The sequence below is a fragment of the Fructobacillus pseudoficulneus genome, assembly GCF_900108455.1.
GTDB classification, from domain to species: domain Bacteria; phylum Bacillota; class Bacilli; order Lactobacillales; family Lactobacillaceae; genus Fructobacillus; species Fructobacillus pseudoficulneus.
In genome coordinates, this window is the sequence record NZ_FNWS01000002.1 from 230,686 (window position 1) to 284,129 (window position 53,444).

Annotated in this window: 62 protein-coding genes, 2 rRNA genes and 1 other annotated feature (1 of these 65 running past the window's edge); of the genes, 9 read left to right on the forward strand and 55 right to left on the reverse strand. The window is 44.1% G+C overall.

The window, feature by feature from the left end; all coding sequences use genetic code 11:
* Window positions 1-83 carry the final stretch of a DUF3021 domain-containing protein gene (locus tag BLW39_RS03125; protein ID WP_059377526.1) on the forward strand. It extends 361 nt beyond the left edge of the window, so 83 of the gene's 444 nt are visible here — the last part of the coding sequence; its start codon lies beyond the left edge, outside the window; its stop codon occupies window positions 81-83.
* 24 nt (window positions 84-107) lie between these two features.
* Here the strand turns inward: BLW39_RS03125 and BLW39_RS03130 are convergent, their stop codons facing one another.
* From BLW39_RS03130 to pepV, 14 genes are all read right to left on the reverse strand, one after another.
* The gene (locus BLW39_RS03130) at window positions 108-329 is read right to left on the reverse strand and encodes a hypothetical protein (RefSeq protein WP_059377530.1); all 222 of its coding nucleotides are present in this window, start codon (window positions 327-329) and stop codon (window positions 108-110) included.
* A gap of 128 nt (window positions 330-457) precedes the next feature.
* Window positions 458-1,015: a pyridoxal 5'-phosphate synthase glutaminase subunit PdxT gene (pdxT, locus tag BLW39_RS03135; protein WP_059377538.1), complete on the reverse strand. Its 558-nt coding sequence runs from the start codon at window positions 1,013-1,015 to the stop codon at window positions 458-460.
* Window positions 1,016-1,026: 11 nt separating this feature from the next.
* Entirely contained in the window at window positions 1,027-1,911 is an 885-nt protein-coding gene (gene pdxS, locus BLW39_RS03140) for a pyridoxal 5'-phosphate synthase lyase subunit PdxS (protein ID WP_074717741.1), read from the reverse strand.
* A 594-nt stretch (window positions 1,912-2,505) separates the two neighbouring features.
* Window positions 2,506-2,802: a hypothetical protein gene (locus BLW39_RS03145; protein WP_148666468.1), complete on the reverse strand. Its 297-nt coding sequence runs from the start codon at window positions 2,800-2,802 to the stop codon at window positions 2,506-2,508.
* A gap of 436 nt (window positions 2,803-3,238) precedes the next feature.
* The gene (locus BLW39_RS03155) at window positions 3,239-4,030 is read right to left on the reverse strand and encodes a PhzF family phenazine biosynthesis protein (protein WP_059377563.1); all 792 of its coding nucleotides are present in this window, start codon (window positions 4,028-4,030) and stop codon (window positions 3,239-3,241) included.
* A gap of 318 nt (window positions 4,031-4,348) precedes the next feature.
* Window positions 4,349-4,486, reverse strand: a complete 138-nt coding sequence (locus BLW39_RS07015; RefSeq protein ID WP_158705824.1) for a hypothetical protein — start codon at window positions 4,484-4,486, stop codon at window positions 4,349-4,351.
* A gap of 2 nt (window positions 4,487-4,488) precedes the next feature.
* Entirely contained in the window at window positions 4,489-4,683 is a 195-nt protein-coding gene (locus tag BLW39_RS03160) for a hypothetical protein (RefSeq protein ID WP_059377566.1), read from the reverse strand.
* Between the two features lie 227 nt (window positions 4,684-4,910).
* Window positions 4,911-5,348: a peptide-methionine (R)-S-oxide reductase MsrB gene (gene msrB, locus BLW39_RS03165; protein WP_059377578.1), complete on the reverse strand. Its 438-nt coding sequence runs from the start codon at window positions 5,346-5,348 to the stop codon at window positions 4,911-4,913.
* 2 nt (window positions 5,349-5,350) lie between these two features.
* The gene (msrA, locus tag BLW39_RS03170; RefSeq protein ID WP_059377585.1) at window positions 5,351-5,872 is read right to left on the reverse strand and encodes a peptide-methionine (S)-S-oxide reductase MsrA; all 522 of its coding nucleotides are present in this window, start codon (window positions 5,870-5,872) and stop codon (window positions 5,351-5,353) included.
* Between the two features lie 73 nt (window positions 5,873-5,945).
* Window positions 5,946-6,530, reverse strand: a complete 585-nt coding sequence (yihA, locus tag BLW39_RS03175; RefSeq protein ID WP_059377590.1) for a ribosome biogenesis GTP-binding protein YihA/YsxC — start codon at window positions 6,528-6,530, stop codon at window positions 5,946-5,948.
* Between the two features lie 2 nt (window positions 6,531-6,532).
* Entirely contained in the window at window positions 6,533-7,786 is a 1,254-nt protein-coding gene (clpX, locus tag BLW39_RS03180; RefSeq protein WP_059377597.1) for an ATP-dependent Clp protease ATP-binding subunit ClpX, read from the reverse strand.
* 120 nt (window positions 7,787-7,906) lie between these two features.
* A complete protein-coding gene (tig, locus tag BLW39_RS03185) occupies window positions 7,907-9,199 on the reverse strand; it encodes a trigger factor (protein WP_059377604.1) in 1,293 nt (430 codons plus the stop codon).
* 229 nt (window positions 9,200-9,428) lie between these two features.
* Window positions 9,429-10,073 carry a hypothetical protein gene (locus tag BLW39_RS03190; RefSeq protein WP_059377607.1) on the reverse strand — a complete coding sequence of 215 codons (645 nt, stop codon included), beginning with the start codon at window positions 10,071-10,073 and terminating at the stop codon, window positions 9,429-9,431.
* Between the two features lie 134 nt (window positions 10,074-10,207).
* A complete protein-coding gene (pepV, locus tag BLW39_RS03195) occupies window positions 10,208-11,623 on the reverse strand; it encodes a dipeptidase PepV (protein ID WP_059377611.1) in 1,416 nt (471 codons plus the stop codon).
* A 119-nt stretch (window positions 11,624-11,742) separates the two neighbouring features.
* Between pepV and BLW39_RS03200 the strand changes: the two genes are divergently transcribed.
* Both BLW39_RS03200 and BLW39_RS03205 read left to right on the forward strand, forming a co-directional pair.
* Complete coding sequence (locus tag BLW39_RS03200; protein ID WP_059377618.1) at window positions 11,743-12,576, forward strand: NAD(P)H-hydrate dehydratase; 834 nt, start codon at window positions 11,743-11,745, stop codon at window positions 12,574-12,576.
* A 29-nt stretch (window positions 12,577-12,605) separates the two neighbouring features.
* Window positions 12,606-13,424 (forward strand): exodeoxyribonuclease III, encoded by an 819-nt coding sequence (locus tag BLW39_RS03205; RefSeq protein WP_059377623.1) that lies wholly within the window; start codon window positions 12,606-12,608, stop codon window positions 13,422-13,424.
* Window positions 13,425-13,455: 31 nt separating this feature from the next.
* Here BLW39_RS03205 and BLW39_RS03210 read toward each other — a convergent pair whose 3' ends face one another.
* Genes BLW39_RS03210 through tsaE form a run of 3 tightly spaced genes read right to left on the reverse strand, consistent with a single transcriptional unit; the run spans window position 13,456 to window position 14,962 of the window.
* The gene (locus BLW39_RS03210; protein ID WP_059377630.1) at window positions 13,456-13,989 is read right to left on the reverse strand and encodes a 3'-5' exonuclease; all 534 of its coding nucleotides are present in this window, start codon (window positions 13,987-13,989) and stop codon (window positions 13,456-13,458) included.
* Window positions 13,986-14,507 carry a GNAT family N-acetyltransferase gene (locus BLW39_RS03215; protein ID WP_059377638.1) on the reverse strand — a complete coding sequence of 174 codons (522 nt, stop codon included), beginning with the start codon at window positions 14,505-14,507 and terminating at the stop codon, window positions 13,986-13,988. The genes BLW39_RS03210 and BLW39_RS03215 overlap by 4 nt, the downstream gene beginning before the upstream one ends.
* Window positions 14,507-14,962, reverse strand: a complete 456-nt coding sequence (tsaE, locus tag BLW39_RS03220) for a tRNA (adenosine(37)-N6)-threonylcarbamoyltransferase complex ATPase subunit type 1 TsaE (protein WP_059377643.1) — start codon at window positions 14,960-14,962, stop codon at window positions 14,507-14,509. The genes BLW39_RS03215 and tsaE overlap by 1 nt, the downstream gene beginning before the upstream one ends.
* A gap of 113 nt (window positions 14,963-15,075) precedes the next feature.
* On the opposite strand from tsaE, the gene budA reads away from it, so the two are divergent.
* On the forward strand, window positions 15,076-15,786 hold the full coding sequence (gene budA, locus BLW39_RS03225) for an acetolactate decarboxylase (RefSeq protein WP_059377646.1): 711 nt from the start codon (window positions 15,076-15,078) through the stop codon (window positions 15,784-15,786).
* A 45-nt stretch (window positions 15,787-15,831) separates the two neighbouring features.
* Here the strand turns inward: budA and queA are convergent, their stop codons facing one another.
* The 4 genes from queA to murI all read right to left on the reverse strand — a co-directional run bounded on the left by queA (window position 15,832) and on the right by murI (window position 19,577).
* Complete coding sequence (gene queA / locus BLW39_RS03230; RefSeq protein WP_059377649.1) at window positions 15,832-16,893, reverse strand: tRNA preQ1(34) S-adenosylmethionine ribosyltransferase-isomerase QueA; 1,062 nt, start codon at window positions 16,891-16,893, stop codon at window positions 15,832-15,834.
* Window positions 16,894-16,972: 79 nt separating this feature from the next.
* Window positions 16,973-18,028: a Holliday junction branch migration DNA helicase RuvB gene (gene ruvB / locus BLW39_RS03235; protein ID WP_059377651.1), complete on the reverse strand. Its 1,056-nt coding sequence runs from the start codon at window positions 18,026-18,028 to the stop codon at window positions 16,973-16,975.
* A gap of 89 nt (window positions 18,029-18,117) precedes the next feature.
* Entirely contained in the window at window positions 18,118-18,723 is a 606-nt protein-coding gene (locus BLW39_RS03240; RefSeq protein WP_059377653.1) for an XTP/dITP diphosphatase, read from the reverse strand.
* Window positions 18,724-18,764: 41 nt separating this feature from the next.
* Window positions 18,765-19,577 (reverse strand): glutamate racemase, encoded by an 813-nt coding sequence (murI, locus tag BLW39_RS03245; protein ID WP_059377658.1) that lies wholly within the window; start codon window positions 19,575-19,577, stop codon window positions 18,765-18,767.
* Window positions 19,578-19,674: 97 nt separating this feature from the next.
* On the opposite strand from murI, the gene BLW39_RS03250 reads away from it, so the two are divergent.
* Window positions 19,675-20,454, forward strand: coding sequence for a YslB family protein (locus BLW39_RS03250; RefSeq protein WP_074717745.1), 780 nt, complete (start codon window positions 19,675-19,677; stop codon window positions 20,452-20,454).
* A gap of 91 nt (window positions 20,455-20,545) precedes the next feature.
* On the opposite strand, the gene BLW39_RS03255 is transcribed toward BLW39_RS03250, so the two are convergent.
* From BLW39_RS03255 to BLW39_RS03280, 6 genes are all read right to left on the reverse strand, one after another.
* Window positions 20,546-21,907, reverse strand: coding sequence for a DEAD/DEAH box helicase (locus BLW39_RS03255; RefSeq protein WP_059377663.1), 1,362 nt, complete (start codon window positions 21,905-21,907; stop codon window positions 20,546-20,548).
* An 18-nt stretch (window positions 21,908-21,925) separates the two neighbouring features.
* On the reverse strand, window positions 21,926-22,891 hold the full coding sequence (locus BLW39_RS03260) for a DHH family phosphoesterase (protein ID WP_059377666.1): 966 nt from the start codon (window positions 22,889-22,891) through the stop codon (window positions 21,926-21,928).
* A gap of 77 nt (window positions 22,892-22,968) precedes the next feature.
* A complete protein-coding gene (gene dinB, locus BLW39_RS03265) occupies window positions 22,969-24,069 on the reverse strand; it encodes a DNA polymerase IV (protein ID WP_059377669.1) in 1,101 nt (366 codons plus the stop codon).
* Between the two features lie 72 nt (window positions 24,070-24,141).
* On the reverse strand, window positions 24,142-24,501 hold the full coding sequence (gene rplS, locus BLW39_RS03270) for a 50S ribosomal protein L19 (RefSeq protein WP_059377671.1): 360 nt from the start codon (window positions 24,499-24,501) through the stop codon (window positions 24,142-24,144).
* Window positions 24,502-25,129: 628 nt separating this feature from the next.
* Entirely contained in the window at window positions 25,130-26,833 is a 1,704-nt protein-coding gene (locus BLW39_RS03275; RefSeq protein WP_059377678.1) for a phospho-sugar mutase, read from the reverse strand.
* A gap of 3 nt (window positions 26,834-26,836) precedes the next feature.
* Window positions 26,837-27,520 carry a DedA family protein gene (locus BLW39_RS03280; RefSeq protein WP_059377681.1) on the reverse strand — a complete coding sequence of 228 codons (684 nt, stop codon included), beginning with the start codon at window positions 27,518-27,520 and terminating at the stop codon, window positions 26,837-26,839.
* Window positions 27,521-28,059: 539 nt separating this feature from the next.
* Here BLW39_RS03280 and BLW39_RS03285 point away from each other — a divergent pair.
* The 3 genes from BLW39_RS03285 to BLW39_RS03295 are packed head-to-tail and all read left to right on the forward strand — an operon-like array spanning window position 28,060 to window position 30,218.
* Complete coding sequence (locus BLW39_RS03285; protein WP_059377690.1) at window positions 28,060-29,076, forward strand: zinc-dependent alcohol dehydrogenase family protein; 1,017 nt, start codon at window positions 28,060-28,062, stop codon at window positions 29,074-29,076.
* A gap of 5 nt (window positions 29,077-29,081) precedes the next feature.
* Window positions 29,082-29,792, forward strand: coding sequence for a DUF6198 family protein (locus tag BLW39_RS03290; RefSeq protein WP_059377693.1), 711 nt, complete (start codon window positions 29,082-29,084; stop codon window positions 29,790-29,792).
* Between the two features lie 36 nt (window positions 29,793-29,828).
* Window positions 29,829-30,218 carry a VOC family protein gene (locus tag BLW39_RS03295; protein WP_059377696.1) on the forward strand — a complete coding sequence of 130 codons (390 nt, stop codon included), beginning with the start codon at window positions 29,829-29,831 and terminating at the stop codon, window positions 30,216-30,218.
* Window positions 30,219-30,300: 82 nt separating this feature from the next.
* Here BLW39_RS03295 and trxB read toward each other — a convergent pair whose 3' ends face one another.
* From trxB to miaA, 24 genes are all read right to left on the reverse strand, one after another.
* Window positions 30,301-31,242 (reverse strand): thioredoxin-disulfide reductase, encoded by a 942-nt coding sequence (gene trxB, locus BLW39_RS03300; protein WP_059377698.1) that lies wholly within the window; start codon window positions 31,240-31,242, stop codon window positions 30,301-30,303.
* Between the two features lie 104 nt (window positions 31,243-31,346).
* The gene (gene galU / locus BLW39_RS03305; RefSeq protein WP_059377706.1) at window positions 31,347-32,222 is read right to left on the reverse strand and encodes a UTP--glucose-1-phosphate uridylyltransferase GalU; all 876 of its coding nucleotides are present in this window, start codon (window positions 32,220-32,222) and stop codon (window positions 31,347-31,349) included.
* A gap of 70 nt (window positions 32,223-32,292) precedes the next feature.
* Window positions 32,293-33,303, reverse strand: a complete 1,011-nt coding sequence (locus BLW39_RS03310) for an NAD(P)H-dependent glycerol-3-phosphate dehydrogenase (protein ID WP_059377712.1) — start codon at window positions 33,301-33,303, stop codon at window positions 32,293-32,295.
* Entirely contained in the window at window positions 33,296-34,261 is a 966-nt protein-coding gene (gene hprK, locus BLW39_RS03315) for an HPr(Ser) kinase/phosphatase (protein WP_059377714.1), read from the reverse strand. The genes BLW39_RS03310 and hprK overlap by 8 nt, the downstream gene beginning before the upstream one ends.
* Window positions 34,262-34,265: 4 nt before the next feature.
* Entirely contained in the window at window positions 34,266-34,619 is a 354-nt protein-coding gene (locus BLW39_RS03320; protein WP_059377716.1) for a phage holin family protein, read from the reverse strand.
* Window positions 34,620-34,718: 99 nt separating this feature from the next.
* Entirely contained in the window at window positions 34,719-35,393 is a 675-nt protein-coding gene (gene phoU / locus BLW39_RS03325; protein WP_059377719.1) for a phosphate signaling complex protein PhoU, read from the reverse strand.
* Between the two features lie 116 nt (window positions 35,394-35,509).
* The gene (gene pstB / locus BLW39_RS03330; protein WP_059377723.1) at window positions 35,510-36,277 is read right to left on the reverse strand and encodes a phosphate ABC transporter ATP-binding protein PstB; all 768 of its coding nucleotides are present in this window, start codon (window positions 36,275-36,277) and stop codon (window positions 35,510-35,512) included.
* On the reverse strand, window positions 36,274-37,038 hold the full coding sequence (gene pstB / locus BLW39_RS03335) for a phosphate ABC transporter ATP-binding protein PstB (protein WP_409360005.1): 765 nt from the start codon (window positions 37,036-37,038) through the stop codon (window positions 36,274-36,276). The genes pstB (BLW39_RS03330) and pstB (BLW39_RS03335) overlap by 4 nt, the downstream gene beginning before the upstream one ends.
* Window positions 37,039-37,123: 85 nt before the next feature.
* On the reverse strand, window positions 37,124-38,008 hold the full coding sequence (gene pstA / locus BLW39_RS03340) for a phosphate ABC transporter permease PstA (protein ID WP_059377731.1): 885 nt from the start codon (window positions 38,006-38,008) through the stop codon (window positions 37,124-37,126).
* Entirely contained in the window at window positions 38,008-38,931 is a 924-nt protein-coding gene (gene pstC / locus BLW39_RS03345) for a phosphate ABC transporter permease subunit PstC (protein ID WP_059377734.1), read from the reverse strand. The genes pstA and pstC overlap by 1 nt, the downstream gene beginning before the upstream one ends.
* 8 nt (window positions 38,932-38,939) lie before the next feature.
* Window positions 38,940-39,830, reverse strand: coding sequence for a phosphate ABC transporter substrate-binding protein PstS family protein (locus BLW39_RS03350; RefSeq protein ID WP_059377736.1), 891 nt, complete (start codon window positions 39,828-39,830; stop codon window positions 38,940-38,942).
* Window positions 39,831-40,008: 178 nt separating this feature from the next.
* Window positions 40,009-41,127, reverse strand: coding sequence for a recombinase RecA (recA, locus tag BLW39_RS03355; RefSeq protein ID WP_059377738.1), 1,119 nt, complete (start codon window positions 41,125-41,127; stop codon window positions 40,009-40,011).
* A gap of 128 nt (window positions 41,128-41,255) precedes the next feature.
* Window positions 41,256-41,834 carry a CDP-diacylglycerol--glycerol-3-phosphate 3-phosphatidyltransferase gene (gene pgsA / locus BLW39_RS03360; RefSeq protein ID WP_059377742.1) on the reverse strand — a complete coding sequence of 193 codons (579 nt, stop codon included), beginning with the start codon at window positions 41,832-41,834 and terminating at the stop codon, window positions 41,256-41,258.
* An 11-nt stretch (window positions 41,835-41,845) separates the two neighbouring features.
* A complete protein-coding gene (locus BLW39_RS03365; protein WP_059377745.1) occupies window positions 41,846-42,706 on the reverse strand; it encodes a helix-turn-helix domain-containing protein in 861 nt (286 codons plus the stop codon).
* Window positions 42,707-42,714: 8 nt separating this feature from the next.
* Window positions 42,715-43,986, reverse strand: coding sequence for an EF-P 5-aminopentanol modification-associated protein YfmH (gene yfmH / locus BLW39_RS03370; RefSeq protein ID WP_059377747.1), 1,272 nt, complete (start codon window positions 43,984-43,986; stop codon window positions 42,715-42,717).
* Between the two features lie 3 nt (window positions 43,987-43,989).
* Window positions 43,990-45,252 carry an EF-P 5-aminopentanol modification-associated protein YfmF gene (gene yfmF, locus BLW39_RS03375; protein WP_059377750.1) on the reverse strand — a complete coding sequence of 421 codons (1,263 nt, stop codon included), beginning with the start codon at window positions 45,250-45,252 and terminating at the stop codon, window positions 43,990-43,992.
* Window positions 45,253-45,314: 62 nt separating this feature from the next.
* Window positions 45,315-46,157 (reverse strand): amino acid ABC transporter substrate-binding protein, encoded by an 843-nt coding sequence (locus BLW39_RS03380; protein ID WP_059377753.1) that lies wholly within the window; start codon window positions 46,155-46,157, stop codon window positions 45,315-45,317.
* Entirely contained in the window at window positions 46,154-46,795 is a 642-nt protein-coding gene (locus tag BLW39_RS03385) for an amino acid ABC transporter ATP-binding protein (protein WP_059377756.1), read from the reverse strand. Before BLW39_RS03385 ends, BLW39_RS03380 begins: the two co-directional genes overlap by 4 nt.
* 4 nt (window positions 46,796-46,799) lie before the next feature.
* Window positions 46,800-47,441: an amino acid ABC transporter permease gene (locus BLW39_RS03390; RefSeq protein ID WP_059377759.1), complete on the reverse strand. Its 642-nt coding sequence runs from the start codon at window positions 47,439-47,441 to the stop codon at window positions 46,800-46,802.
* A 71-nt stretch (window positions 47,442-47,512) separates the two neighbouring features.
* Window positions 47,513-47,745, reverse strand: a binding site (T-box leader).
* A gap of 39 nt (window positions 47,746-47,784) precedes the next feature.
* Window positions 47,785-48,312, reverse strand: a complete 528-nt coding sequence (mreD, locus tag BLW39_RS03395; protein ID WP_059377761.1) for a rod shape-determining protein MreD — start codon at window positions 48,310-48,312, stop codon at window positions 47,785-47,787.
* A gap of 1 nt (window position 48,313) precedes the next feature.
* Window positions 48,314-49,168 carry a rod shape-determining protein MreC gene (gene mreC, locus BLW39_RS03400; RefSeq protein ID WP_059377763.1) on the reverse strand — a complete coding sequence of 285 codons (855 nt, stop codon included), beginning with the start codon at window positions 49,166-49,168 and terminating at the stop codon, window positions 48,314-48,316.
* Window positions 49,169-49,257: 89 nt separating this feature from the next.
* Window positions 49,258-50,265: a rod shape-determining protein gene (locus BLW39_RS03405; RefSeq protein ID WP_059377766.1), complete on the reverse strand. Its 1,008-nt coding sequence runs from the start codon at window positions 50,263-50,265 to the stop codon at window positions 49,258-49,260.
* A 98-nt stretch (window positions 50,266-50,363) separates the two neighbouring features.
* Window positions 50,364-50,537, reverse strand: coding sequence for a hypothetical protein (locus BLW39_RS07050; RefSeq protein WP_170124522.1), 174 nt, complete (start codon window positions 50,535-50,537; stop codon window positions 50,364-50,366).
* 16 nt (window positions 50,538-50,553) lie between these two features.
* Entirely contained in the window at window positions 50,554-51,447 is an 894-nt protein-coding gene (miaA, locus tag BLW39_RS03410; RefSeq protein WP_059377769.1) for a tRNA (adenosine(37)-N6)-dimethylallyltransferase MiaA, read from the reverse strand.
* A gap of 84 nt (window positions 51,448-51,531) precedes the next feature.
* On the opposite strand from miaA, the gene BLW39_RS03415 reads away from it, so the two are divergent.
* The gene (locus BLW39_RS03415; protein WP_059377777.1) at window positions 51,532-51,717 is read left to right on the forward strand and encodes a DUF3042 family protein; all 186 of its coding nucleotides are present in this window, start codon (window positions 51,532-51,534) and stop codon (window positions 51,715-51,717) included.
* A gap of 35 nt (window positions 51,718-51,752) precedes the next feature.
* Here the strand turns inward: BLW39_RS03415 and BLW39_RS03420 are convergent, their stop codons facing one another.
* The 4 genes from BLW39_RS03420 to BLW39_RS03435 form a co-directional block, all read right to left on the reverse strand.
* Window positions 51,753-52,151 carry a rhodanese-like domain-containing protein gene (locus BLW39_RS03420; protein ID WP_059377785.1) on the reverse strand — a complete coding sequence of 133 codons (399 nt, stop codon included), beginning with the start codon at window positions 52,149-52,151 and terminating at the stop codon, window positions 51,753-51,755.
* Window positions 52,152-52,280: 129 nt separating this feature from the next.
* Window positions 52,281-52,979 (reverse strand): adaptor protein MecA, encoded by a 699-nt coding sequence (locus tag BLW39_RS03425; protein ID WP_059377788.1) that lies wholly within the window; start codon window positions 52,977-52,979, stop codon window positions 52,281-52,283.
* 143 nt (window positions 52,980-53,122) lie between these two features.
* A 5S ribosomal RNA gene (gene rrf / locus BLW39_RS03430) occupies window positions 53,123-53,239 on the reverse strand.
* Between the two features lie 79 nt (window positions 53,240-53,318).
* Window positions 53,319-53,444 (reverse strand): 23S ribosomal RNA (locus BLW39_RS03435); the annotation flags it as partial.

The window sequence follows — 53,444 nt, forward strand, 5'->3', positions numbered from 1 at the left end:
TGACTTACGTCATCACGTGGTGGATTTCGATGAGCATCGCTAAGAAAACAATCAACCGTCTCAACCAAGAACTCCAAAAATAAAAAGAACACCCGCGGGTGTTCTTTTTACTTTTTGCGATTAATAAACCTGGTCCACAGCCAGCTCAATAACATTAAAACGGCAAAGCCGACAATGTTCCAGAGACTACTTTTCAGATTCATCAGCAAATTTTGCCCACCACCAAAAGCTTGCAGTAACAGCAAATAAATCAAGTTAATCAAGACCACAATCACAATCGAAAAAGTCCTTGGATAAAGTGCGGCCCAACGATAAATGTTATTCCTCATTTGAATTCCCCCTCCCGCAAAGTTTTTTCCGAACAGTATATTCGACTGGCTCTTGCCATTATTTTAAAAACTCACTTGGGGACAGCGTAACACAAAAAAAGAAGAATCGTTTGATTCTTCTTTTTTAATCAATTTGCTGCTGTCACCATTTGTATAAATAACTCATGCAACCGAGTATCGACAGACAACTCCGGGTGGAAGGCCGTTGCTAAAATATGATTGTGCTGAACCGCAATAATGCGATCATCATCAATCTTGGCCAAGACCTGGACATCCTTACCAACGCTTTTCAAATACGGTGCCCGAATAAATACGCCCGGAAATGGTTTGTTAAAGCCCGCAACCGTTACATCTTCCTGGAAACTATCCTTTTGCCGGCCAAAGCCATTTCGCTCGACTTCACCGTCAAAGCCAGCTAAGGCATCAGGCCGGGCTAGGAGAACTAAGCCGGCACAAGTCCCAAAAACCGGTAGTCCTGCCGCCACTTTGTCCCTCAGGGCCGGCAACATTTCAAACTTCTGCAAAAGGTTCATAATGGCTGTACTTTCCCCACCAGGAATAATCAAGCCATCAATTCCGTCTAAATCAGCAACCGTCAAAACTTTTTTGCCAATTACCCCACATTGGGCCAACATCTGCAAATGTTCGTCAACCGCACCCTGTAAATCTAATACACCAATTTTCATGCCTAACCCCCTTAAATACCGCGAGGGGCCATCTTGTCTTCATCATGCAAAGTCGCAGTATCAATACCCTTCATTGGTGCACCAAGATTCTTCGAAACTTCAGCAATCAAATGATAATCGGTTGGATTAGCAGTGGCTGCCACAATTTCCTTGGCAAACTTCTCGGGATTTTCCGACTTAAAGATTCCAGAACCAACGAAGACACCATCAGCACCAAGGTTCATCATCAAGGCCGCATCAGCTGGCGTTGAAATTCCACCGGCAGCAAAGTTCACGACGGGCAACTTACCAGTTTCGTGAATTTCCTGTACTAACTCCAACGGCGCCCGCAAATCACGAGCAATCGCCATTAAATGTTCCGGCTTTTCATTTTGGATGTGGCGAATTTGTTCGTTGACCTTTTGCATGTGCCGAACCGCTTCCACCACGTCACCAGTTCCCGGTTCACCCTTTGTCCGCAACATTGAGGCCCCTTCGCCAATCCGGCGCAAAGCTTCACCTAAATCACGACAACCACAGACAAACGGAACAGTAAAATCATGCTTGTTGATATGGTAATTATCATCGGCCGGCGTCAAAACTTCACTTTCATCAATGTAGTCAACCCCGACACTTTCCAATACATGAGCTTCGGCAATATGACCAATTCGCGCCTTAGCCATCACGGGAATGGTTACGGCAGCCATAATTTCTTCAATCATGGCTGGATCTGACATTCGCGCAACACCACCAGCTGCCCGAATATCCGATGGCACTCGTTCCAAAGCCATAACAGCAACAGCCCCAGCCGCTTCGGCAATTTTCGCCTGTTCCACATTGGCAACGTCCATAATCACGCCACCCTTTTGCATCTGTGCCATTCCTCGCTTAACGAGTGTTGAGCCAACTTCCTTCATAAATCTAATCCCCCAAGTGAAATTTAATAACAATATTCGATCAACTGTTCTTTTATCAAATAAATCACGAACAATACCTTGGAAGCAGTATATCACATTTTAATCGTTCTAATATTATTTTAATTTTTCGTATATTTCAACTGTCACCATCAAATTGAGGCGGACCCCATTTATAACTAATTTTAATCTTGCCTATGTTACAATACCGGCAGTTAACAGCCGTCAACTCAAGCCTCATCGCAAGAGAAGACCACTGCAGCAGAAAGGAAATCCTCATGTCGATTCACGTGATGGTTTTGGCCATTTTAATCATTTTAGTGGTTGCCTAACACTGATTGTTCCACACTTTCGCAAAAATAACACCCGCGCTAATCAACGGCTAAAGTTTCTCAGCGCCAGTTTTGTGATGACAATTGGCCTCAGCGCCATTTTTAATAACTTAGGTCAGACTCATGCGATGGGCAACTATATTTTGCCGATCGCCCTCATGCTGGCTGGTATCCTGCTTGCCATTCAAGAAGTCTAAGTTAGTAGGCGGCGAATCAACAACCAATTGATCTAAATAAAAGACGGGCACAGTGGGTGCCCGACTTTTTAACGCCAAAAAAGTAAATTTTCAAATGGAAAAGCGTCGTGCTTGTAAATAAAACGATAATAAATAAATCCCCAAAGAAAGAGAAACAATGCGTAGGTCACAATAATGCCCAAATGACCTGAAAAGTTAGTATATAAAACACCGTCTTGCATCACAGTCAACATTTTGACTGCGGTCAAAGTCGTCTTTTCGCCCGCCTCTTGGATGAGCAACAACTCCACCAAATTATCAATTAAAAACAAAAAAAGATATACCAGAGTGGCCAGGGCGAATTGCTTCGTAATCGTCTTCATCATGTCTCCTAAAAAGTTTTTTTGTTATGTTTACAGCTTAACAGTAATTAATTTTTATCTCAATTCATTAAAATTTTATTAGAAAATATGCTAAACTAGATATGTTGAGAATATTTATCGAAGACGTGGGGACGTGAGAGTATGGCGGGGGAAAAGTCGGCCTTTATCGTGATTTCAATGCTAGTCATTTTGACGCAAGCGATAATTGTCAAGTTTAGTTTTAAAATGTGGGTACATTTCGTTGTACCGGCAACATTTACGATAGTTTTTATTGTTTGTTTCTTTTTTGTCTTCAAAAGTGATAATTGGCTTTCCCTAATTATTTTACTCTTATTTGGCAACACAATTTTGTATGCCACTGGCAAACACACAAAGTCCATTCTTTAGCTATCGCGATTAGAAGAATCCCAATCAAAAAGCACACCATCAGGTGTGTTTTTTATATTGCTAAATTAACCTCATTTTGTGAATACAAAATCGCCTCACCACTAAGTTTAGTGCGGTCACCTTGATAATCACAGTGCAAAACGCCAGAGCGAGGGGAAGCCTGATAAGCAGTCAGCTCGTGCTTGCCTAACCGCTGTGACCAGTACGGCGCGATATGGCAGTGACCACTACCACAGACCGGATCTTCATTAATCCCTAGCTTCGGCGCAAACGAACGTGACACGCAGTCATACTTTGAATCAACCACTGCCGTGGCATGCTGAGCCATCCCATCAAGCTTCTTTAACTTCTCCATGTCCGGGTCCATACCAGCGACATCTGTTCCTTGAGGAAAGACACAGAGTAAATCACGTCCTAGGTAAGCAGCTTCTGGACGCAATCCATAAGCTTCAGTCATTGCCTCTGTTACCGGTACCGCCTTCATTTCATAGGTTGGGAAGTCCATTTCGTATAGGTTATCTTTTTTGGTCACGGTCAGGTCACCACTTTGTGTCTTGAAGACCACCGGCCCACCATCTTTTGGCGCCGCCTGTTGGTACACCAAAAAACCAGTCGCGAGCGTCGCATGGCCGCAAAGATCAATTTCACCGGCTGGTGAAAACCAACGTAAATCATAGTGATTATCATCGCGCTTAATGGCAAATGCGGTTTCGGATAACTTATTTTCCATCGCGATATTTTGCATCAATTGGTCACTAGGAAATTCGTCAACAAACAAAACGGCTGCAGGATTTCCTTTGAAAATCTCATTTGCAAATGCGTCCACTACATAACTTTTTACCATCGCCGTTTCCTTTCCAATTCACTACATATCACTCTAATTTTTACCCATTCTAGCACACTTTTTTTATCAAATTAGCTTAGACCTCAGCTTTCCTGACATTAGACTTTTTCAATCGTAGCTTTACTGACATTCAAGCATTCTGACCAATTTCGTTTGTTTTTCTCCCCCACGCTTAAAAAATCTATTCATCACGACAATCCAAAACAATTTCAGGGCAAACGAAAAGGACTGACGCCGATTAAATATCGGAATCAGTCCTGAGCACAGGTTAATGGTATGAATAAACTTGAGAACTCATATTATCAGTGTTTTATTTGATTATTTTTCGTCCAACTTTTCGCGGCTCTCATGAGAAGATTTTGAGAATTCAGCTTGCTTAGCCAAACGCTCATCCTTGCGCTTAGCGTTTTCCACTTCACGGGCATCTGCTGCTTCAAATTCATGCTTTTCTTCCATAATTATTTCCCCTCAAAATCCTTTTTCTCAGACTCAAAATCCTCATTGTCATATCGGGCATCTTTGTGCTCATGATGTTCAGCACGGTCGTGATTATTATTTTCATGGGCTTCAGCAGCATGTTCTCGCGCCTGCTTGTCCTTAGCCTTTTCAAATGATTCACGGTTTTCTTTTAATCCATCGCGTAAGGTTGCCATAAATGAATCCCCTTTTTCTAAACTTTGATTATATTCTAGCACTAATATGTTATAAATCAATCTATTTTTACAAAATTTTTACTTAAACATTACAAAGAATTCAAAGAAGCTATTTAACGCCTTATTTATAACTAAAAGGGCAATTCCTGTTAGTCTCTAAAAAATGATTATCATACTAAAAAATCCCCCATTCAATTTGAACGGAGGATTTTTAATAAACTATTATCTTAGTTAAACAAGTAAGAATACTTGCCGTAGCCTTCTTTTTCAAGATCGGCCTTTGGTACAAAGCGCAGTGAGGCTGAGTTAATGCAGTAACGCAAGCCACCCTGGTCTGCTGGGCCGTCGTTAAAGACGTGACCCAAATGTGAGTCGGCATCCTTTGACCGAACTTCCGTCCGAGTCATACCAAATGAATTGTCGGTTGATTCATTCAATTCAACGTCATCAATTCCTTTAGTAAATGATGGCCAGCCACAGCCTGAATCATACTTGTCAGTTGATGAAAACAATGGTTCTCCAGAAACGATATCAACAAAGATACCGTCATCCCACCACTGGTCGTACTTACCAGTGAAAGCTCGTTCAGTGGCAGCATTTTGTGTCACTTCGTATTGCTCCGATGTCAACCGTTGCTTCAATTCTTCTTGATCATACTTTGCCATGGTTACTTGTCCCCCCAATACTTTTCCTGATACTGGTGCCGCGGTGCCATCATGGCAGCTTCACGCAGTGGATCTTTCTTGTAGAAGTCCTGGTGGTACTCTTCCGCCTCGTAAAATGGCTTTGCATCTTCGATTGACGTCACGATTGGCTGATCAAAACGGCCAGATTCATTTAAGGCCTTCTTTGAAGCTTCAGCGACCTGACGCTGCTCTGGCGAATTAACGAAGATGACCGGACGATAACTATCACCACGGTCGGCAAATTGACCCATCGCATCGGTTGGGTCGGCTACCTGCCAGTACAATTCAACCAAGTCCTTGTAAGAAAACTTGTCGGGATCAAACCAAATTTTAACTGCTTCGGTATGCCCTGTTGTATGTGAGCAAACTTCTTCATAGGTTGGGTTAGCCACGTGGCCACCGGTATAGCCTGAGCGAACCTTTTCAATGCCTGGTAATGAGTCAAAGGGCTCTACCATGCACCAAAAACATCCCCCAGCAAAAATAGCTGTATCTTGTGCCATTACGATTACCTCCTACCTATTATTGTAAACAGAAGACCAAAATAGTCAATGGTATAGTTGTAATTTTACAAAATCACAACCGTTCTTCAATCCATTGCCAAACTTCATCTTTTCCAGACTTGGTAACGGATGAGAAGAATTGAAAGTCGGAATTTGTTCCATCAAATTCAACGGCTTTTTTAATAATTGATTCTGCTTGGTTTAATTTTCCCCGAGCAATCTTATCGGCCTTGGTTGCCACCAATAAGATTGGGATATTGTAATAGTCCAGCCAGTTGTACATCATAATATCTTCTTCACTGGGCTTATGACGGGCATCGACCAAAGAAATCACCCCGCGGAGTTGCTTACGTGAGGTAATGTAGGTCTCAATCATTTGACCAAAGGCTTCCCGTTTCTTCTTTGACACCTTGGCATAGCCGTAACCAGGCACATCGACGAAGTATAATTCGCCTTCGACATCATAGAAGTTCAATGTCTGGGTCTTTCCAGGTTGACTCGAAGTTCGGGCAAAATTTTTCCGGTTGATCAATGTATTGGTCAAAGATGACTTACCCACATTTGACCGGCCAACCAGAGCAAATTCAGGGCGACCATCCGTTGGATATTGTGTTGGTGAAACGGCTGACATCACCATTTCAACGTTATGAACGTCCATAATTAATCCTTTTTATCTTTCTTCAAAACTAAGTTTGGTGCCTTACCAGAAGTAACAGAAGCCTTGGTAATTACAACCTTTTCGATATCGTCGCGACTTGGGATTTCATACATAATGTCCTTCATCACATTTTCAATGATTGAGCGTAATCCACGGGCACCCGTACCACGATCAATAGCCAAATTAGCCATGGCCGAAAGGGCTGCTGGTTGGAATTCCAACTCAACATTATCCAGACCTAACAAGGCCTTATATTGCTTAACCAAAGCGTTCTTTGGTTGCGTCAAAATATGAGTCAAATCATCAACGTCCAATTCATCCAAAACCGTAATAATTGGCAAACGACCAATAAATTCCGGAATCAAACCAAATTTCGTCAAATCTTCTGGTTCCACATTTTCTAAGACATTTGGATTGTCCAAGGCCTTGGCTTGGTCCGTCGTACTTGAACCAAAACCAATCACTCGGCTACCCAAGCGTTCCTTAATCAACGTGTCCAAGCCGGCAAAGGCCCCACCAACAATAAACAGGATGTTCGTTGTATCAACTTGAATCAATTCTTGCTGTGGGTGCTTACGACCACCCTGAGGTGGCACTGAAGCGATTGTTCCTTCTAGCATCTTCAACAACGCCTGCTGAACACCTTCACCCGAAACATCACGGGTAATTGAAACGTTTTCAGACTTTTTAGCAATCTTGTCAATTTCATCGACATAGATAATGCCTCGCTGTGCTGATTCGACGTCAAAATTAGCCGCCTGCAACAGCTTTAGCAAGATGTTTTCAACATCTTCACCGACATAACCGGCTTCCGTCAAAGTCGTTGCATCAGCGATGGCAAATGGCACCTGCAAAATCTTAGCCAATGACTGTGCCAAATAGGTCTTACCAGAACCAGTAGGACCAAGTAAGGCGATGTTTGACTTTTGCAATTCCACGTCCGTGGTCTTCAAAGCGTTTTCGTTCACTCGCTTATAGTGGTTATAGACCGCCACTGCCAAGGTCTTTTTGGCATCTTCTTGTCCAATGACATAATCGTTCAAATTCGCCACGATTTCCTTTGGCGTTGGCAATGCCAATTGCTGCTCCTGCTGGTCAACTTGCATTTCTTCTTGAATAATTTGATCAGCTAAGGCAATACACTCATTACAAATGTAGAGCCCATCAGGCCCAGCAACAAGCTTCTTCACTTCATCAGCATCCTTACCACAAAAAGAGCAGTGGACTGGAGTGGTTTCATTTGGTGTTTGAACCATGACATCCCCCTCAATTTCAATACTTCACTGGCTTAAAACCAAGTCTAATCCAAAAATTGTTTGCCGCAACTAATTAATCGGCTATGTAAGAAAAAAAGCCCAACCGGGCTTTTTAACGGCTTACTTAGCCTTTGCAGATGAAACAATCTTATCAACGACTGCCTTCATTGCAATGTCGTGCTTCAACAAAGCATCAGTCAATGATTGCTTAACTTGTTCTTCTGAAATGTTGTATTGGTCAGCCAATGACTTCACTTCAGCAGCAACTTCGTCTGCACTTGGGTCAATCTTTTCAGCCTTAACAATTGCTTCCAAGACCAAGTTTGTCTTGACACGGTTGTCAGCACCTTCTTCAAATTGCTTCCGGAATGATTCCTGAGTTTGTCCTGAAATCTGGAAGAACATGTCTGGTGAGATACCTTGTTGTTGCAATTGAGCCAAGTATTGTTGCATTTGACGATCAACATCTTCATTGATCATTTCTTGTGGCAAGTCACCACCAACAACTTCGGCGTTATCAACTGCGGCTTGCACGGCTGCATCTTCGAATGCATCCTTAGCAGCGCTTTCGCGAGCTTCTTGCAAGTTCTTCTTAGTCTTTTCCTTCAATTCGGCCAAAGTGTCAACGTCTTCATCGACGTCCTTAGCGAATTCATCATCCAAATCAGGCAATGACTTGCGCTTGATTTCGTGAAGCTTAACTTCGAACAAAGCTTCCTTACCAGCCAAATCCTTTGCTTGGTATTCTTCTGGGAAAGTAACCTTAACGTCAACATCATCGCCGGCTACGTGACCAACCAATTGGTCTTCAAAGCCAGGAATGAATGAGCCTGAGCCCAATTCCAAAGAATAATCCTTAGCTTGACCACCATCAAAGTGGTCGCCATCAACAGAACCATCAAAGTCGATTACGACAGTGTCGCCGTTTTCAGCCTTAGTTCCGTCTTCTTGCAAAACCAATTCAGCTTGGTTTTCTTGTTGGCGCTTGATTTCAGCATCAACATCTTCGTCTGAGACAGAAGCGTCTTGCTTTTCAACAGTCAAGCCAGTGTAGTCACCCAACTTGATTTCAGGGGCAACGGCTACTTCAGCCTTCAATTGCCAGTCAGCACCCTTGTCCATTGAAACAGGCATGATGTCAGGGCGACCAACAACAGTAATGCCTTGTTCTGCAACAGCTGCTTCATAAGCGGCTGGCAAAACGATGTCCATTACATCTTGGTACAAGGCTTCTTCACCAAACTTTTGCAAGAAAAGTGACATTGGTACCTTTCCCTTACGGAAACCAGGTACGGCAATTTGGTTCTTGTTCTTGTCAAAAGCTGGTTGCAATGCGTTTTGCACATCAGCTTGAGCGATTGAAAATTCTAGTGTACCGCGGTTTGCATCCGCAGCAGCTGTCCATTTAGACATGTTAAATCCTCCAAAAATAAGTTCTATATAATTTTAGACCAAATAGCCGATTTTATCAAGGTCAGGCATCAGATCCATTCGCCTAACTTTTGCCTTTTTGGGCAAATCTGGGCTAAAAAGTGACCAAAATAAAATTAACTAGACCAAATGTGATCCATCCGTTGATTTGATTGGCTTACTGAACTGATTAGCACAATCCTTTTAACTGTGCCATTTTAACAACCAACTTTTACACCCCTAAATCCAAAGATAAAAACTTGGAAAATTCTGCAATATTGCTTGGATAGGCATTACTACCATGATAATTAATGACGTCTTCCCCTTGGTTGAAGTAAACATCAATACTCCATTGTGTTCCATCCATAATTTCAGGTTGGGTATAGTAAAATCGCCACTCTCCTAGGTGCATCTTCCTAATCTTTTCTAAGAATTCATCCTTACCCATCACTCTTTGATCAGTTTCTTCCCTTTGGATGCGACTAGCTAATTCAGCCATCGACCGATATTCTGTTTTAGCCAAAACATCCTCACCTTGAATCTTAAAAGTATCGCGTCTGAGCCCAGCAAAATAGCCAAAGGCCTCTACCTGAATCTTACTAATCAGCGGTACCTTTTGTTGAAAAAGTTCATCCAGTAACTCGACTTGGCTAAGTGGATAAGCGCCACCCCGGTCAACCAAAATTTTCTTTGCTACTGCCAAGATGGCCCGAATTTCCGCGTCGGTAACGGGATACTTCCCTGCAAAAAAATCCGGCCTAGGGAGAAAACCAAACGAATCTTTAGCTCGCTCTTCGCGAAATTTTTGGATATTTTTGATTTCCTCTATTAATTGATCATTATCGGTAAATTCTTCAAAATACTTTTCTGGGGTCATCTGCGGCTCCTTTTTTAAGAAAAATTCTAAGTTATTGCCATTATACAGAATTTACCCAACTAAAATTTGCCATAATCCAAATCCAAGAAAATTAAAAAAGCCCGATACGTTAATCGGACTTTTCTTTAAACTAATTATTCAGGTAAGTTGGCCAAATCAACAATGGCTTGACCATAGATTCCCATTGAACGAACGAGGTCGTCAACGAGGGCAAATTCACCAACTTGGTGCATTGTATCAGGTGAGTCTGGGAACAAGGCCCCAAAGGCCACCCCACGCTTCATCAAACGGCCGTAAGTTCCACCACCGATCACCTGGTCATGGGCTTCCAAACCAGTTTGATCATGGTAAATCTTCAACAAAGTCTTTACAACTGGGTCTTCAGGTGACACGTAGTGCGGTACCTGCGCATGGCCACCAATCTTGGCTTGATAATCCCATTCAGGCAGGGCTTCATCTAATTGCTTTTCGATGAATTCAGGTTCAATTCCCTTTGGATAACGGAAGTTAAAGTTAATAAAGACGCCATCTTTCAAGTCAAACTTTTGAATTCCGACGTTCATTGACAAAGGTCCCATCACGTCATCCTCGTAGGCAACGCCGAGCTTCTTTCCAGTTGGGTCGTCATGTGACAATTCACCCAGATACTTCAAGAAGAAGGCAGCAGTACCACCAAAGTCATATTGCTTCAAGAACTTAGCCAAGTAAGTTCCGGCATTTTCACCAGTTTCTGGCAAAGAACCGTGAACTTGCTTACCGAGCAACTCAAACTTCAATTCATCGCCTTCTGGTGTAACCGTTCCGCGCACCTGCTTGTTTTCGGCCAAAAAGGCGGCGAAATCAGCAATCGTTTGGTCAGTTGGCAAACCAGTAACAGTAGCTCGGGCAACACCCGGCACCATGTTTGTCCGGATTCCTGAGTCAAAGACTTCCAACTTAACGGCATCCCCATTTGTAGCTGGTGAAGTCAGGTTAACCTGCAAGTTTCCCTTTTCCCCATTAATAATTGGGTATTCGGCATCTGGTGAGAAACCAAAGGCCGGCGCTGGTTCAACTTCAAAGTAACGAGTCATCCCCGTCCAGTCATTTTCTTCATCCGTTCCAAAAATCAAACGAACACGGCGCTTTAGTGGCAAGTTCAAGTCACGAATCATCTTGAACCCATAATAAGCGGCCAAACCTGGTCCCTTATCATCAGAGGCACCACGGGCAATCACCTTACCATCTTCAATCACTGGATCAAATGGGTCAGTCTCCCAACCCTCACCGGCAGGCATCACGTCAACGTGTGACAACAAAGCCACGTATTCATCAGCATCTTTTGGCCCGATTTCAATGTAACCGGCTAAATTATCAATATTCTTGGTCACAAAACCATCACGGTCGGCCAAGGCCAAAATATGAACCAAGGCGTCCTTTGGCCCAGGACCAAGCGGTGCGTCTTCAGTTGCCTGACTATCATCTCGTACTGAAGCAATCTTCAAAAAATCTTTCAAATCAGCGAGGTAAGCTTGTTCTTCTTCCTTCGCCTTTGCTTGCCAATCAATCATCCAAATGACCCCCTTACGCTGTGGCAACTCACGTTGCTCTCACCGTTTTCATAATTTTCTCATTATGATTTTCATTATACACACCTGAAGTGTAAAATGCTTATCAGAGAGGTGAAAAAATGATTAATTTAACTGAAACAATTGTGCAAACCGTTGTGAACAAACGTCCCAAGCAGTCACACAAGGGTACTTTCGGCAAAATTTTAATCGTTGCGGGTGACAAAAATCTTGGCGGCGCCGCCATTATGAATGCCCAGGCCGCCGTTTATGCCGGTGCGGGCTTAGTGACCGTCGCCACTGATTCAGTCAATAAAACCGCCATTCACTCACGTTTGCCCGAAGCCATGGTGATTGACTATCACAGTGATTTCACCAAGCTACTTGAAAGTGTTGACGTCGTGTTAATCGGTTCGGGTCTGGGTGAGAGCATCGATGTCCTCAAAAAAGTTTTAAATAAAACCAAGGATGAACAGGTCGTGATTCTCGACGGATCAGCACTCACCCTAATGGCTAGCTATCAATTACCCCTTCCCGCCGGCCAAATTGTTTTAACCCCCCACCAAATGGAGTGGCAACGCTTTGGCGAGGTGCCCATCGCTGACCAGGACAAAGAAGACAATAATTGGGAAGCGCTTGTCAGTATGAATCCCGAACCAATTTTAGTTTTGAAGTCAGACCAGACTCAGGTATACTTGGAAAATGAAGTTTACCAATTGACCGTCGGTGGCCCCTATCAGGCCACCGGTGGCATGGGTGACACCTTAGCTGGTATCATTGCCACCTTTGCTGGTCAGTTCCATCCATTGGGCCAGGCCGTCTTGGCAGCAGTCTATACCCATTCGGCCATTGCAGCAGAACTAGCGAAAACAAACTACGTCACCCTCCCCACGGCAATTGCAAAACAATTACCACAGTACATGAAAAAGATGGCAGAACAAGAACCCCATCTCTAAAATGGCACAGTAAAAGGAAGTTTTAACCAATGAAATTCATCTCTTGGAACATTGACTCAATCAACGCAGCCGTGGAGCATAGCTCTGACCGCGGTAAGATGACCTGGGGCGTGTTGGAAAACTTGGCCGCAGCCAAGCCAGACGTCTTAGCCATCCAGGAAACCAAGTTAAAGGACACTGGCCTGACTAAAAAACATTTGGCGGCGCTCACTGAACTCTTTCCGGACTACCATATCTACACCAACTCTTCGACTGCCCGCAAGTCCTACGCTGGGACAATGATGATTTCAAAAGAAGAACCCCTAGCAGTTGATTATCCAACCATCGGTGCACCGGGCGAAATGGATCAAGAAGGCCGCATTGTCACCCTAGAATTTCCAAACTTCTACGTTTCAACGGTCTACACACCAAATGCCGGGTCTGGTCTGGACCGCTTAGCCGACCGACAAATGTGGGACGATGCCTACCGCGCCTATATCGACGGCCTCAATGCCAAGAAACCAGTCATCTTCTCTGGTGACTTCAACGTTGCCCATGAAGAAATTGATTTGAAGCATCCTAGCACCAACCATCACTCGGCTGGCTTTACCGATGAAGAACGGGAAAAATTCACCCTACTATTAGACGCCGGGTACACCGATACCATGCGAGCTAAAAACCCTGGTACCCCAAACATCTATAGCTGGTGGGCCCAACGAGTTAAAACTTCTAAGGTCAACAATTCGGGTTGGCGGATTGATTACTACCTCGTGTCGAACCGCATTGCCGACAAGGTCACGGACAGCTTTGTCGTTGATACCGGCGCACGCCAGGACCACGCCCCCATCCAATTAGAAATTAATTTGTAAACAAAAAATGCTGGATTTAATCCAGCATTTTTTATTTGTTTCTGACGTATTCTTTTAAAACATCATTGCCAAACATCTCGCTTTGGTAAATCAAGATTTCAGCACAGGCTAAGGCATCAGCCAAGGCATTGTGATGATTTTCCAGCTCAATTTTCAAAGCGGCCGAAACCGTATTTAATTTGTGGTTGGCCAAATCCGGCAATAAACGCCGCGACGTCTTCACTGTGTCTAACAGCTGGTAATGGGCTTCCGGCAAGCGGTAATAATCCAAACAAGCACGCAAAACCGAAGCATCAAAGGTCGCATTATGCGCCACCATCAGCTTTTCTTCCGTAAACAAGGGCGCGATTGTCGGCCAAATCTCAGCAAATGTCGGCGCATTGATAACGTCCTTGGGATAAATGCCATGAATTTGAGAATTCCGGGCCGAAAAGGCCGTTGGTGGCTTAATCAACGAATAAAATTGATCGACAACTTTATTATCGCGAACAACGACCAGGGCCAATGAAACGGCCGAGTGGCGTTCATTGCTGGCCGTTTCAAAATCAAAGGCGGCAAAATTCATGCTAAAATCAGCTCCATCTTTACTAAGTTTGCTTGGCGACCGGATTGCAATAAAATCGGCATAGTATCCTCACCAACCTCGACAAAGCCCAACGTGTGGTATAAGTGTCGAGCAACCTCATTCGTTTCATCAACATCCAGCCATAACCGGTCATAACCAACTTTTTTTGCCCAGTCAATCAAGGCTTCCATTGTTAACCGACCTAGTCCCCGGCCTTGATGCTCGGCCAAAATGGCAATGCCAACTTCACCGTCGGCAATTGAGGCAATCCCAACCTGTAGTTGCTTACCGTTTTTGGCATTGGCCCACAATAGCCAAGTCTTTTGCGGTTGGGCTGCGGCGGCTACCAAGGATTCATCTTGCTCCTGTTGGGCCAATGAGTCACGCGCTTCGGCCAACTCAAAGGTATCCGATTCCTGCTTTAAAACAGTCAACAAGTCTTGCGCAGCTTGGGCCTGGCTCAAATCAAGCCCTTGCAGTGAATATTGATATTCAGTCATGTCCGTTTCCGCTGCCATTAGTCGAGCTTCTCCTCAATTTCTTCAGCTTGGCCGATGCCACGAACCGTGATTTCTCGATCACTTTCACCCTCACCTAAACGAGTAAAGGTCATTTCTAACCGATCATTGGGTAACAAATCAGCCATGTATTGTGGCCACTCAATTAAGGTGACACCGTCCGTCCCCAGGTAGTCTTCAAAGCCCTGATCAGCCGCACCGGCGTTTTCCAACAGGTAGGCATCAAAGTGATACAGGGGAATCCGGCCCTCTTCATAGGTATTCAAAATATTAAAAGTCGGACTTTTAACCCGACTTTGTATGCCAAGAGCAGCAGCCAAACCTTGGGTAAAGGTGGTCTTGCCGGCACCAAGGTCGCCTTGCAAGGTGACCACCAAGCCAGGATAAACCAAGTCCGCTAATTTTTTAGCCAAAGCTTGAGTCGCTTTGGGATTATTTGTTTGATAACTTTTCATAATCCTTATTATAACACGGTCAATAACTGAACCGAATTAGTCGAATTCCTACCACATTTTGAGATATTAGGAGTACAATGAAAATACTTAGAAATTTTGAAAGGATAATTTTCATGTCAAACTCTACTTTATTTCAAGTCGGTACCATGCAATTACTTGCCAATAGCCTCCTTGATGGAACGATGTCAATCGGCGACCTTCTCAAGCACGGTGATTTTGGAATCGGAACCGGACAAGGACTCGATGGTGAGTTAATTATTTTGGACGGCAAGGCATATCACACTTTAGTTTCTGGCGAATGTGAAACACCAGACGCTAGCTTTACTACTCCCTTTGCTGCCGCTCACCATGGCGACTTCAAAGATTTCGGCCAAGCCGAAAACGATTCACTAGAAGAAGTTTTGAATAATGCCGTTGCAGCTCTTCGGGCACAAAATCAATTTGTTGCTCTTTTGGTCGAAGGTGAATTTGAGACGATGACCACTCGGTCTGCAGCTGGTAGCCAAAAGCCTTACCCTTCTTTGACAGAAGCCGCTGAAAAGCAACAAGTCTTTAACGGCACAAAAGTTAAGGGTCGCCTTTTGTCTTACTATGCACCAGCCATTTACCAAGGGGTTACCGTTGCCGGTTTCCACTCACACTTCCTTGCCGATGACCACAACCTTTCCGGTCACGTTCTCACTGGAAAAGTTTTGAACGCCACGGTCAAAGTTCAATTGCTCGATACCATCGAACAGGTTTTGCCAGTTGATAACGCCGACTTTAAGGCCGCTGATTTAACTGACCTAACCATGGTTCACAAGGCCATCGAAGCTGCCGAATAACATCAGCAACACAAAAAAGACTGTCCATTCCGGACAGTCTTTTTCTTATCGATGAATGTACATCGCATCCCCGAAGGAGAAGAAACGGTATTTCTCCTCAACGGCATGCTCATAGGCATTCAAAATGTTTTCCCGACCAGTAAAGGCCGCCACTAGCATCACTAGCGTTGATTTTGGCAAATGGAAGTTCGTGATAAAGGCATCCACCACCTGCCACTGATAACCAGGCTTAATAAAGATGTCAGTCCACCCCGAATCAGCCTGAATTTCGCCAGCAAATTTGGAACCAATCGTCTCCAAAGTCCGAATCGATGTCGTACCAGTGGCCACGATTCGACCACCGCGCGCCCGTGTTTGATTCAACTTGGCGGCAGCGTCTTCACTCAATTGATAAAATTCCGAATGCATCTTGTGGTCTTCGATATTATCTTCTTCCACTGGACGGAAGGTTCCCAAACCAACGTGGAGGGTCAGTTCGACTAGGTCAACTCCCTTATCGGCCACCTTCTGCAGCAATTCCGGCGTCCAATGCAAACCGGCAGTTGGCGCAGCGGCCGAACCATCGACCTTTGAATAAACCGTTTGATAACGTTCCTGATCGTCCAATTTTTCCTTAATGTAAGGTGGCAACGGCATTTCACCCAATTCGTTCAACCGTTCCATAAAAATCCCATCATAAGAAAATTCGACAAAGCGACCACCGTGTTCCAGTTCACCAACCACGGTCGCAGTCATAACAGGATGAGCCGGATCATCCCCAAAGACAATCGTCGATCCAATCGGCGACTTTTTGGCTGGCTTCACCAAGGTCTCCCAAACATCATCATGGTCTTGGCGCAGCAACAAAACTTCGGCATGGCCACCCGTTTCGGGACGAACACCGTGCAAACGTGCTGGCAAAACCCGGGAATTGTTCATTACTAGGGCATCCCCTGGCTGCAAATATTCTAAAATATCATAAAAATGCTTATCTTCGTAAGCACCAGTATCGGCATTTAACACCAGTAATCGTGAGGTGTCACGGTCCTTTAACGGTGTTTGCGCAATCAATTCCTGTGGCAAATGGTAGTCAAAATCTGATAATTGGTAGTGCTTTTCTTCAGTCATAAATCTCTTTTTCAATTCTTTTACATAAAACAAGAAAGTCTCGGCCACAATTTTTCTCATGGCCGAAAATTTTTATTTGCTATTTTTCTGCTGGAACAGGACGACCAAGGTGCCGGTAAGCTGCCTCAGTGACCACTCGACCACGCGGTGTCCGCTGAATGAAGCCTAACTGCAGCAAATATGGTTCCACCATCGCTTCCAACGTATCCGCTTCTTCGCCAATGTTAGCCGCAATGGTATTCAAACCGACCGGGCCCCCATGGTAAAAATCAATCATCGCATTGAGCAACTTATGGTCGGTATCATCCAACCCCTTTTGATCAACACGAAGCTTATCCAAGGCCATTTCGACCAAATCCGTATCAATGGCAGCCTGACTCGATACCTGAGCAAAGTCACGAACCCGCTTCAACAGCCGGTTGGCAATTCGCGGTGTTCCTCGTGACCGTGAAGCGACCGCGTAGGCCCCTTCCTTGGTAATCGGCGCATCAAAAATGTCGGCCGTTCGGGTCACAATTTGCTGGAGGTCTTCTGGTTGGTAGTACTCCAAGGAATTAATAATCCCAAACCGATCTCGGAGGGGCTTTGATAGCATCCCTGGTCGAGTTGTTGCGCCCACCAAGGTAAAAGGTGGCAAAGGAAAGTGAACCGCACGCGCGGTTGGGCCCTGGCCAACCATAATGTCGATGAAATAATCTTCCATCGCGGAATAGAGCATTTCTTCCACATTGGTTGGCAGGCGGTGAATTTCATCGATGAAGAGGACATCCCCAGGTTCCAAGCCATTCAGCAAGGCAACCAAGTCGCCGCCCTTTTCAATCGCCGGCCCGGAAGCGGTCTTTAAATGGACGCCCAGTTCGTTGGCAATAATCATCGCCAACGTTGTCTTTCCTAGTCCCGGTGGTCCAAACAAGAGAACGTGATCCAAGGCTTCTTCACGCATCTTAGCAGCCTTTAAGTAGACGGCCAGCTCTTCTTTTAACGGTCCTTGTCCAATGTATTCTCGGAGATACTTAGGGCGCAATGATAATTCATCAGAGTGCTCCGTTTCATTGGCGGCAGCATTGCGCAACAGTTCATCCGTTTCGTTTTGGCCTTCAAACCAGGTATTAAATTGTGGGTTTTCATCAGTCATTACTACTATTATAGCGCACTTATTCCAGAGATTTCTTGGCCTTTTACCAAAAAGAAAAACGCCCTGTTTCAGGCGCTTTCCATCAAATTTTATTTGTTTAACCAAATGGGCATTGCGGCAACCAACTGTTCCAAAGCTCGTCCACGATGTGACACGTGGTTTTTTTCATCAACCGTCATTTGAGCAAAGGTTTTACCAGCTGGTTCATAATAAAAAATTGGATCATAGCCAAACAAATTATCTCCGGCCGGCTCCTCTGTAATTAAGCCGTCAACCTGGCCACTGACAACCAAATCCTCTCGCCCTGGGCCAATCAATTCCATCACCGTGGTGAAATGTGCTTGTCGTTCCGTTCCGCTTTTACCAGCGAGCTTAGTCAAAACCTTCGCATTATTCGCGGCATCATCATGGTCGCCTGCATAGCGGGCCGAATAGACGCCAGGCTCACCACCAAGAGCCGGAATCGTCAAGCCAGAATCATCTGCCAGAATATAATCTGCCGGGTAGACTGACTGCAAGGCGGCTGTCTTCTTATGGACATTTTCGGCAAAGGTCGTACCATCTTCTACAATTTCTGGTACCTGATCCAAGTCCTTCAAGGATAATACTTGCAAATCAATTTTGGCCTGGTCTAAGGCCTCTTTAATCTCAACAACTTTATGAGCATTTCCCGTCGCAATAATTAGGCGTGGCATTATGTCTCCCTTAAATTTCTTCTATCCGTTCGTCTTTCGGTTTATGGTAAATCCAGATGGCTAAAATGCCAATCGTGTTCCTTGCCCAACCACTGCTCAGCAATCGTGCTGAAAGTGTCAACGGCACCAGTTGTGTACAAATGGTAGTTCGCCGTTGCTTCTTCAGACTGGGCCAAATCATTTTTGGCTAAGAAGTCGGCCAGCTTTTCAGCCGTCGCTACTCCTGGATCAACCAAAGTCACCTCTGGCCCCAGTGCTTGTTGAATCGACTGAGCCAACAAAGGAAAATGGGTACAACCCAAAACCAAGGTATCAATCCCAGCCTGCTTCAATGGTGCCAAATGCTTAGCCACCAAAGCCGGTACATCGGCATCTTGATACCGATTTTGCTCGACTAATTGGACAAAGTCTGGTTCTGCTTGCGCATAAACTTGACTATCAGGAGCAGCCGCTTTGATTTCGGCCTGATATTGGCCTGAATCAACCGTTCCCTGCGTTGCAATCACGCCAATTTTACGTGTTTTACTTGCCAAGACGGCTGATTGAACACCAGAGTCAATCACACCAATGACAGGTATCGCTAATTCGGCTTGCAAAGCCGGTAAGGCACAAGCCGTCGCCGTATTGCAGGCAATCGCTAAGGCCTTGATATCATGTTCTTTAATTAAATACTGGGCAATCTGCCGCGTGAAGGCCAAGACTTCCTCTGGTTCTCTTGGACCATAAGGCATCCGGGCAGTGTCACCAACATATACGATTGATTCGGCTGGCATTTGACGAACGGCTGCTTTTAAGACCGTTAGACCGCCAATCCCCGAATCCATCATGCCAATTGCTTTTTGATTTTTCTTCATAACTTTTATTATCGACCGTTACCAATAAATTGGCAAGCCTTTCACCACGTTTAATCGTTCTTTTGCTATAATGTTTTTTAGAAAGGAATCATTACTTATGACAAAAGCCAACTCAAACGTTCAAACCCAGACTGTGGACGCCTTCGCCCCCCTTCTTTTACGAGATGCCCTTTTAGCCAATATCTTAACTGATGACTATGCTAACATCACGTACTGGGCCGGCAAGGAATTGGCTCGTCAGTTCCCTGTTGAAACCAGTGCCGACCTGCCACACTTTTTCAAAAAAGCTGCCTTTGGTAATTTAACGATTAAATACCAGGGTCCAGACCAGCAACAATGGCTGCTCGACGGCCCAATCGTGGCGGCTCGTTTAGCCACCAACCGGCAAGCAGACTTCTCCTTGGAAACTGGCTTTTTAGCCCAACAACTGGAAATTCAATCTGAATTTGTTGCAGAAGGAACATTTCAGGTTTCCGCCCGTCAACAGACCGTTACCATTACAATCCTAGCGGATATGTCTCACAAAATTTCTTCTCTGACTTCTTCTGAGCAAGTTTCGCTCCGCGAACGCTTCTTAGACCAGGCAGAAGAAATTGCTGTTCAAGACGTGGATGAAAATCCAAATTTCGCCGCGACCACAGCAACAACTTCCGTTAGCGAAGCTGCCGAAGCCGTCACTAGACAAACTAGCCAAGCAACTAGTCAGGCAGCAGAACCAGCTGAATCAACGACTGAATTTGACTTCGACGAACCAGCCGAAAGCATTGTGGCTGACTCACTTTCAGTTGACCAATCAATTACGAATTCCCTGTTGGCCTTTGGTAAGAACCGTAAGAATTCGACCAAAAATGACCAACACTCAAGCCTTAATCAATAAGGTCAAAGCCGCCAACAGTCAGTATGGCGGTTTTTTCCTCACTAAAACAGACAAATAAAGAAGCCAACGAATATTCGTTGGCTTCTTTATTTTAATCGCTTTCTTTATTGCGGCGACGTGTATTCCGACGTTCTTGCCGCATTTCGATTCGACGATCCATTTGGCGCTTGCGCTTGATGTTATTTTTAATCTGACGCTTGTAGCCAGGCTTCACATTTTTCTTCTTTTTCTTAACCATCCCGACCATTTCAGGGTCAAGCTTGTTGGTCGTTGCATGTCGCTGTGTCCGGGCCTTCCGGTCCTTGACAGCCACAATTTCATCCCCACGAATTTGCTTGTGGGCAAATTCGATGCCCAGGTTTTCCAATTGAGCAATCTTGTCTTCTTCATCAGGACCATAAAGGGTAACGGCCGTTCCGGCCATCCCGTTTCGTCCAGTTCGTCCAACTCGGTGAACGAAGAATTCCAATTCATCGGGAACACCATCATTAATGACGTGCGAAACCCCTTCAATATCGATTCCGCGGGCCGCTAAATCAGTCGCCACAACATATTGGTAATCAAGGTGCAAAATCCCCTTCATCGTCCGACGCCGTTCGCGCGGTGGAATGTCACCATGAATTTCGGCGACTTTCAACCCTTGACCGCGCAAATGTGCCGCCAATTCCTTAGCCCGTTCCTTGGTATTAGCAAAAATCAGGGCCAAATAAGGATTGAAGATTGACAATAATTTGTCAATCACTTCTTCCTTATCCTTTGATTTCGTTGGCACCAGCCAGTTATCAATGGTATCAGCAATCGTTGCTTCCGTTGGAATCGTTTGGAAGTCAGGGTTATCCAAATACTTCTTCAAAAACGGCTTCAACTTTTCGGGCATCGTTGCCGAGAAAACCAGTGTCTGCAAGTCCTTTGGCATGGCTCCGGCTAAGAAGTCCACTTCTTCCAAGAAGCCCATGTCCAAAGTCATGTCGGCCTCATCGACAACCAAGGTCTTAACCTGGTTGACCACCAAGGCCCCACTTTGCACTAAATCCTTCAACCGGCCGGGTGTTCCGACAACGATTTGGGCCTGGTGCTTTTCCAACTGACGAATTTGGCGGGCCTTATCAGTTCCCCCAACGTATTCAGCAATTGAAAGCTTGACCAATTCCATTGCTTCTGCAAATTGGCGGGCCGCCTTGGCAATTTGTGCTGCCAATTCCCGTGATGGCGTCGTAATGACCACCTGCGTCTGCTGTAGTTCTGGCTGCAAGTGATCAAAGATTGGTACCAAGAAAGTATGTGTCTTTCCAGATCCAGTCTGTGATTGCCCGACAACATCCCCACCACGAAGAATGGTTGGAATTAACCGAGCTTGAATTGGTGTTGGCTGGTCAAAGCCAATTTTCTTTAAGGCCGACAAAACTGCCGGCTTTAAGTTGTACTCACCAAATTGTTGGTTCGAATTTACCATAAAATTTCCTTCAAATAATTAATCTTGATCTGCTTTTAGTGCAGCATCGACTCGGTCAATCACCTTTTGAATGTCCGCTTCGCTATAAGCCCAGGCTCCAGAGGCCATTGGGTGTCCTCCACCATCAAAGTCTTGCGCAATCGTATTGATCACCACTGACCGTGATCGCAAGCGAACCCGGTAGTCACCGTTTTCTTGCTCTTCAAAAATCGCCCAAGCCTTCACACGGTCAATCCGTGATGGAATCGAGACAACAAATGAAGTCCCGGCATTGCCCAAATCAAAGCTGTCAATCAAGTCGCGCTTTAAGACAACGTAACCAAATCCCGATGGCAAGACATTGGTGTGTTGCATCACATACCCAGAAAACTTAACCGCATTTTCAGACAAAGTGGTCATGGCATTGTAGACCTTTTGGTAGTCAAAGCCATAGTTAATCAATTGACCAGCAACATCAAAAGTCTCTTGGTCCAAAGAATACAAGAAACGACCGGTGTCACCGATGATGCCGATGTATAAGAAGCGGGCGGCTTCCTTGGTCATCTTCAATCCTTGGTCCTTCAATGCCTCATAAAACTTATAAATCAAAACAGAAGTGGCTGAGGTCTCATCTTCAACCCACTGCCAATCCCCGTAAGGTTCAACGTTTGGATGGTGGTCAATCTTAACAACTTCCAGGCCATTGCGCCAACGTTGGTCATCAATTCGTGGATCATTGGCTGTATCACAGACAATCACCAGGGCCTTCTTATAAGCGGCATCCGGAATTTCATCTGCAATTGGCTGGCCATCGCCAATCCAGGCTAGGCCCGGAATTTCTTTTCCAACGGCATAAATTTTCTTTTCAGGAAATGATGCCTTTAAAATGGCTTGCAAACCAAGCTGTGATCCATAAGCATCTGGATCAGGGCGCTGGTGTCGGTGAATAATAATCGTGTCATAACGCTTAATCTGTTCTAAAATATCTTCGTGAATTTTGGCCATGATTGCCCTTTCAAAAATGTATTACTAGGTTTCATTATACCTTACTTAGGCAGTTGATTGTAAGTATCAAGGCCCAATCAGTCATTCTCAAAATCAAAGAGCGACAATGGCTGAAAGGCTTGTGGCGACACATTTGAAAAAGTAATTCCCAGTAGACGGATGGCAAAGTCATCCGGGTACAAATCATCAAAAATTGATTGCGCCTTACGGGCCAAAAAATCGGGGTCCAGGTTAAAGGGCACGGACTGTGTCACCGCCCGTGTTTGTGTCTGATAATCGTCGTCGCGGACCTTGATGTTCAATGTTCGCCCGACCAGGTGTTTCTTTTCCATATTGGCCACCACTTTGGTCGCTAAATCTTTAAAAGTTGCCAGCACCTGTTCCCGGTTGTGCAGCGGGAATTCAAAGGTGCTTTCCTTTCCCAATGACTGCCTAACCCGATGGTCTTTCACTTGGCCAAAGTGGGTCGCCCGCGCCTGCCAATACAGTTGGTCACCAAAGGAACCAAAGTGGACCCGCAAGTCGTCTTGACTCATAGCACGCAGGTCTGCCCCAGTCTGGATGCCCAACTTTTCAAACTTCTCCTGGGCCTTTTTCCCAACACCACGAAATTCTTTAATTGGCAATGCCGCCACAAAGTCCAGCGCAACCGCTGGTGTAATCACGGTGACGCCGTTTGGTTTATGATGTTCCGATCCTAATTTGGCCAGCACCTTATTATAGGAAACTCCGACCGAACAAGTCAGTTTGGTCTCTTGCCAAATGCGGTGCCGCAACTTGGCCGCCAAGGTTGTAGCAGCCAAGGGATTCGCGGTCACGTCGAGATAGGCTTCATCCAATGCGACCGGCTCCATCACGTCCGTAAATTCAGCAAAAATTGCATGAATCTGCGCCGATATTTGCCGATATTTGTCAAAGTCAGGCGCAACGAAAACGGCATTCGGGCAGGCCCTCTTCGCCTCAATTGAACCCATCGCCGAATGGACTCCAGCCTGTCTGGCTAAATAATTAGCAGTTGCCACGACCCCATGTCCGTGGTGTTGGTCGGGATCTCGACCAATAATCAGGGGGACTGTCTTCAAAGCTGGATTGTCCCGCATTTCAACTTGGGCATAAAACGCATCCAAATCAACATGCAAAATTTTTCGCTCATCACGTGCCTGTAAAAATTCAGCCATACATCCCCCTTCCTTGATTATCTAGGTAAAAAGAAAAAGCCCCCACTATGTGGAAGCTTTTTGTCGTGATCATTAGGCGTCGATACGACGTTCCTTGATACGAGCAGCCTTGCCTTGCAAAGCACGCAAGTAGTACAACTTTGCTCGACGGACACGACCCAAACGAGTTACTTCGATCTTGTCAACCCGTGGTGAGTGAAGTGGGAATGTACGTTCCACACCAACACCAGAAGAAATCTTACGAACAGTGTAAGTTGCTTGGATACCAGCACCCTTACGCTTGATAACAACTCCTTCAAAGAGCTGCACACGTTCGCGAGTTCCTTCAACAATTCGTGCGTGGACACGAACTGAATCACCAGCGCGGAATTCAGGAATATCTGTCCGCAATTGGGTTGAAGTTAACTTTTCTAAAATATTATTTTGACGCATTGTCATTCTCCTAATCGCTAATCTTACACTTGTCCTTGGACTAACGCACAGCGGATTACCGTTAATTACGGCTTATAGCCAGAGTTAAGTATATCAAAAATCCACCTCACCTGTAAAGGCCGTTTTTTTGACTAGTAAATCAGGCTCTTTTTATGCTAATTAGGAATATCATTATTATCGCCTGTTTATTCTCTTTAATCAAGGCAATCGAAAGGTGATTGCTACAGTCATTTTCTTGATTATTTTCCTTAATCAGGATTCGCTGCCAAAAAAATCATGCTACAATAAAGCCATAAGAAAAGGCCAGCAGTTAATCATGCCGACCCTAGCAAACCCGTCAAACGGTGGCTAACCTTTATAGCTAATTAATAACCATCAGGCCGGTCAAAGCATGAGATGGTTATTTTTTATTGCCAATTTTCACAATTAGCATCACCTCCTCCGTTATAAAGGATAGCCACCATCTTTACTTGTTTGCTATGACTAGATTATAGCAAGAATCAAAATGGGCATCTTCCACTACAAATGTCTTTCTTAAAGCAGCCCTTTACTAAACTTTCCCGCGTTTAAATCAACAAACTGACCATAAAAAAAGCAACTCAACCGAGTTGCTTTTTTTATCATCTTTTTAAGCTTTAACCTTAGCCGACATGACTTCTTCGACCATTGCTAACTTTTGATCAGCTTCTGCCTGTGAATCAGCCACCACCCCGATGTAAAGCTTCAACTTTGGTTCCGTTCCAGAAGGACGCAATGCAATCCAAGAACCATCAGCAAGCCAGTACTTCAAAACATTGGCCTTTGGCTGTGGCAAAGTCTTCTTAGCACCCGCCCGGTCAACTTGCGTCTGGCTGGCAAAGTCCTGGGTTGCCAAGACTAGTTGATTACCAACCGTTTCCAAAGTTTGCCCGCGGAACTTAGCCATCATATCCGCCATTTCTTGGTGCCCATTGACACCTGGGAAATCAAAGGCAATCGTCTTTTCCTCAAAGTAACCATGCTCATCATACAAAGCTTTCAGACCATCAGAAAAGCTCAAGCCTTGTTCCTTGTAATAGGCAGCCATTTCAGCAAACAACACTAAGGCTTGGATAGCATCCTTGTCGTGAGCAAAAGGCTTGATTAGGTAACCAAAGGATTCTTCAAAACCAAAGAGGTAAGTATAATCCTTCTTTTCTTCAAAGCGGTCAATCATGGCTGCAATGTACTTAAAGCCAGTCAAGACATCCAAAGTCGCCACGCCGTAACTCTTAGCAATTTCGCTGGCAAAGCGTGAGGAAACAATTGAAGTCACAATGGCACCATTTTCAGGCAAAGTACCATTCTTCTTTTTAGCGGCCAACAAATAATTAACCATCAAACCGGCAATTTGATTTCCTGACAAGACTTGGTAGGAACCATCAGCCAAACGAACGGCAGCACCCATGCGGTCGGCATCGGGATCTGTCGCAACAACCAAATCAGCTTCTTCCTTCTTGGCATAATCAATTGCTAATGATAATGCGGCCGGATCTTCTGGGTTAGGCTTTTTTACCGTTGGGAAGTCGCCATCCAATTCGGCTTGCTCCTTCACGATTGTATAGTTCGTAAAGCCAGCTTGCTGCAAGGCTTTTTCACCAATGTATTGACCCGTTCCATGCAACGGTGAGTAAACAAACTTTAAGTCTGCCCCCTCTTTTTTGATCAAGTCGTGATCAACCGAAATCGTCTTGACTTCAGCCAAGTAAGCATTGTCCAAGTCGTCATCAACTACCTTGACATACTTTTCACTGGCATCACGGTTAATATCAAATTCGTCTTCGACAGCGGCCATACCGTCAATCACGGCCTGAACAGCTTCAGGAACCATTTGGCCCCCATCTGCGCCATAAACCTTATAACCATTATCCTGCTTTGGATTGTGCGATGCCGTAATCATAATCCCGGCAAAGGCGTGCAAGTGACGCACTGAGAAGGATAATTCAGGCGTCGGACGCAATGATGAAAAGCGGTAAACCTGGATACCATGCGCTGACAGCACCTGGCTAGCCACCTGGGCGAATTCTTCTGAATGATGGCGTGAATCAAAGGCAATGACAACGCCGGCCTTCTTAGCCGCATCACCATTTTGGTCAATATACGCTGCCAAGGCTTCCGTTACTAAGGCAACCATCACCACGTTGATTCGGTTGGTTCCAACGCCCATTTGTCCACGCATTCCGGCAGTTCCAAATGGTAAGTTTTGGTAGAAAGCGTCCTCTTGATCAGCGGCGCTCAATTGCTTTAGTTCTTCCGCCAAGTCACTTGGCAAATTTGCTTGTTGCCACCGGGCCAAATTGTCTTGATACGTCATTTATTAATCCTCTTCATTTTCTAGTTCTCGACTAGGCTTTGTAATTAAACTTAAAATTAATTCTCTAAATCGTGGCGAGCGAATCACAATCACCACAAAGGCTACTACGACAATGATGATCACAGCCATCACCCACTTTGGTAATTCCAAATGGCCAAAGTAGTAGCCGATGGTTACCATCGTGACGGCCCACAAAAGCGAAGCAATCACAGACATCCGAAAATATGTTTGAAAGCGTAAGTGCAAACGGTGAGCGGACAGTGGCACAATCGTTCGAATAAATGGAACGAAACGACCAATCACAATGAAAAGCAACCATCGCCGTGGGTTTAAGTTTTTGGAAACCTTTTCCGCAAAGTCACCATTAAGGTGACGAGCAACCCATGGAATCTTATCAACCTGGCGAATGACCCAGGCACCAAACCAATAGTTAATCGAATCTCCCATCATAGAGGCTGTTGCAAAAATAACTACTAGTAAAGCAAATTCAACCAGTGAATGATGGCGACCAGCAAAGCCAGCCGCAGTCATCACTAAGGCGTCAGCCGGGATAAAACCCGTCACAATTCCACCAGTTTCAATCAAAATCAAAAAAAACAAAATTGATAATTCAACAACAGAAAAGTTAGAGTTAGCAGCACTAATGTGTGTTAACCAATCAGAAACAGCGGCGAAAGATTGAACCATACAATCGGGGTACTCCTTTAAAAAGTTTATCCGAGTAAGTGAATAAGCAGCTTAGTAATAATCAAAATCACCGCGCGGCAAATACTCATGAAACCATCATCCGGATTCTCTCTATCCTATGACGGCTAGATTAAGGTTAAATTAACGAACTCAACCTACCTCTATCATACGCTATTTACTCTTTTATTTCTGCTTGATTACTAAAATTAATGAGAATTTAATTAGCAATTTTGTATGAAATATATTCTTTCTGCCAAAGCCGAATCAATTTGATCATAACAAATCGTTTACAGAAAATTTATGATGATTCATCATAAGATTCGACAACGCAATTCGCTATAATCAGCATGAGGAGTGAGATGCAGGCCTGCTCAAAAATCACCCTCTTTGTTCACTTCTTATATTAATACCACAACATGTAACCCCACTGTTACCAATACTTTTATTTTTTTCGAATTTGCTATTGACAATAGTTTGTGAAGATATTATTATGTATGTGTAAGTTGTTACAAGGAATTATTCACTGGAGGAAACAGAACATGGAAGCCTTAGTATTAACTGATAAGAAGAAGTTGGAATTAAAGGATATTGAAAAGCCAGTATTGAAGCCAGACGAAGTCTTGATTCACACTGCCTTTGCCGGTATCTGTGGAACTGACCACGCATTGTACGCTGGAGAACCAGGATCAGCCGATGCTGTGCCACCAATCGTTTTGGGACACGAAAACTCAGGTGTTGTTAAGGAAATCGGTTCTGCCGTTACCAACGTTAAGGTTGGCGACCGCGTTTCAGTTGACCCTAACATCTACTGTGGACAATGTAAGTTCTGCCACACTGGCCGTCCTGAATTGTGTGAAAACTTGTCAGCTATTGGTGTAACTCGTGACGGTGGTTTCGAAGAATACTTCGCTGCTCCTGCATCAGTTGTTTACCCTGTCCCTGACAACGTTGACTTGAAGTCAGCAGCGATCGTTGAACCAATTTCATGTGCTATTCACGGTATGAAGTTGTTGAAGCCATCACCATACCAAAAGGCTTTGGTTATCGGTGACGGATTCATGGGTGAATTGTTCGTACAAATCTTGCAAGCATACGGTATCCACCAAGTTGACTTGGCCGGAATCGTTGACGAAAAGTTGCAAATGAACAAGGACTTGTTCAACGTTAAGAACACTTATAACACTGCAAAGGGTGACAAGATCCCTGCAGGTGAATATGACGTTGTTATCGAAGCCGTTGGTCGTCCTGAAACACAAGAATCAGCCATCGAATCTTCTGCCCGTGGTGGTCAAGTTTTGATGTTTGGTGTTGGTGGACCTGACGCTAAGTTCGAAATGAACACTTACGAAGTCTTCCAAAAGCAGTTGACTATCCAAGGTTCATTCATTAACCCTAACGCATTCGAAGACTCATTGGCATTGCTTTCATCTGGTAAGTTGAACGTTAAGCCATTGATGTCACACGAATTGGATTACAACCAAGTTGACGATTTTGTTAACGGTCGCTTAGGCGTTGTTTCTAAGGCCGTTGTTAAAATCGGTGGTGAAGAGGCCTAAATTTTATGAATAACGCAAAACGGACAATCACTTGGCCCGTTGCTCTTAGTTATTTCGCTTTCTCATTGGTGATTAACTCAATGGGTAATGTGCTAACGATTGTTACCAGTCAAAAAATCCACCCGGCTATTTTGGGGTCTGCCTATTGGACAGCTGCCCAAAACGGGTTAAACCACTCATTGAACGGTAATAGTACAACACTATCACTCGTATTCTTCGTGGTTGGTATGTTAATCGCTATTTTGAACATGGTTTTGGAGCGCAAGATCGACATCAAGCGTTTCCTTGGAAACTTAGCCTTTATGGTACCTTTCTCAGCCTTGATTTCAGTCTTTGCAAACACTTTCTCAAAGATTTTGCCTGTCGCTGACACCTGGCCAATGGTTACCTTCTACGTTTTCTTGAACTTCTTTGGTGTTTCATTAATCGCGATTGCCATTTCAATTTATCAGCGGACCAACATCGTTTTGCACCCTGCTGATGACTTGATGCAGGTTCTTCGTTTCAAGTACTTCAAGGGTAATGCCGGTATTGCTATGTGGGTTTCATATATCCCACCTACCATCATTGGTATCATTGCCTTGATTATGGTTCCTGACTTTACCAACTACGGTATTGGAACAGTCTTTGCCTTCCTCTTCCAGGGAAACATCACTGGTTGGGCAGACACTCATATCTTTAACAAACTTAAGCACCAGGGAATTGCTGTCGATTAAGACACTTTTTTCAATTTGAAAGGACGGGGTTCTCTTATGGCCTTTACTGATTATTTTGATGATATTCAACACGTTGGTGTTCCAACACCTGATTTGGACCGAGCTGAAAAGTTCTGGACAAGTATTGGTTTTGAAAAGACTGGTGACTTTCAAGAAGGTGGACCAGTTAAGTTCTTCAAGTATGGCCACCTTGTTATTGAAACATGGTTGTCAGACGAAGGCACTGGTAAGCCAGGATCAATCAATCACATTTCAATGAACACTTCTGACGCTGATGCAGCCTTTGTGGCAGCTAAAGAACAAGGATTGGACTTGATTGATTCAGAAGTACAGCACCTCCCCTTCTGGGACAATGGCATTAAGTTCTTCAACGTACGCACCCCTGATGGTGTGACCTTGGAATTCTGTGAAATTGTCAAAGGATAATTCATAAACGGAAAGCCCCAACTACAGTAAATGTAGTTGGGGCTTTTTATTTTGTCTAAAAAAACTAAATAAAAAAAGCCAATTACTTGGCTTTCAGTGTTGATACAAATTGATAGGCTTCTTGCCCTGCTAGGCCGCCATCCCCGACAGCAGTCGTGATTTGACGTAAATCCTTAACACGAACATCACCAGCGGCAAAAATTCCTGGTACGGCTGTTGCCATCTTCTCATCGGTTTTAATCCAGCCTTGGTCATCCGTAATGCCAAGGTTAGTAAATACTTGCGTATTTGGCTTTAAACCAACGTAGATAAAGATACCACTTTTTTCAACAACGGAATCTTCCCCTGTCTGGTTGTTGTGCAAGGCAAGCTTTTGAACAGCCTCACCATCACCCTGAATAGCAGTCACTTCAGTATTCCATACGAAGGTCACATTATCCTTGGCAAAAGCTCGTTGTTGCAAAATTGGTTGCGCCTTCAACTTATCACCACGAACATAAACAGTAACATCTTTTACAACGTCAGCAAGGTAAAGGCCCTCTTCGACGGCGGAATCACCACCACCGACAACGGCAACACCCTCACCCTTAAAGAAGGCACCGTCGCAGACAGCACAGTAAGAAACACCTTTTCCTTGGTATTCTTCCTCACCGTCGACGCCGAGATGAACGTGTTCTGATCCGGTAGCAATAATCAAAGCCGGTGCTTGAAAATCACCCATATCCGTATGGACCAATTTCTCTTGATTATCTAAGAGCTCAACCCCGGTAATCATACCAAATGTATACTCTGCACCAAACTGTGTTGATGAGGCATACATTTTTTCAGCCAAATCAGGTCCCATGATGCTATTGTAACCAGGATAATTTTCTACTTCAGCCGTATTATTCATTTGGCCACCGTAAATTCCCTGATCAATCATCACAGCCCTCAATTCGGCCCGTGAGGCATAAGTAGCAGCAGTCATACCAGCTGGGCCGGCACCGATGATAATCACATCGTATTGCTTGACTTCTTCTGTCATGTTGAACGGAACCTCCTTTTTTCTATGACGTTAATTTTAACTCCAAAAACAAATTTTGTCCAACAAAAAAGAGGTATACCACCTCTTGTTTTGTTACTTAATTATTAAAGCTTTGCGGCCAATTCCTTGATATAAGCGCGGAGTTGGTCCTTTGTTTGTGGGTGTTTCAAACCAAATTCGATATTTGTTTCCAAGAAACCAATCTTTGAACCAATGTCGTAACGATCACCCTTAAATTCGTGAGCGTAGACGTGTTGACGGTTGTTCAATGAATCAATGGCGTCAGTCAATTGAATTTCACCACCCTTGCCAGGCTTTGTCTTTTCCAATTCTTCAAAGATTTCTGGCGTCAACAAGTAACGACCGATAATGGCCAAGTCAGAAGGTGCTTCTTCTGGCTGTGGCTTTTCAACAAATGACTTTACTCGATACAAACCATCTTCCTTCACCTTAGCGGCTGGGTCGATAACACCGTATTCTGATACTTGTTCGTGTGGCACTTCCAAGACAGCCAAAGTTGATTCACCAGTTTGATGGTAACGATCAATCAATTGCTTTGTCAAAGGTACTTCATCTTGCATCAAGTCATCACCAAGCAACACAACGAATGGTTCGTCACCAATGAAGTCCTTAGCAGTCAAGATGGCGTCACCCAATCCCTTTGGATGTGATTGCCGGATAAAGTACATGTTGATGTCAGTAGTTTCTTCTACCAAGTTCAACAATTCCAACTTGTTCTTTTCACGCAAATTGGTTTCTAATTCAGGGTTAGAATCAAAGTGGTCTTCAATTGAACGCTTCGACTTACCGTCAACAACGACAATATCTTCAATTCCAGAAGCGATTGCTTCTCGAACAATATATTCAATTGTTGGTGTATCAACAATTGGCAACATTTCCTTAGCCAAGGCCTTTGTGGCTGGCAAGAAACGGGTTCCCAAACCAGCGGCCGGGATAATGGCTTTACGTACAGGTTTCATTTCTTCCTACTTTCATTTCATGCATCAGTTGATGCTAAAGTATTCTTTCTTAATTATAACAGAGATTGGCTTAGTCTTCAGCCTTTAATGGCCGGGTCATCAATGAGGTAATCTGTTTTTCGATGTCAGCCCCTTCATACAAGACCCGATAAAGGGCTGTTGTAATTGGCAAATCGAGGTGATTAGCCTGACTATATTCATAGACAGCCTTGACTGTGTTCACACCCTCAATGACCATCCCCATTTCTGCCTGCACTTGTTCGAGCTGTTGTCCTTGCCCAAGCGCTCGACCAGCACGGAAATTGCGTGAATTTGGTGACATCCCAGTCACAATCAAATCACCAATTCCGGCTAGTCCTAAGAATGTTTCCGGTTGTGCACCCATTTTTTGCCCAACTTCACGCATTTCAACTAGTCCACGAGTCAACAACGCCGCTTGCGCGTTAACGCCATAGCCGAGGCCAATTAACATTCCGGATCCCAAGGCAATGATGTTTTTCAATGCCCCACCCAATTCAGAGCCAAGCAAATCTTGGTTCGTGTATGGCCGGAAGTGCTGGTTGGCTAAAGCAGCCTGTAGCACGCCCGCAGCGGCTTTATCCGTTGCACCAATTGATACTGCAGTCAAATCACCCTTGATAACATCTTCAGCGTGAGATGGGCCAGAAACAACCGTTAAAGCTGAGTAACGCTCGGCCGGCACCACTTCTCTGAGCATTTCAGAAATCCGTAAGTGAGTCCCTTGCTCCAAGCCCTTGGTAGCATGGGCTAAAATTACTTGTTGGTTCAAAGATGTTAAAACAGCGGCTAGTTGCTCGCCTACCGTCCGAATCGCCTTGGTTGGAACAACCACCAAAACTAGGTCAGCACCCTTAACGGCCGTTGTCATATCAGCCGCAGCTTGCAACTTTGGTGATAGTTGGGCGCCAGGCAAGTACTTTTCATTCGTATGCTGCTGATTGATTTCTTCTACCTGATCTGCACGGTGCGACCAGATTTGTACATCAACATCGTTAATGGCCATCGTATTGGCGAGGGCCGTTCCCCAAGAACCGGCACCTAAGACCGCAATTTTAGTCATGCTTTTTTGCCTCTTCGTCTTCTTTTTGATTTTCTTGAATGGCAACATCCATTCGCTTTTGCAAAGTTTCTAAGGCATCATAGCCCATGCTTTGCGTCCTGAACTTCACAGCCGCAGCATCAATCACTGATGCAGTGTTTCGACCTGGCGTAACGGGTACCACCATCTTCTTAATTTTCACACCCAAAACGTCCAGGTACTCATGTTCATTACCCAAACGGTCAAAGTTTTCTTCACCAATCTTACCGTTAGAAAGATGAATATTGAGCATAATCGAAGCGTGTGAACGAACCGAAACGGCCCCGTAAACCTGTTGGACATCAATAATTCCAACACCACGAACTTCCATCAAATTTTGCAAAACTTCAGAAGGTTGACCAATCAACCGTTGTTCATCTTCTTGATGAATATCTACTCGATCATCAGCCACCAAACGGGCCTTACCCTGTTGGATTAATTCCAAAGCGGATTCAGTCTTACCAATTCCGGCATCACCGGTAATCAATACCCCTAGACCGTGAACATCAATCAAGACACCGTGGACAGACTGCCGTGGCGCTAATTCACCACCAAGATAATAAGTCATATTTGACAAAATTTGTGATGACGTCAAACGGGTATTCAAAATTGGAATATGAGCTTCTTCAGCGGCTTGCTTCAATTCATCAGCAATTGGCAAATTGGTTGAGACCACAAAGGCTGGCGTCTGTTCTGAAGCCATCTTGCGATAAACCATTAACAATTCATCATGGTTCATTCGTTCTGAAAATGACGTTTCCGTGATTCCCAGTAGCTGCACCCGTTCTGGTGCATAATAGGTGAAATAACCGGTCATTTCTAGTCCAGGACGAGAAATGTCAGCTGTCGTAATCACCCGATCCAAGTAATCATGCCCCGCCACAATCGTCAAACGAGTGTGATCAACTAGGTCCTTTACTGTAACAGTGGTCTGTGCCATTTGCTTACCTCCGAATTGTAATTTCCTTTTGACCAGTAAAGATGAAATTTGCCAAAGTCAGTAATATTGCCACTAACATTGCCCAACCAAATGAGGCGAAGGCAAAGCCGTGAATCAAATGTGCCGTGATTTCTAACAAGATTGTGTTAATCACCAAAATAAAGAAACCAAGTGTCAGCACAACTAAGGGTAATGAAACAAATACTAATAGTGGTTTAATTAACCGGTTTAAAAAGGCGAGTACAATTGCTGCACCTGCAGCGGTCGCCATGTTTGCTAAGATAAATCCATTTGGAAATAGCAAAGCACAGGCTAGAAAAACGGCCATGTTGATTGCCGCTTGCATTATAAAACGCATAGCCCCTCCTTTACGATACAGTTCTTCGTTTACCCCTATTATAACAAAGTTTCAGCCAACAAAAAAAGGAACCTGAAACGGTTCCTTTACTTTATTCAATTAGATAAAGTAGTTGTAGCCAGGGTTCAATTCGATGATCTTACCCGTACGCTTGTAAACAATCCACTCTGCAATATCAGTTGTGTAATCACCAATGCGCTTGATGTACCCTGCAATCACAAGGTAATCGGCAGCAGAGTCAACCAATTCAGAGTCTTCCTTCATACCATTGACAGAGTCTGTTCGAACCTGTGCAGCGGCATTTGAAAGTTGGTGGTTCTTAGTAGCAATTGTTTCTGCACCCAAGGCGTCATTCTTAACGTAGAAGCCCATGACCTCAGAAACCATTTGAGCGACCAATTCACCCATTTCACCCAGCTGCTTTTCAACAGCCTTCATGTGCTTTGTTCCCTTCACACGGATAGTTGACGTGGCAATGTTTCGTGCTTGGTCTCCCATTCGTTCCAAAACGGAAACGGCCTTCAAAATCGTAACGATTTCACGCAAGTCCGTTGTAACCGGTTGGTACAAGGCAATCATTTCAAATGACTTCTTTTCCAAGGCCGCTTCACGCTCATTGATCTTGTAATCGTGATCGATTACCTTATGAGCGCCTTCACGGTCATGCTTAATGAATGATTGAACGGATGCTTGAATGGTCTTAGCAACCTGTTCACCCATTTCAGTAAAAGAAGTATCCAAATCAGCTAATTCTTCATCAAATAATCGACGCATGACAAATTCCTTTCATGTAACCTGTTTCTCTCTAATAACAGTAGGGCATTTTAAAGCAAAGATATTTTTTGAACAGCAAGAATGTTGGGCTTATTAGACCAATCATTTCGTCGTTTTTATCCAAAGCGACCTGAAATATAATCGGCAGTTTCCTTCTTCTCGGGCTCCAAGAAAATCTTACGAGTATCCCCATATTCGACCAAGTTTCCACTTAAGAAAAATGCCGTCTTATCAGAAATTCGTGAAGCTTGTGATAAGGAATGAGTCACGATAATCATGGCATACTTGTCACGCAATGAAAGCAGTGTTTCTTCAATATTGTGTGAAGATACTGGATCCAAGGCTGAAGTTGGTTCATCCAACAACAAGACATCTGGCTTAGTAGCCAAAACACGTGCAATTGAAACACGTTGTTGCTGACCACCTGATAGACCAAGGGCTGACTTGTTCAAATCATCTTTGACTTCATCCCAAACGGATGCAGCGCGCAATGATTCTTCGACAGCTTGATCAAGAACCTTCTTGTCCTTAACACCTGCCAAACGCAAACCAAAGGCCACGTTATCGTAAATTGAGAATGGGAAAGGATTTGGTTGTTGGAAAACCATTCCAACCCGCTTACGCAAATCAACGGTATCCATCGTTGGTGCGTAAATATCCTTCCCAAGAAGGTTGAAAGAACCCGTCACAGTGACGTTTTCTTCCAAATCATGCATCCGGTTCAAGGCGCGCAAGTAAGTTGTCTTACCAGAACCTGATGGTCCAATCAAAGCGGTAATCCCCTTTGAGTTGAAGTCCAAATCGATTCCGTGCAAAGCTTCCTTATCGCCATACCAGAGCTTAACGTTACGAGTTTCTAAGATTGTTTCACTTTGTTTTGTCATCCAAAATTACCTGAAATATAATCATTGGTCAATTCCACCTTAGGACGGGTAAAGATCTTACGAGTCAAATCGTATTCGATCACCTTTCCTTGGTGCATAAAGGCCGTGTAGTCAGAAATCCGCGCAGCTTGTTGCATGTTGTGCGTCACAATAATGATTGTGTAGTCTTTCTTCAACTCAAGCAATGTATCTTCAAACTTAGCTGAAGAAATTGGATCCAAGGCTGATGATGGTTCATCAAGCAACAAGATATCAGGCTTCAAAGCCAATGCTCGGGCAATCACCAAACGTTGTGCTTGTCCACCAGACAATGAAAGGGCTGACTTGTTCAAATCATCCTTGACTTGATCCCACAACGCTGCTTGCTTCAAAGTCGTTTCCACGATTTCATCAAGCTCTGCCTTGGTATACTTACCACGGCGCGTCAATGGGAAGGTAATATTGTCATAAATTGACTTAGCAAATGGGTTAGGACGTTGGAAAACCATTCCAATGTGGCGACGCATTTCATAAACATCAATGTCTTGTGAATTAATGTCTAGTCCACGGTACCAAATGTGACCAGTCACATTGGCAACACCATCATTCATTCGGTTCAATGACCGCAAGAATGTTGACTTTCCTGATCCAGATGCACCAATTAATGAAGTAATCTTATAACGTTCAAAACGCAAATCACCTTCACTAAGGGACAACTTATCACCATAGCTAACTTGCAAATCTTCCGTTGACAAGGCAATTTCGTGCTTATCATCTTCCATCGGAATGATGTAGCGTTCAGGTGCCTTTTCCGGAATAAAATCTGATACTGGTTTTAGTTCTTGACTCTTATCTGTCATGCTAACCTCACGATTTTGTCAACTTCTTATAAAGAAGTGTTCCCAAACGACGTGCACTAAAGTTAAAGATCAATACAACGATAATCAATACCGCTGAAGCTCCAGCTGACACGAGTGACAAGTCCGGCATAATTCCTTCAGAATTAATCTTCCAAATGTGAACCGCCAAAGTTTCCGCAGGACGGAATGGTGACAATGGAGAAGCCAAGTTGAATGGGTTCCAGTCGCCAAAGTCAAGTGATGGTGCTGATTGACCTGCAGTAAAGATCAATGCAGCGGCCTCACCGAAGACACGTCCAGCCGAGATAACTACCCCAGTAACAATCGATGGCACAGAAGCTGGCAAGATGATGTGAATCACCGTTTCAAAGCGGGATAGACCCAAAGCTGCACCCGCTTCACGTTGCAAATCAGGAATTTGACTCAACGACGTTTCAATTGAACGAGTCAGGATTGGCAAGTTAAAGAATGTTAGGGCAATCGCTCCTGAAATAATTGAAAAGCCTAACTTCAACTTCACAACGAAAATCAAGAATCCAAACAACCCAACAACAACTGATGGCAATGATGACATCACTTCAATTGCAGTACGAACCATTGAAGTCCAGATAGTTGGCTTTGCGTATTCGTTCAAGTAAATTGCCGCCCCAAGTGCGATTGGGAAAGAAATCAACATGGCCAAAATCAAGAGGTAGAAGGAATTGAATAATTGAATACCAATTCCACCACCAACTTCAAATGATCGAGCTTGAGCAGTTAAGAAATGCCATGACAAATGTGGCACTCCTCGAACCAAGATAAAGGCCAGCATCGCTGCTAGCACGAGCGCTACTAAACCAGCAATTGCGTAGATTACGGCTGTAGCAATTTGATCAGCAGTCTTTGCTTTCATTACTTCAGTTCTCCTTTTCGACCAATCCAACGAATCAAGAGGTTAAAGACTAGAGACATCAGAAGTAAGATCATTGCAAGTGACCACAAGACGTTGTTTTGCAACGTACCCATCACTGTGTTTCCAATTCCCATCGTCAAAACTGAGGTTAATGTTGCAGCCGGAGAAGTCAATGATACCGGCATCTTTGCAGCATTTCCAATGACCATTTGTACGGCCAAAGCTTCACCGAAGGCACGTGCCATTCCGAAGACCACAGCTGTCAAAATTCCTGGAGTTGCTGCTCGCAAAATAACTTTATAAATCATTTGCCAGCGAGTAGCGCCAATGGCAAGGGCTGATTCACGGTAGTGTTGTGGAACACCTTTTAGTGAGTCAACTGTCATTGAAGTAATAGTAGGAAGAATCATCACGAACAATACAATCGTTCCTGACAAAACACCCAACCCGGTTCCACCAAAGACAGAACGAACTGCCGGTACAACCACGGCCAAACCAATTACACCATAAACAACTGAGGGAATTCCCACCAGCAATTCAATAACTGGCTGCATGATCCGCGCACCACGCTTCTTGGCAACTTCTGTCATGAAGACAGCTGTTCCAATAGCGAATGGTGTTGCAATCAAAGCCGCTAAGACGGTTACCGCCAACGAACCAGTAATGAGTGGTAATGCCCCAATACCTGGCTGACCCGTCTTAGGGTCAACGACACTCGGGTTCCAATTTGTTCCAAACAAGAACTTACTGACTGAAATTTTATTAGTCGTAAAGGTGGCTAACCCCCGAGTGATAACAAAGCCGAAAATTAAGATAACCACTAAAGTGATTAATAGCAAAGCAAGAGCTGAAATGAATTTACCAAATCGATCTTGCTTGGTTGACAACGAAGTTTTTTTGATTTTTTCGGTAATAAGATCCATTGTCCGACTTATCCCTTCTGCTTAGCAGTAATGTTACCATGTAGGTCACGTTCAATCTTCATATTTGAATTTGAGATGTAACCCAACTTTGGCACGTACGTTTTCTGTACACGATCTGAATTAAAGAAATCCAAGAACTTAGCAACTTCACCTGTTGGCTTGCCCTTAGTGTAAATGTGTTCGTATGACCAGATTGGGTAAGCCCCATCTTCGACATTGGCATCAGTTGGTTGTACACCGTTGATGCTTGCCCGAACAACATCGTTTGACTTATAAGCGAAGGCAACGTAAGAGATGGCTCCAGGGGTGCTCTTTACAATCGACAAGACCATTCCTGATGAATCTTGTTCTTGTGCTGAAGCACTCTTCTTACCACCCATGGCCCACTTTTCAAAAGCGGCCCGAGTTCCGGAACCGGCGGCACGGTTGACAAGCACGATTGGCATGTCCTTACCACCTAGTTCACTCCAATTTTTAATTTTACCGGTAAAAATATCGGTTAACTGTGCCAGTGTCAAGTTATTAACACCAGCTTGCTTATTAATGATTGGCGCAATTCCAACGACTGCGACTCGATGATCAACTAAATTCTTTGTATTTATCCCCTTTTTCTCTTCGGCAAAGAGATCTGAGTTCCCTAAGGAAACAGCTCCCTGAGCAATTTGCGACAGTCCAGTACCACTTCCACCACCTTGAACGGTAATCGACACACCAGGATGAGAACGTTGATAGTCCTCTCCGGCAGCTTCAACCAAAGGTTGCAGTGCAGTTGATCCAACTGCAGTGATAGGTGCGGTGTTGCCCTGCTTATCTCGGTTTTGATAGGCAAAACCTAAGATTACAGCGAGAACAACGACGACAGAGGCCACTATCCATGACCCACGATGCGATCTTTGCATGATTCCTCTTCTCCCAACTGGGTGCAAAAGATTATCCTACAACAACAAGTACCTATTCCAAACTACTTTGAACAATATGTGTTACATCAAATTATTCGCTTCAGTTAAGAACAAACACATTATAACAAAAAAAAACGTTTTACCAACGTTTTTTAATATTAATTTATTATTACTTTTTCTAAATAATTGGCTCGTCCGTAAGACCGTCATCATCGTGATTTTCTACACTTTTAGCATCGGTTTCATCAGGCCCAGCCTCACCGGCAGGTTGGTCACCAATCCCATATGCATTCCGGACTTGCGTGTAAATATCTTCACGTAATGCCGCATGTTCAGGATCGTCCAAATATTCTTTGGCTTTTTCACGACCTTGACCAATTCGCTCACCATTATATGCATACCAAGCGCCAGCTTTGTCAATAATGTCTTGGTCAACAGCCAAATCAAGAATTTCACCGGTCTGTGAAATTCCCTTTCCATACATGATATCAACTTCAGCAACCTTAAATGGTGGCGCAACCTTATTCTTGACGACCTTGACCTTGGTCAAGTTACCAGTCACATCGGCTCCATCCTTAATTTGGGTTGAACGACGAACTTCCAAACGGATTGTTGAATAGAACTTCAAGGCCCGACCACCCGGAGTGGTTTCGGGATTACCAAACATCACACCGACTTTTTCACGAATCTGGTTAATGAAAATGGCAATGGTTCCGGTCCGGTTCAATGTTCCAGCTAACTTTCGTAGGGCTTGTGACATCAAGCGGGCCTGCAAACCAACGTGGGCATCCCCCATTTCCCCTTCGATTTCTACTCGAGGAACCAAAGCGGCAACAGAATCGACAACCACCATATCAACAGCACCAGATTGAACCAAGGCATCGGCAATTTCCAGTCCTTGTTCCCCGGTATCAGGCTGTGATAGCAACAATTCATCTTTTTTAACACCAAGTGCTTCGGCATACTTAACATCCAACGCGTTTTCAGCATCGATATAAGCCGCTGTTCCACCATTCTTTTGAATTTCAGCAACAGCATGCAAAGCAATCGTTGTCTTACCTGATGATTCAGGACCATAAACTTCAATAATCCGGCCCTTTGGATAACCACCCACACCAAGGGCAACATCCAACTTCACAGAACCAGATGGTGAAGTTTCAACTTGCGTCAAGGCGTTATCACCCAACGTCATGATTGACCCTTTACCAAAGTTCTTTTCAATTTTCTTTAAAGCTTCGTTTAAGGCTGCCTGACGGCCGTCCTTCTTACTCTCATCGCTTGTCTTTTTTGCAACCATGCATGATACTCCTTCAATGTCTATCAACAGTGTACGGATTTTTTTGATAAAAAGCAAGGGCTTTTTCGAACATTTGTTCGCCTCTTTTCCCTTCCTATTTGTTTAGACGAAAAAAGCGCTTTGCGCGCTTATAATCCGTCTGAAAAAACTGAACGGCTTTTCCAGAAATATTCAGCCCCAGAGTAAATCGTAAAGATTACAGCGAGGTAAAGGAGCACTTGTCCAATTGGGAAGTTAACCAAAGCAAATGGCCAATCCTTCAGGTAAAGGAAAACAATGGCAAACATTTGCGAAAATGTTTTAATCTTACCAGGCCAAGCTGCAGCCATCACAGTCCCATTGTTTTCAACCACAAGGGTCCGCAAACCGGTAACAGCCAATTCACGAATCACAATCACGGCCGTGACCCAGGCTGGAACCTGGTGAAAGGCAGTCAAATAAATCAAAGCGGTCATTACTAAAAGCTTATCAGCTAGTGGATCGAAAAACTTACCGAAGTTGGTCACCAAGTGTTGGCGTCGGGCAATTTGTCCATCCAAAAAATCAGTAATGCAGGCCACTGCAAAGACGATTGCTGCGGCAACCCAACCAATGGAAAGGTTCAAATCATGATTAACCACGGTCGCGTCTTTTAAAAAAATCAAAATCAACATAAAGACGGGAATCAAGACGATTCGAAAAACCGTGAGTTTATTTGGTAAATTCATTTTGTTCTCACTTACTTATTTAAATTCAAAACAACGTTCCAGGTCGTTGCCGCCGGGTTCGTTGGCAAGTTTGGCAAATCAATGTGTTGGTTATTGATTGTCAAGTTGACATGGCTGACCTGAGTCACTTGGATGTTAACAATTGGTGTATTAGCAGGCAAATCAACGGTCTTTTCATCGTTTTGGTTCATCCAACCATTAAACAAGACCTTACCCGTTCCATCCGTTACCTTCAAATTGCTGCCACCATCCTGGCCCTTAGCCACCAACTTATGGTCTGAAGCTAATTGACCAGCAACATTATAAGTCGTTGTCAACTGGGCCGTATTGGTCTGAGCTGTACCCAGGTTAATGGCGGCCTTATTACTTGATGATGAAGAAACTGATGATTGTGGCACAGAAGAAGAAGCTACTTCAACCTGCGTGTTCGAGTTTGACTGATTTGAACCAGAGCTAGCCCGAGTCACCACAAACCAGGCAACCAAAATCACTGCCAAAACAATAATGGCTAGCCAAATTTTAGGAATCCAACCACGAAAGCGCGACTTAAAGGTCTGGGTATTATTAACCCCAGCACGAACAACACCGTCTTCATCACGGTGAGCATGCGACATATCACCCAAAACTTGAGGATCAAATTCAACATCATCAAACAAGTCGTCAGGGTTCAAGCCCACTGCCTCAGCATATTGCTTGGCAAAGGCACGGGCATAGAACTTTCCTGGCAAGACATCCAAATCACCATCTTCAATGGCTTCTAGGAAGCGCGGTTGAATCTTGGTCAATTCAGACAACTGCTCAATTGAATATCCCTTTCCTAGACGTGCTTCTTTTAACTGTTGACTCAGTTCACTTTCTAAATATTCAGTCATTTTTTCTCTTACTTTTCTAAAATTAAGCGGCTCAAACGACCACCTTCAAAAAGTCGTTTACCGCTTGCTAATACGTCTTCTAAGTTAAAACGTGTCGTCAAACTTATTTTATCAAATAGTGATAGACCATACAAGATTAAATCTTCGTCCAAGCCTAAGCGCTCGGGCGAATTTTGGCTGGCTAACATTTGTCCGGCCATTGCTTTTTTTAACCGGACAAATTCTGCCTCTGCAACCTTTAAAACATTTTGCGCTTCTGCCAGGCGATCAATAATTGCCTTTTGAGCTTCCGCTTGGTGTTGGCCATCGACAAAGAAGGTCAGATAATGATAGTCCGGCAGGTTCGTGTACTCATAATCGAAGTCATCGCCAAAGATTCCTTCTTGGTACTTTTCCTGAAACCAGGTTGTTTGATCACCAAAAATCAAATCTAAGGTCAATTCACCTAGGAGGGTTTCAGAAACCCGGTCGGTTGCCGTTAGAGTACTTGGACGGGTAGGCAAACGGAGCCCATAGGCCGCCTTTGGCACTGATACCTTGACTGGCAATTTTCGGTCAAAATTACTTTGCTCAAGCAGTGTCACATTTGGCAGGGAGATAGCTGATTTGGGTAAAGCTACTTCTGTTTGCACCTGGTCTACCAATTGATGGACTTGCTCAAAGTCAAAGTCACCAACGACTGTCAGCTCTAAGTTTTCTGGTTGATAAAAGACAGCGTGAATTTGATAAAGTAAGTCAGCACTGATTGCTTGCAGACTCTCTGCCGTACCAGCAATATCAAGGCTCAAAGGGGATTTTGGATAGAGCAAGCCCAAAATCCCTTGATAAAGCTGCCATGCTGGGTCATCTTGGTAGAGTTTAATCTCTTCCTCAATAATTCCCCGTTCACGGCTCACCTTGGCCTCGGTAAAGTAAGGCTTTTGCACAAAGGTCAGTAACCAAGTCAAATTTTCGGCTAACTGGTTGGTAGCCGTAAAATAGTAAGTAGTTTGATTAGGGCCGGTAAAGGCATTCGCATCAGCCCCCAATTCAGTGAAGCGTAACAGGGCATCCCCCGCTTCCTTATCAAAGAGCTTGTGTTCCAAAAAGTGGGCGGTCCCTGCCGGAATGACAACCTCTTCATTTTGCCCGTCTCGAAATGCCGTTATCAACGAGCCAAATTTAGTGGACAAAGCGCCCAGTAGCTGGTGGTAGCCCGGCTTTTTGATCAACGTCACGTGCAAACCATCGATGGTTTGGAATTTTTGCACTTCCTGTTGTTTGCTTTTTACTACTGCCATTTCTCACCTACCTGGTTCCAAAACAAAGTCTGTGGTTATCGTCAAAGTCGCTGCAAAATCTTGGATTTCTTCCAATGTGACGGCTTCGACCCCCTTCATAAAGGCTGTTTCATCGCGGTTAATGCCACGCAAAGTCCGAGCCGCTAGCGACAAAGACTGAAAGATTGGTGAATCCTGACGAACCAAATAATCATTGATAATCGCCGCTTTGGCGGCAACCAGCTGTTCTTCGGCTAAATGGCCCGCCTTAACAGTTGCGAGTTGTTCAGCTAACAAAGTGCGTAAGCGATCCTGTTGTTCTGCATCATAGCCAGCAACGACCGTTATCAAAGCCAAATCTGGTTGTAGCCGTGAAGAAATACTGTAAGCCAAACTATTCTTTTCGCGGATTTCTGTAAAGAGCAAGCTAGCCGGTCCTTCACCAAAGACGGTATTAAAGACTAAAGCAGTAAAGTAACCTTGCTCAGAAGCGGCACCTTGACCCAATTGGTAGTTTTGCACCAAAACTGCCTGTTGCAAATCAGGCTTTGTTTGCACCTTTTTAGAAAAGTCTGCCAACTGTGGCACCTTTGCCCGAAACTCATTCCGATTTGGATTAGTCGGCCAGGACCAAGCCGTTAAAGCTGTCACCAAGTCTTCTTCAGCCACATCCCCAACGACACTAATCAAAACTTGGTCGTTAGCCAAGAGAGCAGCATGGGCCGCCTGGAGTTCCGCCAGTGACAGTGCTTGAACCTCTTCTTTTGTCCCCAAAATTGATTCCTGGATAGCGGAATCAGCAAAGGTCAACTGCCTTGCTTCGTCTAAAGCCAAAACAACCTTGTCATCTTGCCGACCTAAAATGGCCTGGGTGAGGTTTTGCTTTTCTTGCTTAATCACTGCCTGACTGTTTGCGCTCTCCCAGTCGAAGTTAAAAATCATCGATTGTAAAAAGCTCAGTCCTTCAGCCAATAGATCATTAGATTCCGGTAACTGACCGGGCTGAATAATTTGTAGAGATGCCGTCAGCAAGTCCAAATCACCAATGGTTGAGACCTTCGTTTGAAAGTTAGCCCCAAAATAATCGATCAGTTCCTGTGAGACTGCTTGTTGGTTGGGAAATTCTTTGGATGAGACCGCCATTAAATAGGAAAGTAATGCTCGCTTACTGGCCATTCTCGTTTGCGCTTTTTGAGCAAAGGTCACCGTGATGTTGACCGTTTGATATTGTGTTTTTGGCAGGTAGAGCAACTGTACTCCGGGTGCCAATTGAGTCGTTTTTGTCATATGCTTATCTTAACCGATTTATCCAAAAGAAAAAACGCCAACCGGCGTTTTTTTGTCACAATTTAGTTTTTGGCAAACCACTTATCTTCCAAAGATTGGATATAGCCATCTGCTCTCAACTTATTCAATTCCTTATTAACTGCCTGACGCAATTGCTTGTCGCCCTTACGGAAGCCAACAACGTCTTCAGTCACTGGGAAGCTACCTGTCAAAACCTTGTATTGTGAAGGATCTGCTTGGTGACTGATATAGTAGCGGGCGTAGTCTTCATCAACGAGCAAACCATCAATCCGGTTCGCATTCAAGTCGGTAAAGGCCTTATCAACCGTGTCATACTCAACGGGCTTTTGATTCTTGATATACTGCTTCAACACCTTTGGCTCATCATTCAAAACTGATTCACCAGACGAACTTGTTTGAACACCCAAAGTCTTACCAGTCATATCAGAAAACTTATTAACACCTGCTGTCTTCTTGACGACGACTGACAAAGCAACCTTGTGGTAAACCTGAGAAAAGGCTACTTTCTTAGCCCGGTCAGGCGTCTTGGTATAGCCATTCCAAATGGCGTCAATATTACCTGTGTTCAATTCCGTTTCCTTCATTGACCAATCAATTGGCTGCCACTTAACTTTGATACCCAAATTGGCAAAGACCTTGTTAGCCAAATCAACATCAAAGCCTTCCAACTTACCGGCAGAATCCCGGAAGCCCATCGGTACAAAGGTATCGTCCAAACCAATCGTAATTAGCTTTTCTTGCTTGATCTTTGTCCAGTTATCCGTTTGGTCGGCCTGACTGTTGTTCTTTGGTTTTGATAAGAAGGTGAAACAAGCAACCGCCAAAGCTAGGAAGACCACGATAACCGTCGTATTAACGATGACTTTCTTTTTCATTGAAATCATACGCGCTTGACCTCCTTTTCAAAATCAAAGACCGTATCCGCAACTTCATCAGCAAACGGCAAATCGTGGGTCACGACCAACTGTGTGACGCCGGCCTTCTTAAGCGCCTTAATGACTTGCACCACCTGTTCGGTGGCCTTTTCATCCAAGCCTGAAGTTGGCTCATCGTAAGCAATAATTTGTGGGTCCATTGCTAATGCTCGAGCAATGCCGACCCGCTGCTTTTGACCACCTGACAACTGATAGGGATACAAATCAGCTTGCTCCGTTAGGCCAAGGGTTGCCAGCAATTCATCGGCCTTTTTTTCAGCCGCCGCCACTGACATCTTCTTGACTATGATCGGTGCCAAGGTCAAATTCTTTTTCACCGTCAAATGTGGAAAGAGGTTAAAGTCTTGAAAAATCAAACCAACTTTAGCGGCTAAGGCTGGATCACCAACCGGATAGGTTTGACCATTCAAATCAATCGTTCCTGCTTGAGCATCTTCCAAGCCAGTCAAAGTCTTAATCAACGTTGTCTTTCCTGAACCGGAAGGTCCCAAGACAACCAAGACTTCCGCATCAGATAGAGAAAGTGATAAGTCTTTGAAGATTACCTTATCTCCGTATGTTTTTGTCAAATTTTCGATTTGAATCATGGGCTTACCTCCAAATGCTCAAGCGCTTCTCGCTGCGACGCAAGGCCACCGTAACGATTCCAGTCATAATCAAGTACATTAAACCAACAATCAAGTAAGGCACCAGTGAAACATCTCGACTTGCCGCAATCGAACCTGCTCGAAGAATATCACCCAGGCCAATTACATAAATCAAAGAGGTGTCCTTAACCAAATTCACCACTTCGTTACCAAATGATGGAACGACAATTTTGATAACCTGCGGCAAGATAATCTTGAAAAAAGTTTGTGCCTTGTTAAGACCCAAGACTTGGGCGGCATCAAATTGTCCCTTAGGAACTGCCTGCAAACCACCACGGAAAATTTCTGCCAGGTAGGCGGCATAGTTAATAATAAAGGCGAATGCCGCTGCATCGAAGCGAGTCATGGAAACCCCAACCATTGCCAAACCGTAGTAGAAGAAAATCAGTTGCAGCAATAATGGTGTTCCACGCATCAACCAGATATAACCGTTCACCAGCCAGCGAACACTGAAGTATGGTGACCGCAATGCCAACGAAACTAAAATTCCTAATGGCACCGAGCCGACGATGGTAATAAAGAAAACCCCCAAGGTCATCTGCAAACCGGAAGCAATCCCCGGTAAAATTTCAAAAAAATAGTTCATTTTCATTCCCCCACTTTCTTTGTGGCCATGGTCCCAAGCAAATAAAAAACGCCCTCTAAGCGCTTAAGCACTTAGAGGGCGAATTTTCGCGGTCCCACCTCATCGTTGTTTCTTCATTACTGAAAAAACCTCATGGCGTTAGTTTCCTAACTACCGGCAAGATAACGGTTGCGACCGATGCTACCTACTGTTAGTTCAATAGCACACTCCCAGGAGTGTTTCACCAATCGCCCTTACCTACTCGCAATTCCCGCAGGCTTCCTGAAAAGGGTCGATTGGCTACTCGCCTGGTCAACGTTTTAATTTATGGTCATTATACATAGGCATTTTCAAAAATGCAAATTTATGTTAATCGTTGGAACAATGACCAAGAAGGATAATAGGCTAAAGCCGCAATCACCAAGTTCAAAAAGGCAGTTGGCAAAACGTCTTTAATAATAAACGGTAACAGCGAAAGATTGGCAATATTGATGATTGAACCAGCAACATAGGTCACCAGTAAGTAGGTCAATAAACCAAGAAGCAAAAGCAATAGGCCAGACATAATTCGTTCGTCAAAGTAAGGCCGTAGTTTTTGCATTAGAATCGTTGCGGCCAAAAAAGCAACCGTATAAGTTCCTAAAATTTCAGTGTAATAAATATCAAACAGCACTCCAATGCCAACCACATAAAAATAAAATGGCAGATGATCTGCAATTTCGAATTGCACACCGTAAAAGAGCCAAATCAGCGTCAACATTGGAATAATATGGACTGGCGGATGGAGTAAAAATGAACCAAATGATGACATCAGGTTACCATCGACAAAGAACAAAACCAACAAAATTAGTGGATAAATAATTTGTAGTCGAATAAATTGCCAACCTGCCATATTATGATCCTACCTCTGTCTTTGCAACCAAAACCGTACTCAAACGGCTCAAATCAGAACTTGGCTGTATATAAATCTTTCGTGACAAACCATAATCATCGGTCGTCACCTTAGCCACTTTTCCAACCAAAATACCTTCAGGCATCATACCACCCAAACCAGATGTGACCACTTTATCACCCGGATTAATGGCCTGTGTTTCGGTAATTTGTCCCATCACTAAAAGCTTTTGATTGACATCGTAATCGGTAATAATCCCGTTGACGTCGCCTTGACTACCCTTGACGGTAATCGCAAAGCGGTTGGTATCTTCACTTGAATCAGAAACCAACGTCACCTTTGAATTGACCGTATTCACTTCTGAAATTCGACCAATCAAACCTGAATCGCCCAAAACAGGCATTCCCTTTTTAATACCAGACTTGGCCCCCTTGTTAATCACAAGTTGAGACTGCCAGGTCGTTGGTGAGCGGGCAATCGTCACTGCTGAGACAGTATCGTAATCGGTCAACGATGCCTTCAAATCCAGTTGCTTCTTCAACGACTTATTCTCGTCTTCCAAGGTTTGGAGACGAACTTGAGTTTGAGCATAACCATCAAGTTTTGACTTCAACTTTTTGTTTTCGTCAAATGTGGATAGCAAATTTGACAATGAATTAGCTCGAGTACCAATGGCATTGGTTGGTGCGGAAATCACTCGCGAAACCCCACCAGTAATGTCATTGACCATTCGTTGGAACAACGGTGGCGTGTTCGTCTTATTAGCCCACCAGTTGGACCCAGTAATTAAACCGACAATCACCAAAAAGCCAACCATCAGAATAACTACTGTTTTGGATGAAAATAACTTACGCATGGAATAATCCTCTCCACTCAATCCGTTTTGAAAACAAAAGCGCAGCGCACGGCGCTACGCTTCCTAAAACAGATAATTGACACTAATTTTTAGTTACGTTGCAAAACTTCCAAAGACTTCAAAGATTCACCAACGCCCTTAACAACAGCATCCAAAGGATCCTCCGCTACAATAACCGGCACCTTTGTAATTGATTCAATCAAAGCTGGCAAGCCACGCAATTGTGCGCCACCACCAGTCAAAACCATTCCATGATCGATAACATCAGCAGAAATTTCTGGCTGTGTTGATTCCAAATTTTCGCGAATAGCATTCACGATTTCATTGATTGGATCTTGGATAGCAATTGCAATGTCTTCTGCAGAAACTTCAATTGTTTTTGGCAAACCAGTCAATAAATCACGACCACGAGCAGTAGCAGAGTCCATTGACTTAGCGTCTTCAGTTGAAACCGTTCCGACTTCAATCTTCAAACGTTCAGCGGTTGCTTCACCAATTGCCAAGTTATTGTTATTACGGATATATGAAGTGATTGCATCGTTGAGCTTATCACCGGCAAAACGCGTTGAACGAGCGGCAACGATTCCACCAAGAGAAATCGTTGCCACATCAGTTGTTCCACCACCAAAGTCAACAACCATTGAACCAGTTGGTTCCATAACTGGCAAACCGGCACCAATCGCTGCAGCAAATGGCTCTTCGATGACATAAGCATCCTTAGCACCGGCAACACGGGCAGCATCAATCACTGCACGACGTTCCACAGCAGTAATCCGAGCTGGTACACCCAAAGTCACATAAGGCTTTCCAACACGACCACCAAGAGCCTTGTTCAAGTAGTAAGAAATCATGGCAACCGTTGTGTCATAATCAGCGATTACGCCATCACGCATTGGACGAATAGCTGCAATACTTGCAGGAGTACGGCCAAGCATTTCTTTTGCTTCTTCACCAACAGCAATTACTTCTTGCGTTTCAGTGTTACGAGCAACAACAGAAGGTTCACGTAAAACGATTCCCTTTCCTTCGACGTATACATAAGTATTTGTCGTTCCTAAATCAATACCAACGTTATGTTGTCCAAATGATAATGCCACGATTTTGCCTCTCAATTAGGCTGGTTTAATCAGTCCAGCCATTCTTTAATATAGTTTACTTGATTATTATTGTAGCATACTTTAACCGGCGCGACAGGCTATTTTGCACGAATATAAGTTACTTTACCAGCCCGATGAGCAATTCCCTTCACCGTGTTTTGATACGGAAATGCTGACCAGGCTTTTTGAAATGCCGGGAAATTTTCCGACTCAACTTCAATTTTGTCAATTTTCCCACTGCGTAAATCCAGTAATGCTTGTTCAAAGTCCATCTTTTTGTTTCCTTTTTTATTCGGCTAAAAATTCTTTCACTTTGGCATCCGCATTTGCAAAAGCCTCATCACCATTAATCCATTGTAAGCCAGGAATTTGGTGCCGCCAATAGGTTAATTGGCGTTTGGCATACCGTCTTGAATTTTGTTGGATATGCTCAACAACCTCTGGCAAACTTTGTTCGCCAGCAAAGTAAGGATAAAATTCTGCATAGCCAATCCCGCGGCCAGCTTGTAATGCAAGCCCGCCTTGTTCAAACAACGTCCGGGCCTCTGCTTCAAGGCCTTGGTCAATCATTAATTGAACCCGGCGGTTAATCCGACCATATAAGACTTCTCGATCCCAATCAAGGGCCAAAACCAATGGCCGATATGTTGGCCTTTCTGGTCGGTCAACCTTCCCGTTTTTAGCAATTTGAAGAGCCCTAATTACTCGGTCTTTATTTTGTAAGTCCACTTGCTGTAATAACTCTGCTGAAGCAACTTGCTTCAATTCGGCTTGTAAAACTGATAATGGACGCTTTTGATCTCTCGCAACTTCTGCCGGATTTGATTTAGCAAAGTCTAAGGGTTGATAACCCAACAGAGCCTTAACATAAAAGCCGGTCCCACCAACCACAACTGGGACCTTTCCAGCAGCTACGATTTGCAAAATTGCTTGGTCAGCCAAATCAATAAAGTCGGCCACCGAAAAATCAGCCGTCATTAAGCAAACATCTAACAAATGGTGCGGGATGCCTTGCCTTTCTAAGACAGGCGTCTTAGCGGTTCCAATATCCAGACCGCGATAAACCTGTAGCGAATCGGCCGAGACAATTTCACCATTATATTTTTTGGCTAACTGTATCGCTAAATCTGACTTGCCAGAAGCAGTCGGACCGGCAATCACGATAACAGAAATCGGTGGCATAATTACTCCAATCAATAACAAATGGGGATTTACAAAGCTTATTCATTCAACGATAATGGAAGAAAAGAAGTTAGGAGATAAGCTATGAAAAAAGAATTTAAATTTGGACTTGCAACTGGTGTCGTTGGTTCTGCCATTGCAGCCGTTTCTGCTGGCTTTGGTTACCACAAATTGGTGAAAAAACCTCAACAAAAAGCGGATGAAGACTACGAAGCAGTTTCCAAAGCTGCCGTTCGTAAGTCCGTGGCAGCCCACCAATCACGCTTCTAATTACTACTAAAAAAGAATCGCTAAGCGATTCTTTTTTATTTCTTCGTTTCAGTTAACTGACGGTAACCACCAGCCATCAAAAACAAGCGATTCTTAGCAACGCCTTCTTTGCGCAAATGCTTGGCAACAGAACTTGGTCCTTGCAAAGTATCTCCATACAAGTAGATATTCATATCCTGACGCAAACCTGACTTACCTTGGTTAAAAGATAAAGCCGGCATATTACGTGAGCCCTTTAAATGTGAGCGCTTGTATGGTTCTTTGTCACGAACATCAACAAGTTGTCCGTGATCTTCATCTTGTTGCTTAATGAAAGCAGCAGTTTTCAAAACCGTCCCACGGCTGCTTGCCAAAAAGCGAGTAATGATTTTGCTCAAGAAATAAAAAACAACCCAGAAAAACAAAACCAGGGTAATGGTCCATAAAATGTTCATGAAATTCACTCCAGAATTTTAAATAATATAGTTATTATACCGACTTTCAGACAACAAACCAAGCCCGACACCTAATTGGCAAAGAAAAAGCAAGGTTTGAATCAACCTTGCTTAACCCTTCATTCAAATTTATGCTTTCGCAAAAAACTGATTTAATGCGTTCACCGCATTATCCTTAAATAAGACTTGACCATGTTCATCCAAGACGGACTGACTCAACTGTGAATAACGACCAAACTCCACAATGGTGGCAGATAAGGTGTTAAAAGCCTCTCGGGCCATATCAGCAGCTGTTGTATCAAGAACCATAATATAACGGTCCTGATAAGCATAAACAGTACTCTTACCAGTGAAATCAGCCAAACGTTCAGAAAGCGCTAGCAGTTCCTCAAAATCGGTCAGTTCAACCAAATCAACATGACCAACCACCGATTCACTTTTTTCGACCGTCTGGTCATCACGAGACATCAACGCCATCTTTTGTTCAAAAGAAACATCATCGATAGCCTCTGATGAAACTTGACTCGTATTACTTTCCTCACTTCGATCACCTACAATATTAGCTAGTAAATCATTTAAGGCATCCTGGTCATCCAACCGAGAAATAAACAATTCAAGACCGTTCTGATTAGGTAAGACCTGGAAGGATACCTTATCGTTATCAACGAAGTCTTCTGCAGTATCGATTTCGGATAAAATATTGTAAAAGAAAGATTCAATTTTATTGCGATCGCTTAGTAAGTCTCGAACTGAAGTACCCCGATCTTGCAGATCTTCGTTTTCGATCATCACCCTGATGGTGTTATCGTTAATTCGTTCCATTTCCATAAGCATTCACCTCAACTTTGATTAACTACAATGCCAAACCAAAGCATCCTTGTAACTATTGACTATATTTTAAACTGTATGTAAATAAAAAACAACAGAAGAATCATTAATTAATTCTTCCATTGCTTTTGTAATTATGTACGGCATCGCGTCGTCCTATCCTCGCAGCCAGCGTTCCGGCAACTACTTTCGGCGCTATAGAGCTTAACTTCTGTGTTCGAGATGGGTACAGGTGGTTCCTCTATGCCATCAACACGACACCTTGAGCTTTTACACTCAAAACTAAATAATCGTTACTCTTCTTTTTTCTAAATCAACCTCTTGCTACTCATTGACTCTTTGGTTAAGTCCTCGACCGATTAGTACTAGTCCGCTCAACGTGTCACCACGCTTCCACTTCTAGCCTATCTACCTCATCATCTCTGAGGGGTCTTACTCTATTAATTAGATGGGAAATCTCATCTC

What these genes read in the sequence shown, in the direction of transcription:
- BLW39_RS03350 (WP_059377736.1), bottom strand. Translation starts at nt 39,830, where the DNA reads ATGCAAAGATCGCATCGTGGGTCATGGATAGTGGCCTCTGTCGTCGTT.
- BLW39_RS03280 (WP_059377681.1), bottom strand. Translation starts at nt 27,520, where the DNA reads ATGGTTCAATCTTTCGCCGCTGTTTCTGATTGGTTAACACACATTAGT.
- BLW39_RS03255 (WP_059377663.1), bottom strand. Translation starts at nt 21,907, where the DNA reads ATGGTAAATTCGAACCAACAATTTGGTGAGTACAACTTAAAGCCGGCA.
- galU (WP_059377706.1), bottom strand. Translation starts at nt 32,222, where the DNA reads ATGAAACCTGTACGTAAAGCCATTATCCCGGCCGCTGGTTTGGGAACC.
- BLW39_RS03425 (WP_059377788.1), bottom strand. Translation starts at nt 52,979, where the DNA reads ATGGAAATGGAACGAATTAACGATAACACCATCAGGGTGATGATCGAA.
- mreC (WP_059377763.1), bottom strand. Translation starts at nt 49,168, where the DNA reads ATGCGTAAGTTATTTTCATCCAAAACAGTAGTTATTCTGATGGTTGGC.
- BLW39_RS03285 (WP_059377690.1), top strand. Translation starts at nt 28,060, where the DNA reads ATGGAAGCCTTAGTATTAACTGATAAGAAGAAGTTGGAATTAAAGGAT.
- murI (WP_059377658.1), bottom strand. Translation starts at nt 19,577, where the DNA reads ATGAAGAAAAATCAAAAAGCAATTGGCATGATGGATTCGGGGATTGGC.
- BLW39_RS03420 (WP_059377785.1), bottom strand. Translation starts at nt 52,151, where the DNA reads ATGAACATTTTATGGACCATTACCCTGGTTTTGTTTTTCTGGGTTGTT.
- BLW39_RS03130 (WP_059377530.1), bottom strand. Translation starts at nt 329, where the DNA reads ATGAGGAATAACATTTATCGTTGGGCCGCACTTTATCCAAGGACTTTT.
- BLW39_RS03160 (WP_059377566.1), bottom strand. Translation starts at nt 4,683, where the DNA reads ATGGCAACCTTACGCGATGGATTAAAAGAAAACCGTGAATCATTTGAA.
- pstB (WP_409360005.1), bottom strand. Translation starts at nt 37,038, where the DNA reads ATGGAAGATGATAAGCACGAAATTGCCTTGTCAACGGAAGATTTGCAA.
- BLW39_RS03275 (WP_059377678.1), bottom strand. Translation starts at nt 26,833, where the DNA reads ATGACGTATCAAGACAATTTGGCCCGGTGGCAACAAGCAAATTTGCCA.
- queA (WP_059377649.1), bottom strand. Translation starts at nt 16,893, where the DNA reads ATGACTGAAGAAAAGCACTACCAATTATCAGATTTTGACTACCATTTG.
- BLW39_RS03250 (WP_074717745.1), top strand. Translation starts at nt 19,675, where the DNA reads ATGACAAAAGCCAACTCAAACGTTCAAACCCAGACTGTGGACGCCTTC.
- BLW39_RS03200 (WP_059377618.1), top strand. Translation starts at nt 11,743, where the DNA reads ATGATTAATTTAACTGAAACAATTGTGCAAACCGTTGTGAACAAACGT.
- mreD (WP_059377761.1), bottom strand. Translation starts at nt 48,312, where the DNA reads ATGGCAGGTTGGCAATTTATTCGACTACAAATTATTTATCCACTAATT.
- BLW39_RS03295 (WP_059377696.1), top strand. Translation starts at nt 29,829, where the DNA reads ATGGCCTTTACTGATTATTTTGATGATATTCAACACGTTGGTGTTCCA.
- pdxS (WP_074717741.1), bottom strand. Translation starts at nt 1,911, where the DNA reads ATGAAGGAAGTTGGCTCAACACTCGTTAAGCGAGGAATGGCACAGATG.
- BLW39_RS03310 (WP_059377712.1), bottom strand. Translation starts at nt 33,303, where the DNA reads ATGACTAAAATTGCGGTCTTAGGTGCCGGTTCTTGGGGAACGGCCCTC.
- msrB (WP_059377578.1), bottom strand. Translation starts at nt 5,348, where the DNA reads ATGGCAAAGTATGATCAAGAAGAATTGAAGCAACGGTTGACATCGGAG.
- msrA (WP_059377585.1), bottom strand. Translation starts at nt 5,872, where the DNA reads ATGGCACAAGATACAGCTATTTTTGCTGGGGGATGTTTTTGGTGCATG.
- dinB (WP_059377669.1), bottom strand. Translation starts at nt 24,069, where the DNA reads ATGGCTGAATTTTTACAGGCACGTGATGAGCGAAAAATTTTGCATGTT.
- tig (WP_059377604.1), bottom strand. Translation starts at nt 9,199, where the DNA reads ATGTCTAAATGGACAGCTGCTGCGGATGCAAACCGCGGTACACTAGAA.
- BLW39_RS07015 (WP_158705824.1), bottom strand. Translation starts at nt 4,486, where the DNA reads ATGGAAGAAAAGCATGAATTTGAAGCAGCAGATGCCCGTGAAGTGGAA.
- pgsA (WP_059377742.1), bottom strand. Translation starts at nt 41,834, where the DNA reads ATGAATTTACCAAATAAACTCACGGTTTTTCGAATCGTCTTGATTCCC.
- pepV (WP_059377611.1), bottom strand. Translation starts at nt 11,623, where the DNA reads ATGATTGATTGGCAAGCAAAGGCGAAGGAAGAAGAACAAGCTTACCTC.
- miaA (WP_059377769.1), bottom strand. Translation starts at nt 51,447, where the DNA reads ATGCCACCGATTTCTGTTATCGTGATTGCCGGTCCGACTGCTTCTGGC.
- BLW39_RS03215 (WP_059377638.1), bottom strand. Translation starts at nt 14,507, where the DNA reads ATGGCAGCGGAAACGGACATGACTGAATATCAATATTCACTGCAAGGG.
- BLW39_RS03145 (WP_148666468.1), bottom strand. Translation starts at nt 2,802, where the DNA reads ATGATGAAGACGATTACGAAGCAATTCGCCCTGGCCACTCTGGTATAT.
- recA (WP_059377738.1), bottom strand. Translation starts at nt 41,127, where the DNA reads ATGGTTGCAAAAAAGACAAGCGATGAGAGTAAGAAGGACGGCCGTCAG.
- BLW39_RS03205 (WP_059377623.1), top strand. Translation starts at nt 12,606, where the DNA reads ATGAAATTCATCTCTTGGAACATTGACTCAATCAACGCAGCCGTGGAG.
- BLW39_RS03155 (WP_059377563.1), bottom strand. Translation starts at nt 4,030, where the DNA reads ATGGTAAAAAGTTATGTAGTGGACGCATTTGCAAATGAGATTTTCAAA.
- budA (WP_059377646.1), top strand. Translation starts at nt 15,076, where the DNA reads ATGTCAAACTCTACTTTATTTCAAGTCGGTACCATGCAATTACTTGCC.
- BLW39_RS07050 (WP_170124522.1), bottom strand. Translation starts at nt 50,537, where the DNA reads ATGGACTTTGAACAAGCATTACTGGATTTACGCAGTGGGAAAATTGAC.
- tsaE (WP_059377643.1), bottom strand. Translation starts at nt 14,962, where the DNA reads ATGAAAAGTTATCAAACAAATAATCCCAAAGCGACTCAAGCTTTGGCT.
- trxB (WP_059377698.1), bottom strand. Translation starts at nt 31,242, where the DNA reads ATGACAGAAGAAGTCAAGCAATACGATGTGATTATCATCGGTGCCGGC.
- BLW39_RS03390 (WP_059377759.1), bottom strand. Translation starts at nt 47,441, where the DNA reads ATGAACTATTTTTTTGAAATTTTACCGGGGATTGCTTCCGGTTTGCAG.
- pstB (WP_059377723.1), bottom strand. Translation starts at nt 36,277, where the DNA reads ATGACAAAACAAAGTGAAACAATCTTAGAAACTCGTAACGTTAAGCTC.
- BLW39_RS03190 (WP_059377607.1), bottom strand. Translation starts at nt 10,073, where the DNA reads ATGACCCCAGAAAAGTATTTTGAAGAATTTACCGATAATGATCAATTA.
- yfmH (WP_059377747.1), bottom strand. Translation starts at nt 43,986, where the DNA reads ATGGCAGTAGTAAAAAGCAAACAACAGGAAGTGCAAAAATTCCAAACC.
- BLW39_RS03380 (WP_059377753.1), bottom strand. Translation starts at nt 46,157, where the DNA reads ATGATTTCAATGAAAAAGAAAGTCATCGTTAATACGACGGTTATCGTG.
- BLW39_RS03365 (WP_059377745.1), bottom strand. Translation starts at nt 42,706, where the DNA reads ATGACTGAATATTTAGAAAGTGAACTGAGTCAACAGTTAAAAGAAGCA.
- rplS (WP_059377671.1), bottom strand. Translation starts at nt 24,501, where the DNA reads ATGCGTCAAAATAATATTTTAGAAAAGTTAACTTCAACCCAATTGCGG.
- BLW39_RS03415 (WP_059377777.1), top strand. Translation starts at nt 51,532, where the DNA reads ATGAAAAAAGAATTTAAATTTGGACTTGCAACTGGTGTCGTTGGTTCT.
- clpX (WP_059377597.1), bottom strand. Translation starts at nt 7,786, where the DNA reads ATGGTTCAAACACCAAATGAAACCACTCCAGTCCACTGCTCTTTTTGT.
- BLW39_RS03385 (WP_059377756.1), bottom strand. Translation starts at nt 46,795, where the DNA reads ATGATTCAAATCGAAAATTTGACAAAAACATACGGAGATAAGGTAATC.
- pdxT (WP_059377538.1), bottom strand. Translation starts at nt 1,015, where the DNA reads ATGAAAATTGGTGTATTAGATTTACAGGGTGCGGTTGACGAACATTTG.
- BLW39_RS03320 (WP_059377716.1), bottom strand. Translation starts at nt 34,619, where the DNA reads ATGCGTTTTATAATGCAAGCGGCAATCAACATGGCCGTTTTTCTAGCC.
- hprK (WP_059377714.1), bottom strand. Translation starts at nt 34,261, where the DNA reads ATGGCACAGACCACTGTTACAGTAAAGGACCTAGTTGATCACACTCGT.
- phoU (WP_059377719.1), bottom strand. Translation starts at nt 35,393, where the DNA reads ATGCGTCGATTATTTGATGAAGAATTAGCTGATTTGGATACTTCTTTT.
- BLW39_RS03260 (WP_059377666.1), bottom strand. Translation starts at nt 22,891, where the DNA reads ATGGCCAAAATTCACGAAGATATTTTAGAACAGATTAAGCGTTATGAC.
- BLW39_RS03290 (WP_059377693.1), top strand. Translation starts at nt 29,082, where the DNA reads ATGAATAACGCAAAACGGACAATCACTTGGCCCGTTGCTCTTAGTTAT.
- yfmF (WP_059377750.1), bottom strand. Translation starts at nt 45,252, where the DNA reads ATGACAAAAACGACTCAATTGGCACCCGGAGTACAGTTGCTCTACCTG.
- pstC (WP_059377734.1), bottom strand. Translation starts at nt 38,931, where the DNA reads ATGGATCTTATTACCGAAAAAATCAAAAAAACTTCGTTGTCAACCAAG.
- ruvB (WP_059377651.1), bottom strand. Translation starts at nt 18,028, where the DNA reads ATGACTGATGAAAACCCACAATTTAATACCTGGTTTGAAGGCCAAAAC.
- BLW39_RS03240 (WP_059377653.1), bottom strand. Translation starts at nt 18,723, where the DNA reads ATGCCACGCCTAATTATTGCGACGGGAAATGCTCATAAAGTTGTTGAG.
- BLW39_RS03210 (WP_059377630.1), bottom strand. Translation starts at nt 13,989, where the DNA reads ATGAATTTTGCCGCCTTTGATTTTGAAACGGCCAGCAATGAACGCCAC.
- pstA (WP_059377731.1), bottom strand. Translation starts at nt 38,008, where the DNA reads ATGAAAGCAAAGACTGCTGATCAAATTGCTACAGCCGTAATCTACGCA.
- yihA (WP_059377590.1), bottom strand. Translation starts at nt 6,530, where the DNA reads ATGGACGTTCATAACGTTGAAATGGTGATGTCAGCCGTTTCACCAACA.